Origin of the sequence: Pseudomonas sp. WS 5051, assembly GCF_012985715.1 — a bacterium.
GTDB classification, from domain to species: Bacteria; Pseudomonadota; Gammaproteobacteria; order Pseudomonadales; family Pseudomonadaceae; genus Aquipseudomonas; species Aquipseudomonas bubulae.
Genome location: NZ_JAAQWV010000007.1, coordinates 1 through 56,759, shown reverse-complemented (window position 1 = coordinate 56,759; position 56,759 = coordinate 1). Strand labels below are relative to the sequence as shown.

At 56.1% G+C, this 56,759-nt stretch carries 53 protein-coding genes and 1 pseudogene; 22 read left to right on the top strand and 32 right to left on the bottom strand.

The annotated features are described in order from the left end of the window. The first annotated feature begins 72 nt into the window (after positions 1-72). Entirely contained in the window at positions 73-1,302 is a 1,230-nt protein-coding gene (locus tag HBN79_RS13195; RefSeq protein WP_095018390.1) for an MFS transporter, read from the top strand. Between the two features lie 102 nt (positions 1,303-1,404). On the opposite strand, the gene HBN79_RS13190 is transcribed toward HBN79_RS13195, so the two are convergent. Further along, a complete protein-coding gene (locus HBN79_RS13190; RefSeq protein ID WP_094999373.1) occupies positions 1,405-1,842 on the bottom strand; it encodes a DUF4879 domain-containing protein in 438 nt (145 codons plus the stop codon). Between the two features lie 210 nt (positions 1,843-2,052). Between HBN79_RS13190 and HBN79_RS13185 the strand changes: the two genes are divergently transcribed. Beyond that, positions 2,053-3,348, top strand: coding sequence for an NCS2 family permease (locus tag HBN79_RS13185; RefSeq protein WP_094999374.1), 1,296 nt, complete (start codon positions 2,053-2,055; stop codon positions 3,346-3,348). Next, positions 3,345-4,433: a tRNA (uridine(54)-C5)-methyltransferase TrmA gene (trmA, locus tag HBN79_RS13180; RefSeq protein WP_094999375.1), complete on the top strand. Its 1,089-nt coding sequence runs from the start codon at positions 3,345-3,347 to the stop codon at positions 4,431-4,433. The genes HBN79_RS13185 and trmA overlap by 4 nt, the downstream gene beginning before the upstream one ends. Before the next feature lie 118 nt (positions 4,434-4,551). On the opposite strand, the gene HBN79_RS13175 is transcribed toward trmA, so the two are convergent. The 9 genes from HBN79_RS13175 to quiC form a co-directional block, all read right to left on the bottom strand. Beyond that, positions 4,552-5,871 (bottom strand): TolC family outer membrane protein, encoded by a 1,320-nt coding sequence (locus HBN79_RS13175; protein WP_262372458.1) that lies wholly within the window; start codon positions 5,869-5,871, stop codon positions 4,552-4,554. Next, positions 5,868-7,196, bottom strand: coding sequence for an HlyD family type I secretion periplasmic adaptor subunit (locus tag HBN79_RS13170; RefSeq protein WP_169916785.1), 1,329 nt, complete (start codon positions 7,194-7,196; stop codon positions 5,868-5,870). Before HBN79_RS13170 ends, HBN79_RS13175 begins: the two co-directional genes overlap by 4 nt. Further along, a complete protein-coding gene (locus HBN79_RS13165) occupies positions 7,193-8,938 on the bottom strand; it encodes a type I secretion system permease/ATPase (RefSeq protein WP_169916784.1) in 1,746 nt (581 codons plus the stop codon). Before HBN79_RS13165 ends, HBN79_RS13170 begins: the two co-directional genes overlap by 4 nt. Before the next feature lie 149 nt (positions 8,939-9,087). Continuing rightward, positions 9,088-9,717, bottom strand: coding sequence for a heme acquisition protein HasA (locus HBN79_RS13160; RefSeq protein WP_150628301.1), 630 nt, complete (start codon positions 9,715-9,717; stop codon positions 9,088-9,090). 106 nt (positions 9,718-9,823) lie between these two features. Further along, positions 9,824-12,604 carry a TonB-dependent receptor gene (locus HBN79_RS13155; RefSeq protein WP_169916783.1) on the bottom strand — a complete coding sequence of 927 codons (2,781 nt, stop codon included), beginning with the start codon at positions 12,602-12,604 and terminating at the stop codon, positions 9,824-9,826. A 128-nt stretch (positions 12,605-12,732) separates the two neighbouring features. Further along, positions 12,733-13,734 (bottom strand): FecR family protein, encoded by a 1,002-nt coding sequence (locus HBN79_RS13150; RefSeq protein WP_252342266.1) that lies wholly within the window; start codon positions 13,732-13,734, stop codon positions 12,733-12,735. An 86-nt stretch (positions 13,735-13,820) separates the two neighbouring features. Further along, positions 13,821-14,327, bottom strand: a complete 507-nt coding sequence (locus tag HBN79_RS13145) for a sigma-70 family RNA polymerase sigma factor (RefSeq protein ID WP_095039261.1) — start codon at positions 14,325-14,327, stop codon at positions 13,821-13,823. Positions 14,328-14,430: 103 nt separating this feature from the next. Further along, positions 14,431-15,108 carry a TetR/AcrR family transcriptional regulator gene (locus tag HBN79_RS13140; protein ID WP_095021298.1) on the bottom strand — a complete coding sequence of 226 codons (678 nt, stop codon included), beginning with the start codon at positions 15,106-15,108 and terminating at the stop codon, positions 14,431-14,433. 67 nt (positions 15,109-15,175) lie between these two features. Then, positions 15,176-17,086, bottom strand: a complete 1,911-nt coding sequence (quiC, locus tag HBN79_RS13135) for a 3-dehydroshikimate dehydratase QuiC (RefSeq protein ID WP_169916782.1) — start codon at positions 17,084-17,086, stop codon at positions 15,176-15,178. Positions 17,087-17,330: 244 nt separating this feature from the next. Between quiC and HBN79_RS13130 the strand changes: the two genes are divergently transcribed. Both HBN79_RS13130 and HBN79_RS13125 read left to right on the top strand, forming a co-directional pair. Beyond that, on the top strand, positions 17,331-18,659 hold the full coding sequence (locus HBN79_RS13130) for an MFS transporter (RefSeq protein WP_094999385.1): 1,329 nt from the start codon (positions 17,331-17,333) through the stop codon (positions 18,657-18,659). Positions 18,660-18,682: 23 nt separating this feature from the next. Further along, complete coding sequence (locus tag HBN79_RS13125; RefSeq protein ID WP_094999386.1) at positions 18,683-19,567, top strand: DMT family transporter; 885 nt, start codon at positions 18,683-18,685, stop codon at positions 19,565-19,567. A 65-nt stretch (positions 19,568-19,632) separates the two neighbouring features. On the opposite strand, the gene pcaG is transcribed toward HBN79_RS13125, so the two are convergent. The 3 genes from pcaG to pcaQ all read right to left on the bottom strand — a co-directional run bounded on the left by pcaG (position 19,633) and on the right by pcaQ (position 21,997). Then, positions 19,633-20,238: a protocatechuate 3,4-dioxygenase subunit alpha gene (gene pcaG, locus HBN79_RS13120; protein WP_169916781.1), complete on the bottom strand. Its 606-nt coding sequence runs from the start codon at positions 20,236-20,238 to the stop codon at positions 19,633-19,635. 11 nt (positions 20,239-20,249) lie between these two features. Then, complete coding sequence (gene pcaH, locus HBN79_RS13115) at positions 20,250-20,969, bottom strand: protocatechuate 3,4-dioxygenase subunit beta (protein ID WP_016779340.1); 720 nt, start codon at positions 20,967-20,969, stop codon at positions 20,250-20,252. A gap of 98 nt (positions 20,970-21,067) precedes the next feature. Next, a complete protein-coding gene (gene pcaQ / locus HBN79_RS13110; RefSeq protein WP_094999389.1) occupies positions 21,068-21,997 on the bottom strand; it encodes a pca operon transcription factor PcaQ in 930 nt (309 codons plus the stop codon). A 201-nt stretch (positions 21,998-22,198) separates the two neighbouring features. Between pcaQ and HBN79_RS13105 the strand changes: the two genes are divergently transcribed. Together HBN79_RS13105 and HBN79_RS13100 are read left to right on the top strand one after the other, a co-directional pair. Further along, a complete protein-coding gene (locus HBN79_RS13105; RefSeq protein ID WP_094999390.1) occupies positions 22,199-23,092 on the top strand; it encodes a neutral zinc metallopeptidase in 894 nt (297 codons plus the stop codon). Next, on the top strand, positions 23,093-24,079 hold the full coding sequence (locus HBN79_RS13100) for a hypothetical protein (RefSeq protein ID WP_095027000.1): 987 nt from the start codon (positions 23,093-23,095) through the stop codon (positions 24,077-24,079). 166 nt (positions 24,080-24,245) lie between these two features. Here the strand turns inward: HBN79_RS13100 and HBN79_RS13095 are convergent, their stop codons facing one another. The 3 genes from HBN79_RS13095 to HBN79_RS13085 all read right to left on the bottom strand — a co-directional run bounded on the left by HBN79_RS13095 (position 24,246) and on the right by HBN79_RS13085 (position 26,357). After that, positions 24,246-24,836: an HAD family hydrolase gene (locus HBN79_RS13095; RefSeq protein WP_095018403.1), complete on the bottom strand. Its 591-nt coding sequence runs from the start codon at positions 24,834-24,836 to the stop codon at positions 24,246-24,248. Next, positions 24,833-25,702, bottom strand: a complete 870-nt coding sequence (gene tesB / locus HBN79_RS13090) for an acyl-CoA thioesterase II (RefSeq protein ID WP_094999393.1) — start codon at positions 25,700-25,702, stop codon at positions 24,833-24,835. The genes HBN79_RS13095 and tesB overlap by 4 nt, the downstream gene beginning before the upstream one ends. Positions 25,703-25,787: 85 nt before the next feature. After that, positions 25,788-26,357, bottom strand: a complete 570-nt coding sequence (locus tag HBN79_RS13085; protein ID WP_095018405.1) for a GNAT family N-acetyltransferase — start codon at positions 26,355-26,357, stop codon at positions 25,788-25,790. Positions 26,358-26,448: 91 nt separating this feature from the next. Here HBN79_RS13085 and HBN79_RS13080 point away from each other — a divergent pair, with 91 nt between their 5' ends. Both HBN79_RS13080 and HBN79_RS13075 read left to right on the top strand, forming a co-directional pair. Then, on the top strand, positions 26,449-27,369 hold the full coding sequence (locus HBN79_RS13080; protein ID WP_095018406.1) for a histone deacetylase: 921 nt from the start codon (positions 26,449-26,451) through the stop codon (positions 27,367-27,369). Between the two features lie 223 nt (positions 27,370-27,592). Beyond that, complete coding sequence (locus HBN79_RS13075; RefSeq protein ID WP_095023440.1) at positions 27,593-28,834, top strand: TIGR03862 family flavoprotein; 1,242 nt, start codon at positions 27,593-27,595, stop codon at positions 28,832-28,834. An 86-nt stretch (positions 28,835-28,920) separates the two neighbouring features. On the opposite strand, the gene HBN79_RS13070 is transcribed toward HBN79_RS13075, so the two are convergent. The 5 genes from HBN79_RS13070 to HBN79_RS13050 all read right to left on the bottom strand — a co-directional run bounded on the left by HBN79_RS13070 (position 28,921) and on the right by HBN79_RS13050 (position 33,269). Then, the gene (locus HBN79_RS13070) at positions 28,921-30,258 is read right to left on the bottom strand and encodes a DEAD/DEAH box helicase (protein WP_094999397.1); all 1,338 of its coding nucleotides are present in this window, start codon (positions 30,256-30,258) and stop codon (positions 28,921-28,923) included. A 67-nt stretch (positions 30,259-30,325) separates the two neighbouring features. Then, the gene (gene yedA, locus HBN79_RS13065; RefSeq protein ID WP_094999398.1) at positions 30,326-31,216 is read right to left on the bottom strand and encodes a drug/metabolite exporter YedA; all 891 of its coding nucleotides are present in this window, start codon (positions 31,214-31,216) and stop codon (positions 30,326-30,328) included. 143 nt (positions 31,217-31,359) lie between these two features. Next, the gene (locus HBN79_RS13060) at positions 31,360-31,971 is read right to left on the bottom strand and encodes a 3'-5' exonuclease (RefSeq protein WP_095018408.1); all 612 of its coding nucleotides are present in this window, start codon (positions 31,969-31,971) and stop codon (positions 31,360-31,362) included. Positions 31,972-31,999: 28 nt separating this feature from the next. After that, positions 32,000-32,476 (bottom strand): NYN domain-containing protein, encoded by a 477-nt coding sequence (locus tag HBN79_RS13055; protein ID WP_094999400.1) that lies wholly within the window; start codon positions 32,474-32,476, stop codon positions 32,000-32,002. 124 nt (positions 32,477-32,600) lie between these two features. Beyond that, positions 32,601-33,269: a DUF2076 domain-containing protein gene (locus HBN79_RS13050; RefSeq protein WP_095031773.1), complete on the bottom strand. Its 669-nt coding sequence runs from the start codon at positions 33,267-33,269 to the stop codon at positions 32,601-32,603. Positions 33,270-33,444: 175 nt separating this feature from the next. Between HBN79_RS13050 and HBN79_RS13045 the strand changes: the two genes are divergently transcribed. From HBN79_RS13045 to HBN79_RS13025, 5 genes are all read left to right on the top strand, one after another. Then, complete coding sequence (locus HBN79_RS13045) at positions 33,445-34,104, top strand: YciC family protein (protein ID WP_095018409.1); 660 nt, start codon at positions 33,445-33,447, stop codon at positions 34,102-34,104. Between the two features lie 91 nt (positions 34,105-34,195). Then, positions 34,196-35,278 carry an endonuclease/exonuclease/phosphatase family protein gene (locus tag HBN79_RS13040; protein ID WP_095018410.1) on the top strand — a complete coding sequence of 361 codons (1,083 nt, stop codon included), beginning with the start codon at positions 34,196-34,198 and terminating at the stop codon, positions 35,276-35,278. Between the two features lie 183 nt (positions 35,279-35,461). Beyond that, positions 35,462-36,907, top strand: coding sequence for an aldehyde dehydrogenase family protein (locus tag HBN79_RS13035; RefSeq protein WP_169916780.1), 1,446 nt, complete (start codon positions 35,462-35,464; stop codon positions 36,905-36,907). Between the two features lie 439 nt (positions 36,908-37,346). Beyond that, complete coding sequence (locus HBN79_RS13030) at positions 37,347-39,404, top strand: CHAT domain-containing protein (RefSeq protein WP_236010219.1); 2,058 nt, start codon at positions 37,347-37,349, stop codon at positions 39,402-39,404. Positions 39,405-40,028: 624 nt separating this feature from the next. Next, a complete protein-coding gene (locus HBN79_RS13025; RefSeq protein WP_048401418.1) occupies positions 40,029-40,361 on the top strand; it encodes a DUF2790 domain-containing protein in 333 nt (110 codons plus the stop codon). Between the two features lie 412 nt (positions 40,362-40,773). On the opposite strand, the gene HBN79_RS13020 is transcribed toward HBN79_RS13025, so the two are convergent. The 4 genes from HBN79_RS13020 to HBN79_RS13005 form a co-directional block, all read right to left on the bottom strand. Continuing rightward, complete coding sequence (locus tag HBN79_RS13020; RefSeq protein ID WP_048401419.1) at positions 40,774-41,241, bottom strand: DUF411 domain-containing protein; 468 nt, start codon at positions 41,239-41,241, stop codon at positions 40,774-40,776. Between the two features lie 287 nt (positions 41,242-41,528). Continuing rightward, positions 41,529-42,437, bottom strand: a complete 909-nt coding sequence (locus HBN79_RS13015; RefSeq protein ID WP_228384844.1) for a copper resistance protein B — start codon at positions 42,435-42,437, stop codon at positions 41,529-41,531. A gap of 96 nt (positions 42,438-42,533) precedes the next feature. Next, positions 42,534-44,441 (bottom strand): copper resistance system multicopper oxidase, encoded by a 1,908-nt coding sequence (locus tag HBN79_RS13010; protein WP_010655521.1) that lies wholly within the window; start codon positions 44,439-44,441, stop codon positions 42,534-42,536. Between the two features lie 216 nt (positions 44,442-44,657). Continuing rightward, positions 44,658-44,864 (bottom strand): co-regulatory protein PtrA N-terminal domain-containing protein, encoded by a 207-nt coding sequence (locus HBN79_RS13005; RefSeq protein ID WP_048401421.1) that lies wholly within the window; start codon positions 44,862-44,864, stop codon positions 44,658-44,660. A gap of 380 nt (positions 44,865-45,244) precedes the next feature. Between HBN79_RS13005 and flgB the strand changes: the two genes are divergently transcribed. Then, complete coding sequence (gene flgB / locus HBN79_RS13000; protein WP_082149373.1) at positions 45,245-45,658, top strand: flagellar basal body rod protein FlgB; 414 nt, start codon at positions 45,245-45,247, stop codon at positions 45,656-45,658. A gap of 68 nt (positions 45,659-45,726) precedes the next feature. On the opposite strand, the gene HBN79_RS12995 is transcribed toward flgB, so the two are convergent. Then, the gene (locus HBN79_RS12995; RefSeq protein WP_010655518.1) at positions 45,727-45,927 is read right to left on the bottom strand and encodes a heavy-metal-associated domain-containing protein; all 201 of its coding nucleotides are present in this window, start codon (positions 45,925-45,927) and stop codon (positions 45,727-45,729) included. A gap of 366 nt (positions 45,928-46,293) precedes the next feature. Between HBN79_RS12995 and HBN79_RS12990 the strand changes: the two genes are divergently transcribed. Both HBN79_RS12990 and dmeF read left to right on the top strand, forming a co-directional pair. Further along, entirely contained in the window at positions 46,294-46,569 is a 276-nt protein-coding gene (locus HBN79_RS12990) for a metal/formaldehyde-sensitive transcriptional repressor (RefSeq protein WP_010655517.1), read from the top strand. Positions 46,570-46,588: 19 nt separating this feature from the next. Further along, on the top strand, positions 46,589-47,494 hold the full coding sequence (dmeF, locus tag HBN79_RS12985; protein ID WP_048401422.1) for a CDF family Co(II)/Ni(II) efflux transporter DmeF: 906 nt from the start codon (positions 46,589-46,591) through the stop codon (positions 47,492-47,494). A gap of 135 nt (positions 47,495-47,629) precedes the next feature. Here the strand turns inward: dmeF and HBN79_RS12980 are convergent, their stop codons facing one another. Together HBN79_RS12980 and HBN79_RS12975 are read right to left on the bottom strand one after the other, a co-directional pair. Then, a complete protein-coding gene (locus tag HBN79_RS12980) occupies positions 47,630-48,166 on the bottom strand; it encodes a plastocyanin/azurin family copper-binding protein (RefSeq protein ID WP_048401423.1) in 537 nt (178 codons plus the stop codon). A gap of 167 nt (positions 48,167-48,333) precedes the next feature. After that, positions 48,334-48,687, bottom strand: a complete 354-nt coding sequence (locus tag HBN79_RS12975) for a co-regulatory protein PtrA N-terminal domain-containing protein (protein ID WP_048401424.1) — start codon at positions 48,685-48,687, stop codon at positions 48,334-48,336. A 206-nt stretch (positions 48,688-48,893) separates the two neighbouring features. On the opposite strand from HBN79_RS12975, the gene HBN79_RS12970 reads away from it, so the two are divergent. The 3 genes from HBN79_RS12970 (at position 48,894) to HBN79_RS12960 (ending at position 52,412) form a co-directional block, all read left to right on the top strand. Continuing rightward, positions 48,894-49,583: a heavy metal response regulator transcription factor gene (locus tag HBN79_RS12970; protein WP_010655513.1), complete on the top strand. Its 690-nt coding sequence runs from the start codon at positions 48,894-48,896 to the stop codon at positions 49,581-49,583. After that, positions 49,580-50,968 (top strand): heavy metal sensor histidine kinase, encoded by a 1,389-nt coding sequence (locus HBN79_RS12965; protein ID WP_048401425.1) that lies wholly within the window; start codon positions 49,580-49,582, stop codon positions 50,966-50,968. Before HBN79_RS12970 ends, HBN79_RS12965 begins: the two co-directional genes overlap by 4 nt. A 403-nt stretch (positions 50,969-51,371) precedes the next feature. Then, a complete protein-coding gene (locus tag HBN79_RS12960) occupies positions 51,372-52,412 on the top strand; it encodes a DUF4062 domain-containing protein (RefSeq protein WP_082149374.1) in 1,041 nt (346 codons plus the stop codon). Positions 52,413-52,469: 57 nt separating this feature from the next. On the opposite strand, the gene HBN79_RS12955 is transcribed toward HBN79_RS12960, so the two are convergent. Then, positions 52,470-52,811 carry a hypothetical protein gene (locus tag HBN79_RS12955; protein WP_048401426.1) on the bottom strand — a complete coding sequence of 114 codons (342 nt, stop codon included), beginning with the start codon at positions 52,809-52,811 and terminating at the stop codon, positions 52,470-52,472. 60 nt (positions 52,812-52,871) lie between these two features. Beyond that, positions 52,872-53,096 (bottom strand): DUF2188 domain-containing protein, encoded by a 225-nt coding sequence (locus HBN79_RS12950; protein WP_017136943.1) that lies wholly within the window; start codon positions 53,094-53,096, stop codon positions 52,872-52,874. Between the two features lie 776 nt (positions 53,097-53,872). Here HBN79_RS12950 and copC point away from each other — a divergent pair. Further along, positions 53,873-54,256, top strand: coding sequence for a copper homeostasis periplasmic binding protein CopC (gene copC / locus HBN79_RS12945; RefSeq protein ID WP_048401427.1), 384 nt, complete (start codon positions 53,873-53,875; stop codon positions 54,254-54,256). Positions 54,257-54,259: 3 nt separating this feature from the next. After that, positions 54,260-55,198 (top strand): copper homeostasis membrane protein CopD, encoded by a 939-nt coding sequence (gene copD / locus HBN79_RS12940; RefSeq protein ID WP_048401428.1) that lies wholly within the window; start codon positions 54,260-54,262, stop codon positions 55,196-55,198. 243 nt (positions 55,199-55,441) lie between these two features. On the opposite strand, the gene HBN79_RS12935 is transcribed toward copD, so the two are convergent. Beyond that, the gene (locus tag HBN79_RS12935) at positions 55,442-56,413 is read right to left on the bottom strand and encodes an IS5 family transposase (protein WP_048401429.1); all 972 of its coding nucleotides are present in this window, start codon (positions 56,411-56,413) and stop codon (positions 55,442-55,444) included. A gap of 218 nt (positions 56,414-56,631) precedes the next feature. Beyond that, positions 56,632-56,759, bottom strand: a pseudogene (locus tag HBN79_RS12930) (IS5/IS1182 family transposase); the annotation flags it as partial.

The following is a 56,759-nucleotide window of genomic DNA, read 5'->3' as shown; positions in this document are numbered from 1 at the left end:
TTTTGAGTCATTATTTGTTACAAAACAGTGATAATCTCGGCCTCCCCCAACCCTTCAGCACGATCCTCCCCCATGACCAGCCAGCCCCTTCTGCTACGCCATCACCGACCCTTTGTGGCCTTCTGGTTTGCCCGCATCTTCACCGCCAGTGCATTTCAGATGCTGACAGTGGCCATCGGCTGGAACCTCTATCAGCTCACCGGCAACGTGATGGACCTGGGTTGGGTGGGCTTGATCGAGTTCGCTCCACGCCTGCTGTTCATGCTGCACACCGGGCATGTGGCCGACCGCTATGACCGCCGCAGGGTGGCCGCCGTGTGCCAGTCACTGCAGGCGATGATTGCCCTGACACTGGCCATTAGCAGTGCCAGCGACCATATCACCCGGGAAATGATCTTTATCCTCGCGTTTTTGCTCGGCGCGGCCCGCTCCTTCGAAATGCCTGCCACCCAGGCGCTGCTACCTTCCATCGTGCCAGTTGAACTGTTTCCCCGTGCCGTGGCGGCGGCACAAGCGGCACAGCAATCGGCCACCATCGTCGCACCGGCGTTTGGCGGCCTGTTGTATGCCTTTGGCAGCGTGTGGGTGTATGGCCCGAGCGTGGCGCTGTACCTGATTGCGGCACTGCTGATGAGCAACCTGCCAGCCCGTCAGTTGCCGTTGAACAAGGCCAAGGCCACGCTGGACTCATTGCTGGCGGGCATTCGTTTTATTCGCAGTCGCCCGGACGTGCTGGGCGCTATCTCCCTGGACCTGTTTGCCGTGCTGCTGGGCGGGGCCACGGCGCTGCTGCCGGTGTTTGCCAAGGATATTCTGCTGACCGGCCCCTGGGGTCTGGGCATGTTGCGTTCGGCACCGGCGATCGGCGCCTTGCTGATGTCACTGTGGTTGGCCAGATTCCCGGTGGAGCGCAAGGTGGGGCGCGTGATGTTCACCGCTGTGGGGGTCTTCGGCGTTGCCACCATCGCCTTCGGCCTGTCGACCTCGTTCTGGTTTTCATTGGCGGTACTGGTGGTACTCGGCGCGGCGGACATGATCAGCATGGTGATTCGCGCCTCGTTTGTGCAACTGGAGACCCCGGACGAGATGCGTGGCCGGGTGAGCGCGGTTAACGGTCTGTTTATCGGCGCGTCCAACCAGTTGGGGGAGTTTGAATCCGGGGCCACGGCTCACTGGCTGGGCACAGTGCCTGCTGTCGTGCTGGGCGGCGTCGGTACGCTGATTGTTACCGGGCTGTGGATAAAACTGTTCCCGGGGCTGGCCAATCGGGACCGGATGGTGGAAGAGCGCAATACCCTCTAGATATTCTGTTCCCGATCAAGCCCTTCCGTGGGAGCGAGCCTGCTCGCGAAAAGCGTTCGCGAGCAGGCTCGCTCCCACGGCGGAGGTTTTCTGTAGCCGCTGCTACCTTATATATAGCTTCACACCCAGCCGATTGTGCGGCGGTACCAGCGAACTGTTACTGAACTCGAACCAGCCACCGTTCTTGTTACCCAGATCAAAGGTGTACAAGTGCCCCACGGTGGTGCCTGAACCGTTACAGGCCACCAGCCCCTCGCCCTGATTGCATACCGGCGCCCGTACGCCATCCACTTCCTGGCCGTCCAGAGTCACATTCGGCTGGCCGCCGTAACCGCGTTCCAGCACATAGACCTTGATATGGGGGCCGTTATGGTCGCAGCGGGTCTGCTCGCGACCATCGGACACATCCTCCACCGCACAGGAAACAGACGCTACCTTGAGGATCTCGACAGTGCTCAAAGGCATGGCAGGCGCAGCGCTGACAGCGGCACTTATAAAGAGGCCAAAACAGGCTGAAACAGGTTTGATGAAGTGCTTCATGGGTCCCTCCGAAAACTGGCACGCAGTATGCCTGCCACATCAAGGTTATAAAACATGGCCTCGCAAGGTAACCAAAGCAGCCATATCCACGAGCTGCTGGTATGATGCGCGGCTTTTTCCGACAGACAGAAAATCTTCAGGCGGTCCGCGTCTGTGCTTTGCTGTTGAAAACGATTTAATCACGGCGCATTTGGCGCCACGGGGACTGGCATGCTGGAAAGGCTGTTTCAACTCAAAGCACACAACACCAATGTGCGTACCGAGATACTTGCGGGTATCACCACCTTCCTGGCGATGGCCTATATCCTGTTCGTAAACCCGAGCATCCTCGGTGAAACGGGCATGGACAAGGGCGCCGTGTTTGTTGCCACCTGTCTGGCGGCCGCCATCGGTTCAGCCACCATGGGCATTATCGCCAACTACCCGATTGCACTGGCACCGGGCATGGGCCTGAACGCCTTTTTCACCTACACCGTGGTGCTGCACCTTGGCCATACCTGGCAGGTCGCGCTGGGCGCAGTGTTTATCTCGGCAGTGCTGTTCTTCCTGCTGTCGATCTTTCGCATCCGCGAATGGATCATCAACAGCATCCCGCTACCGCTGCGCTCGGCCATTGCCGCCGGTATCGGCCTGTTCCTGGCGCTGATCGCCCTGGGCAACGCCGGTATCGTGGTTGCCAACAAGGCTACCCTGGTAGGTATGGGCGATCTGGCTCAGCCAAAAGTGATCCTCGCCTCCCTGGGCTTTGCCCTGATCGTGGCCCTTGAAGCGATGAAAGTGCGCGGGGCGGTGCTGATTGGCATCCTGGCCGTGACCATTGCCTCGATTGCCATGGGCGTGACCGATTTCGGTGGTGTCGTGTCGATGCCGCCCTCCCTGGCTCCGACCTTCCTGCAGCTGGATATCAAAGGCGCGCTGGATATCGGCCTGATCAGCGTGATCTTTGCCTTCCTGTTTGTTGACCTGTTCGACAACTCCGGCACCCTGATCGGCGTTGCCAAGCGCGCCGGGCTGATGGGCAAGGACGGCCACATGCCGAAAATGGGCCGCGCCCTGATCGCCGACAGCACCGCGGCCATGGCCGGTTCGCTGCTGGGCACTTCGACCACCACCAGCTACATCGAGTCGGCAGCGGGCGTGAGCGCCGGTGGCCGTACCGGCCTGACCGCCATTGTGGTTGGCATCATGTTCCTGCTGGCGCTGTTCTTCTCGCCATTGGCAGCCAGCGTTCCCGCTTTCGCCACCGCGCCTGCGCTGATGTTCGTGGCCGTACTGATGATGAGCGGCCTGGCAGAAATCGAATGGGACGACGTAACTGTCGCCGCCCCGGTGGTAATCACCGCCCTGGCCATGCCGTTCACCTACTCCATCGCCAACGGCATCGCCTTCGGCTTTATTTCCTGGACCGTGATCAAGCTGCTGTCGGGCCGCGCCCGCGAGTTGAATGCACCGCTGATCATTTTGTCGGTTCTGTTTGTGGTCAAGCTGGGTTGGTTTAACGCATGAGTGCCTTGCCGTTTGATTCTGCTACCTACGCCGTTGAGCTTGAAGCCAAGGCCAACCGTCTGCGTGAGCTGCTGGCGCCCTTCGATGCGCCTGAGCCGCAGGTGTTCGACTCGCCGCTCAAGCACTTTCGCCTGCGGGCCGAGTTCCGTCTGTGGCGCGAGGGTGGTGAGCGTCACTACGCCATGTTTGCCCAGGACGACAAGCGCACACCGATCCTGATCGAAGACTTCCCGATCGCCAGCCTGCGCATCAACCAACTGATGCCCCAGCTCAAGGCTGCCTGGCAAGCCAGTTCGGCCCTGAGCCACAAGTTGTTCCAGGTGGAGTTCCAGACCACCCTGGCAGGCGATGCAATGGTCACCTTGTGCTATCACCGCCCGCTGGACGAGCACTGGCAAACCGCCGCCGAGCAGTTGGCCAAAGACCTGGATATCAGCGTGATCGGTCGCTCCAAGGGCAAACGTGTTGTGATTGGCCGCGATCATGTAGTCGAGAAGCTGGAAGTGGCAGGTCGCACCTTCACGTATCAACAGCCTGAAGGCGCGTTCACCCAGCCAAACGGTACGGTCAACCAGAAGATGCTCAATTGGGCATACGACGCACTGGGCGAGCGTTCAGATGATCTGCTGGAGCTGTATTGCGGCAACGGCAACTTCACCCTGCCGCTGGCTACCCGTGTGCGTAAGGTACTTGCCACCGAAATCAGCAAGACGTCGGTATACGCCGCGCTGAACAACCTGCGCGACAACGCTGTGGATAACGTCACGCTGGTACGCTTGTCGGCCGAAGAGCTGACCGAAGCCCTGAACGAAGTACGTCCGTTCCGTCGCTTGCAGGGCATCGACCTGAAAAGCTACGAGTTCGGCAGCGTCTTCGTCGACCCGCCTCGCGCGGGCATGGACCCGGACACCTGTGAGCTGACCCGCCGTTTCGACAACATCCTGTATATCTCGTGCAACCCGGCGACATTGGCCGAGAATATCGCCCAACTGCACGATACTCACCGTATCGAGCGCTGCGCGGTATTTGACCAGTTTCCTTGGACGCACCATATGGAATCGGGTGTGTTGCTGGTTCGTCGGTAAACACAGGTTCTGATACACCGTGTCGACCGAATCGCGAGCAAGCCCGCTCCCACAGGATCAGCGCAATACCTGTGGGAGCGGGCTTGCCCGCGATGGTAACGCCGCAATATGGCCATGTTTAATGGGCCCGAAAATACCCCGCCACCTGCCGCAAATCCCCCTCGTTCAACACCCCCGCGTAATACCTGAGCTGTACCCGTGCCAATAAATACGTATAGCGTGCCTCGGCCAGATCCCGCTTGGCACTGAACAACTGCTGCTCGGCATCCAGCACATCCAGATTGACCCGCTCGCCGCCACTCACGCTTTTCTGCGTCGCCTGCACCAGGGCACCGGCGGACTCCACCGCCATTTCATAGGCCCGCACCTTGGCCGCGGCACTGCTATTGAGGTTGTACTGCTTGCGCAGGTCCACCAGCGTGCTGGCTGTTTGCGCGTCCAGTTCATACTGGGCCTGGGACAATTGCCGCGCGGCCTGGCGGGTCGATGCCGACACCGATCCCCCCGCAAACAACGGCACGGTGAGCTGAATGCCGACACTGTTGGTGTCGTATTTCTGGTTATAGGTACTTTCGGAGTCAGAACTGGTCTGACGGCTGCTGGCATACAAGCTGAGTTTGGGTAAGTGCCCGGCCCTCTTGCGCTCCACCTCGTACTCGGCCGAGGTCAGCGCATGATGCTGCGAGGCCAGTTCCGGGTTATTGGCCAGGGCCAGTTCGCGCCAGCTTTCAAAGCGCTGCGGCTCCAGCGGCGCAATCACAAAGTGCGCCGCCAGCGGGGCCAGCTGCTCGATCTGCAACGGCTCCCCAAGCATCGCCTCCAGCTCCCGCAGGGCAGCGTCCTGATTGTCTTGCGCCTCGATTTCTTCGGCCACCGCCATGCTCAGGCGTGCCTGGGTTTCCAGCACATCGGTGCGGGTCCCTTCCCCCCCTTTAAGGAGCCGCTGGTTAAGCTGCAAACGCTCGGCAAAAGCACGCTTTTGCGCACGGCTCAGTTCAATGCGCTCCTGTGCCAGCAAGGCCTGGCTATAGGCATTAAGCAGCCGCACCGCCAGGTACTGGCTTTTGCTGCGAAAGCGTTCATCAGAAAACAACGCCTGCGCCGCGCCCTGGCGGAATCGTGCGTAGGCTTCGTAGTCCAGCAGCGGTTGCTGCAAGGTCAAGGTTGCCGCATAACTGCGGTAGTCGCGATCGGTCCGGGTGCTGGCCTGGGTGACTTCAGACTCGTTGCGTGAGTTGTTGTAGTTCCACGACAGGGTCGGCAGCAAGGCGGAGCGGCCAAGGGCGCGGTTCTCCTCACCGGCGGCACGCTCTTCGATGGCGGCCTGGAAGGTCGGGTCATTGCGCACGGCCAGATCGTAGGCGTCCAGCAACCCCAATCCCTGCACCGGCCCCGTGCACACCATCAATAATCCACATACAAACTGGCGCACGGTCATTCTTCCACCAATGCCATGTGAGTACGGTCGAGCAGCGGTTTGAACAGGTAATTGAGCATCGAGCGCTCGCCCGTGCGCACAAATGCCTCAACCGGCATGCCCGGGCGAATCTGCAACCCTGCCAACTGGGACATGCCTGCTTCAGTGACCTGGGCACGCAGTGTGTAATACGGCTCGTCCGTGCGTTCATCGACCTGGCGATCCGCCGACACCAGCATCACTTCCCCCGCCACCCGCGGCGTGGTGCTCTGGCTAAAGGCCGAAAACATCAGCTCCACCGGCAACCCGGCGTGCACCTTGTCGGCCAGCTCGACCGGCACCCGGGCCTCGACCAGCAGGGGCTCGCCCTGGGGCACGATTTCCATCAGCGCCTGACCGGGCTTGATCACCCCACCTTCGGTAAACACATCCAGCCCCACCACAATCCCGGCCACCGGCGCACGCAGCTGGCTGTTGGCCAGTTCAAACTCGGCCGACGCCAGCCGATTGCGCAGGTCTTCAGTGCGAACCCGGGTATCGGCCAGTTGCGTACGCACTTCCTTTTGATACTCCTCGGCCAGTTGCCGAATTTTCAGACGCATCTCCAGCACTTGTCGCTGCAATTGGCCGATGCGACCGTAGTCTTCACTGATCGAACCCAGCACCTGGGCGTACACCCGCTCGCTGTCCAACAGGCGATTGCGCGGGATATAGCCTTCACGGGCCAGCTCACGCAAACCTTGTAACTGCTCGGCCAGTGCTGTGCGTTGCAGTACCTTGCTGGCCTGGGAGTCACGTACCCCACGCAACTGCGCCTCGGCACCCGCGATGCTCTCGTCGATACCCTGCTGATCCAGCAGCAACGCCTGACGACGGCTATCGAACAATTGCCGTTGCAAAGCCAGATTGGACGCCACCTCCGGCTCGCTCGCCAATGCCGTCAACTCGGTGGGAAAGCTCACACTGGCCACACCGTCGCGCTCGGCATTAAGCCGCGCTTCACTGGCCAGCGAGCCATAAAACTGGCTGCGCAAGGATTGGGCCTGGCCCAGCAGCGGGGTTTCCTTCAAGCGAATCAGTACCTGGCCTGCGGCCACCTTGTCGCCGTCGCGCACGTCGATGCGCTCAACAATCCCGCCGCTGGGGTGTTGCACCACTTTGCGATGGCCCGAAACCATCACCTTGCCCGACACCGCAACGCCCTTATCCAGCGGTGCCAATGCGGCCCAGCCGAGAAATCCGAGAAAGCCGCCGAGCATCAACAACCAGCCCAGGCGCGCATATCGGGTGTCATCCAGTTGCAGCACATTGCTGTCGCCAACGGCCTTGGCATTTAACTGCGTCATGCCTTGTTCGCCTCTGCCGTGCCGAGCCGGTAGCTCACGTTCATCGCCGGTTTGGGCGCCGCAGGTTTAGCTGCAGCGGGCGCGCCGAGCACTTTGGCCGTGGGGCCAAAGGCTTGTAGCTGGCCTTCGCGCAGGATCAACAGTTGGTCGGTGAGGGTCAGCACATTGGGTTTGTGGGTGATCAAAATCAGGGTTCGCTTGTGCTGTTTGAGCTGGGTAATGGCCTGCAACAAGGCCTGCTCCCCGGCTTCATCGAGGTTGGAGTTGGGTTCGTCGAGCACGATCACCGCAGGCAGACCGTACAGCGCGCGGGCCAGGCCGATGCGCTGCTTCTGCCCGCCGGACAAACCAGCGCCACCCTCGCCCAGGCGCGTTTCATAACCGTCGGGCAATTGCAGAATCAGCTGATGCACACCCGCCAGTTGCGCGGCGGCCAGTACCTTATCGGCATCCACCTCGGCAAAGCGTGCGATGTTTTGCGCGATGGTGCCGGCAAACAGCTGAATGTCCTGGGGCAAATAACCCAAGTGCGGGCCAAGCTGGTGTTTGTCCCACTGCGACAGCTCGGCACCGTCCAGCCGCACCTTGCCCGCCAGCGGCTGCCATACGCCGATCAGCAGCCGGGCCAGGGTTGACTTGCCGCAACCAGAAGGCCCGATCACCCCCAGCACCTGCCCGGCCGGCAGGGTAAAACTCAGGTTGGCCAGGGTGGCGCGACGGGTGCCGGGCGCACTGGCGCTCAATTGCTCCACCGCCAGCTCGCCCCGTGGCGCGGGCAAAGCCATGCGTTGCGCCCGAGCCGGATAGCTGTGCAGCAAGGCTCCGAGACGCTGATAGGCCAGCCGCGCCGAACTCCACTGTTTCCACACGCCGATCAACTGATCGATGGGGCTCAACACCCGGCCCATCAGAATGGAGCCGGCAATCATCATCCCGGCCGTGATCTGCCCCTGCACCGCCAGCAAGGCACCGAGGCCAAGCACCAGGGATTGCAGGGCCAGACGCACGCCCTTGGACCAGGCACTGACGGTGGCGGTTTTTTCGCTGGCCAGATTCTGCTGCGCCAAAAAGGCCGTGTGCTGCGCCAGCCAACGCCCGCGCAAGGTGTCGAGCATGCCCATGGCTTCAATGGCCTCGGCATTGCGCAGATGCGCGCTGGCCTGCTGGGTGGCCTGCACCGACAACTCGCTGGCGGCCTTGAGCGGCGCTTGGGAAACGCGCTGATTGACCCATGCCAGAATCATCAACAGTACCGCGCCGCCCAGGGCCAACAGCCCCAGCCAGGGGCTGAACATAAAGATCACAAACAGATACACCGGAAACCACGGCGCGTCGAAAAACGCGAACAGCGCATTGCCCGTCGCGAACTGGCGCAGGCTGGTGAGGTCATTCAACGCCTGCGCTGCTGCCGGGCTGCCGGTGCGCAATTGTGCTTCGAAAGCGGCGTCGTAGACGCGCTGATTCAAGCGCATGTCCATCTGCGTGCCAAGGCGGATCACCACCTGGCTACGCACCCACTCCAACGCCCCCATCAGGCCAAACAGGCCGAGGATCATCAGCGTCAGCATCAACAGGGTCATTTGATTGCCCGATGCCAGCACCCGGTCATATACCTGCAGCATGTACAGGGCCGGGGCCAGCATCAGTAAATTGATCACGGCCGAGAACAGGCCGATATTGAAAAAAGCACGTTTGTAGGCCGTCAAGGCAGCCAGCATCTCGTTGGCTTTGGGCCGGGTCATGGAAAGATTCCGAGGATATGGGCCGAAAACCCTGTGGGGGCTGGCTTGCCTGCGATGCATAGGTCGCGGTTTGTCTGTCAGACCACGCGGATGCAATCGCGGGCAAGCCCGGCTCCCACAAGATTGGAGTTCACTGAGGTGGGCGGGAGTTACGCCGCCAGTGCCCAGTCCTGAGCCACATCCAGCACGCCCACCAGGCTGATATCAGCCGCCAGCGGTGCATCGGCGTGAGCCAGGCCGGCCGCAGCCAGTTGGTCGAAGGTTGAATCGGTGCTCAGGCCGAACCCGCTCAGCAGGTTGTTGAGCACGCCTTCCAGACCCGATACGTCGCCTTTCATCAGGCCGTAGATCACGTCCTGAACAGCGTTGCCAGCACGGCCGGCATCGCTGGCGGCAGACAGGTCGAGACCGTTGAAGGAGACGGTGTAGTCGCCCAGGCCAAACGCGCTACCCGAGCCGCCAGTCAGCACTTCACCCAAACTCACGCTGTCCAGTTCACCCCACAGGTAGTGGTTCATGTTGTCGCCAGCAGAGACTTTAGGGTCATACACATAATGCAGGCCATTGTTGGTATCGCTTCCTGCGATAAAGGCGTAGTCCGACTTATTGGCACCATGCGTCGCATACTGCTCACCATCTTGAGCGCTAACACCACTGTTGAAACCACCGGTATTACTTAGACCGTGACCCGCAGTTTTAAAACCTTGAGCCCAGTCGCTGAGTACGTCACCAATCGAATCAGAACCAATAAACGAGCTGTAGTTAATCGAAATAGTCATGACTTGAGTTTCTTCCTTAGATAGTTTCAGTGAAGTGGCGTACAGCGATGCACGCCTTTGCTCACAACGAGCAATCTTTTATATAACGAAGCAAACAGTCCGTTATTTAGAATTTATATTCGAGCATGCCGCTCAATGTCCGACCGCGCGCCATGCTCAAGTTGCTGGCATCTCCCATGGCCACAAAGTAGGCTTCGTCGGTAGCGTTCTCTAACGACAAGGTAATATTCAACGTGTTCGTCGGCCAGTAACTTGCATACAGGTCGTACACGCTGTATTTAGGCCAGAGTGCTTGCTCTATACCGTTGTAACTCCACTCATTCAAGCTCGCGTCATTACCAGGGCTGTAGCGCAAGCGTATCCCAGTGTCCAGGCGCCGCTCAAGAAAACGAGCTCCGACCGTTAGAGACCCTCGATCTGCGGGTATATGCGCCGCATTACCCATGATAGCCCCGCAAGTGATTGCGTTGTTTCTGTCAGGGTCATCGAGCCATTCAGAGACTCGAGTATTGGTGTAGCCAATCGTGCCATTAGGCCGGGTATAGGGCACTTTGATTATCTTAATAACCTCACCCCTTTTTTTGGCCCCACCCATATAGAATTCATTTGAGCAAAAGTCATTACTGCCAATCATATGCGTATAACTCAGATTGGTATACAACCGCCCCACGTCGTAGTTCAACTGATATTCGACACCTCGAAAACGGGTCTCAGCCAGGTTATTCACATATGCCGAACGACCCGGCGTGGAAATGTCGTCCGAACCTGGTAGAGAGACGCCATAATTTAAAAACGAGAAGTTCTTGATGTTGTTATCAAAGTAAGCAACTTTCACCCCGAGCCGATCATTATTAAAGAACAGGGATTCTTTAAAGATATTTAACCCGAACTCCCATTCCTGGTTTTCCTCAGCTTTCAGGTATGGATTGGGGTAAACCCGCTCCGGCGCATTCCCCCCATGGGGCCGCCCGGTCATAAACACCTCAGTCACCGCCGGCGGGCGCCAGCCCTGACCCCACCGCCCATAAAACTGCAACCAGTCAACTCCGGGTTTTACCCCTATACCAAACGTCGGAGAAAACTTGCCTTCTTCACGATCGGAATCATAGAAATAAACATTTCTTACAGAACTCCCCGATGTCATCACCTCGCCACCATTCTCCCCTGGAGTGACTGGCGCTTGCCATAAGCTCATGCCTGTCTTGCCTTCCAGACGATAGCGGTCATAACGCAACCCGGCATCCAGCGTCAGCCAATAGCTGTACTGGTAGTGCAGGTTATTGAACAGGCTGGCCATGGTACGTTTACCTTCCGGGTCAGCACCCTCAACCCAGGGCAGATCGGTCTCATTCTCTGCAGGCACCAGATTGTTCTTGGACTTAAAGATGTCCTGATAACTCTCCAGGCCATAGTTCCAGCTCAGTTGCCCGTAGTTGTTGAAGTCAAACCGGGACGTGTTTTCTACCTGAAAGCCCCATGTACTGGTGCGAAACTCATCTTCGTAACCATCAAATGCATTACCACTATCAGCCGACGCTTTGTGGGGGGCATTACGTCGATCAAGCTGCGTATTGACGTAATAAAGTTTACTTTTGAAGTCGATCAGCTCGTTATCCGGGTTGTAGCTGTAGTCCAGCGCCAGGTTGCCGGTATTGATATTGCTTTTACCGGTACGAACATAGTCATAACCATCCTTCGTCGCATTGAGGTTGGTCCATGCGTCAGCGCTATCGCTGTCGGTTTCCAGGTAAGTGAACTGCGCTCGCTGGTCGTTGGGCAGGTTCAGCCCGAACTTGACCATCTGCGAACGGGTCACACTGCCGGTATCGCCTACTTCACTGGACAGCCAGTCTTTCCAGGCTTCGCGATATTTGTTCTTGCTGAGAATATTTACGCCCAGGTTATCGGCGTTTTGCCGACCGGTACGGTAGTCACCAAAATGGCGTTCGCTATAAGCGACCAAAACATCGCCAAGATCATTGCCAAATGCGAAGACGCCACCGCCATTGAAATAGGTGCCATTACCCAATTTACCGATACCGCTGCCAGCCCGGATGCGCCCGCCGTACTCTTTGCCGTCTTTCAGGAACTCGCTGGCTTGCAGGGTGTTAAAGCTGGCAATGCCTCCCAATACGCCAGCACCGCCCATACCGGACTGGGCACCTTTGTCGATTTCAACGCTGGAGACCATTTCCGGGTCGATCAGCATCACGCCATTGCGTTGCTGGTGGCCGTTGACATTGAAGTTCTGGCGCATGCCGTCAACGTTCATGTTGACCCGGCCATAGTCCTGAATCCCGCGGATATTGACCGACAGGCCCTGGTCACGCTGGTTGACGGCGGTGTACACGCCCGCGGTTTCTTCAAGCATGTCAGCGGCATGACGGGGGGCACGCTTGTTGATTTGCTCACGGGTAATGACAGCGACGGAGGATGGGGTCTGGTACACCCAATCCGCAGTATTACCCTCACTGGCCGTCACCGATGTAGTGCCCAGGGCCAGGGCGCCGTTGTGTTCGCCGCTGACGCGGGTCAGGGTGATCTGGCGTTCGCCGGTAAAGCGATACTCCACCGGGTTGTTGCCCAGCAAGCGCGCCAGGCCTTCCTGTACGCCAAGGTCACCGTTCAGCGCTACGGAGTTCAGGCCGCGCAGCATCTGGCTGTCAAACAGCACTTGCAGGCCGGCCTGCTCGGCAAATATCAGTACGGCCTTGTCCAGCGGCTGGGCCGGAATATGGAAAGCAATAAATTCTTGCTGAACGGCGCTGCTGATCTTATTTGCGGCCTGCACCGGCATTTGCGCCGCCAACAGGGCGAAAATCCCGACATGAACTGCAAAGGCTAACCGACTTGCGGATTGCACCCCTTTGCGCTGACTACCCATCATTTTTATTTTCCCCAGGCTTACGAGCTGCTTTGCGAATGAATCTCAATAGCAAGACGTAAGATGGGGGAAAAGTCAGTAAAGGTTTTTGCGATTAATTTTCAAAAAGCGCTGCAGAGCTTTGTGGTGGCTCAATACACCAGGCTCACGCCCGCCAGTTCGACGCGCTGCACCTGCAACTCCTGGGTGAGGGTGTGCAGGGCGCTGTCGAGCATTTCGAGGCGGAATACGCCGCTGACCTGTCGACTGGCCAGGGCCGGGTTGGCCAAGATGATCTGGCCGGGGCGATAGCGGTTGAGCTGCTCGATCACATGGCCCAATGGCTGGCGGTCAAATACCAGCACACCACGGCGCCAGCTGGTGGCTGCGCTCAAGTCGAAACCGGGCAGTTTTTCTACACCCTGCGCTGCGCTGTAGCGGGCGCTCTGGCCCTCCTCAAGGGTTTGCTGCGCTGCGCCTTGGGCCGGCGGCGCTTGCAGGCTCACGGCAACGCTGTGTTGCAGCACGCCGACCCACGCCTGATCGCGGCTTTCGCGGCCCACCACAAATTGCGTGCCCAGCGCTCGGGTGCGCCCGCCCGCACTTTGCACCACAAAAGGCCGGGTTTCGGCTTCGCCCATGGGCGCCACGTCAAACACCGCCGAACCCGCCAGCAGGCTGATACGCCGCTCGCCAGTGTCGTAGTCGATGCTGATGGCACTGGAGGCATCCAGCTGTACCGAGCTGCCGTCGTCGAGCTGAACCGTGCGGATTTCTCCCGCACCTGTGCGGTAGTCGGCCTGCATCTGTATCAGTATCGTCGGGCCGCTAAACCAGCCAACTGCGACTACCAACGACAGCACTGCCGCACGTCCGGCCCAGCGCAACGGCCGTCGACGTCGGCTCACCGGCGCGGGTCGGGCTTCTGCTGGTCGCTGGCGATGGGCTACAGGCCGCGGCTCCAGCGCCAAATCCCCCAGCGCTGCCCAGGTCTGCTCGGCAAAGCGCAAGGCCTCTGGATGGCGCTTATCGGCCGCCAGCCACTGCTCCAGTTGCGCCTGCGCCTCCTCGCTCAACGCACCCGCGTGCAGACGCACCGCCCACTCGGCGGCCGCTTCAGTAATGCTCTGCTGTTCGGGGCCTTGGCTCATCAGGTGTGAATCTCTATTTCTCGTTATATATAAGCAGTGACGTCTCGCCGGCTAAAACTCAGTAAGCCGTTCATCCACATATTTGAAAGTTATTTCTCGGGCTCTTGTAGACGCTGCATGACGTAAGCCAAAGCTTTCGACAGATGCTTCTGCACTGAGCTGTCGGAAATTTCAAGATGCCGCGCAACTTGAGCATGGGTCATGCCCTCGATGCGGTTGAGACGGAAGATTTCCTGAGTCCTTTCGGGCAACTCGGACAATGCCTGCTTTAGAGCCATGCGCTGTTGTTCAGCCATCGCCTGGGCCTCCAGCCCTGCCATTTCGTCTTCGATTTCGGCCAGTGCTTCATGGGGGACCGTATCGGTCTTGCGCCGGGTTTCCTGGCGGATATGATCGACCAGCAGGTTGCCAGCAATGCGATAGAGGTAACCGGGGGAGTTGTCGATGTGCTCTTTGCGGCCACGCTCGGCCATGCGCAGAAAACTTTCCTGCACCAGGTCCGCGGCCAGCTGTGGGTCTCGTACCTTGCGCGCCAGATACCCGCGCAGGGTACTGGCATGCTTGAGGAACAAGCCCTTGAGATCCGTATCCAACAAACCGACTCCCTGAGCATGAAGGAAAGGGGCCGCTATCTTACTTTTTGTCGAGAATGATTTTCAATTGGTATTGTGTTTCATTAGTACAAAGTGTGCCGCCTGTTCACGCCTGCAAATAGCGCAATACGGCATCACACATCATGTCGCGCTGACGCTGCTTGACCTGCAGATCAGAGAAGTCGACCTGGAAAATTTCACCCAGGGTGTAGCGATTCGATACCCGGTAAAAACAGAATGAGCTGACCAGCAAATGCACATCCAGCGGGTTGAGCCCGGCACGGAACACCCGTTGTTCAACGCCGCGCTGCAGGATGTTTTCAAGTGCCTGCACGATCGTGTCGTTCATGGCCTTGATGCCTTCGGAGCGCTTGATGTATTCACCCTTGTGGATATTTTCGATGCTGACGATACGCACAAAATCCGCATTCATGTCGTGGTGGTCGAAGGTGAACTCCACCAGTCGTTGAATCGCCAGAACCGGCTCAAGCTGATCCAGATTCAAACAGCTTTCGATGCTGCGGATTTCGCCGTACAACTTCTCCAGCACCTCGACGTAGAGCTGCTCCTTGCTGGTGAAGTAGTAATAGATCATGCGCTTGGAGGTTTTAGTGCGCTCGGCAATCGCATCCACCCGCGCCCCCGCCAGGCCTTGTTCGACGAACTCGACAATGGCTTCTTGCAGGATATTTTCCCGGGTCTTTTCAGGGTTGTTCTTACGGCTTTTGCGCGGTTCGACTACCGGTGCCGTGGCGCCGGTATCGACTTCTGGAGTATTGGTCATTAAAGGCTCACGGCCAGGTTGGAGTGCCCGGGATTATGGGGCGCCCCGCCCCATGAAGGAAGTCGCCCTACAACTTTGCCTGACGCACCGCACCACTGCGTGACTTGGCCATCGCCGCCAGGCGCACCGCAACGTTCGCCGCGCCATACCCGGCATAGCCATTTTTGCGTTGCAGCAGCTCGAAGAAAAACCGCCCTTCAAACGCCTCGGTGTACACATGAAACAGCTCGCCACCCTGGGCATCGCGGTCATACAGCACGTTGAAATAAGCCAGTTTGCTCAGGAATTCGTCATCGAAATCGAAGCGTGCAGCCAGGTCGTCGTAATAATTGAGCGGGATATCCAGCAGCGGCACGCCTGCGGCTTTGGCGCGGCTGACTTCGGCGAACAGGTCGTCACACTCAAAGGCGATATGGTGCACACCCGAGCCGCGATAACTCGACAGAGCATGTGAGATGGCGGTGTTTCTGTTCTCGGAGATATTCAGCGGCAAGCGAATCGAGCTGCAACGACTACGCAGCGCGCGGCTCTTTACCAGACCATAGGGGTCGGGGAGCACCACTTCGTCATCGGCTTCGAAATCCAGCAGGCTCTTATAGAACAGTACCCAGCTGTCGAGGCTGTCGGCGGGTAATGCCATCGCCATATGATCGATGCGTTTAAGGCCGCCCTGGGGTGATGGGGCTGACGTGAGGTTGAAGTCAGATTCATACAACGGCTTGCCGGTAGCGTCTTTGTCCACCAGATAAATCAGGCTGCCATCGGGCGCACGCACTGCCGCCAGCTCCAGTTCGTTAGGGCCGACCAGCCCGCGATAAGGCTGCCCCTTGTAAGCCACGGCACGGGCCAGTGCGCTGGCACTGTCTTGCACCCGAATGGCAGTGGCACATAAAGACGGACCGTGGGCCTCAAAAAAGTTATGGGCAAAAGAATAGGGTTCGGCGTTGAGGATCAGGTTGATATCACCCTGGCGCAGCAAGCTCACATTTTTTGAGCGGTGCTGCCCGGCCTTGCTGAAACCCAGGCGCTCGAGCCAGTGGGTCAGTTGCGCGCCCTGGCTTTCATCCACGGCAAATTCGAGAAACTCGATGCCGTCGTACGGGCTGGCGACTGGCGGGGCGAACAATGGCTCCAGGGTAGCGACCGGGGGATTTTGCAGGGCAAGCCGCTCGCTGGTTTTCTCTTCCAGATACAGCAAAGAACGCAAGCCATCGGCCGCATTGGCGCGGGGCGGAGCGGCGCGAAAACCGTCGTTGAAGATCTCCAGCGACAGCGGCCCGGTGTAGCCACTTTGTATGATCGGTGCCAGGAAGCCTGGCAGATCGAACTCGCCCTGCCCCGGGAAACAGCGGAAATGACGGCTCCACTCCAGCACATCCATCGCCAGAATCGGGGCGTCTGCCATCTGTACAAAGAAGATTTTGTCACCGGGAATCTGCGCAATGCCACTCGGGTCACCCTTGAGGGACAGGGTGTGGAAGCTGTCGAGCAATACGCCGAGGTTGGGGTGATCGACCTCGCGCACCAGGTCCCAGACCTGTTGCCAGGTGTTGACATGACGGCCCCACGCCAGGGCTTCGTAACCAATGCGCAGATTGCGCGCCCCGGCGCGCTCGGCGAGCAGGCTCAGGTCATCGAGCAGAATCTGCCGGTCACCCACCGAATCCGTTGCGGCATTGCTGCACACCAGCACCAGATCGGTGCCCAGCTCCTGCATCAGGTCAAACTTGCGTTCGGCGCGGTCGAGGTTGCGGGCCAAACGGTCGCGGCGGCAGCCTTCAAAATCACGAAACGGCTGAAACAGGCTTATTTCCAACCCCAGATCGGTACATATCTGACGCACCTCTCGGGGGCTGCCGTCATAATACAGCAGGTCGTTTTCAAAAATTTCGACCCCGTCAAAACCTGCCGCCGCAATGGCATCGAGCTTCTCCGGCAAGGTGCCGCTCAAGGAAACCGTGGCGATCGAACGCTTCATTTATAACTCCCAGGATTGGCGCAGCCTGCAGGCGACGGCATTTCTTAATGGCTTGATTATTAAGGGCGCCCTATTATTGAGCAACCAATCTGTACCAACCGGTTAGTTTTGCGTGCGATTATCGAACAATATGGCCTATCTTGAATTGACGACTTTTTGTCCACTCGCCACCATCAAGCCCGTACTCCTTGCGTCACTTGTTGTGCAACACCACATAAAAATTCCAAGAAACGGGTAAACATCCATGGTCCCTTCTCCGACTGCACGCACCACTTCTGCCCATGCTCCAAACGCAGGAATCGGTGACAAGATTCGCGGCACCCTGGCGACTGGCAAAACCCGTTGGGGCATGCTCGCACTGGTGTTTTTCGCCACCACCCTCAACTTTATCGACCGTGCTGCCCTGGGCGTAATGCAACCGATCTTGGCCAAGGAGATGAGCTGGACGGCGATGGATTACGCCAACATCAACTTCTGGTTTCAGGTGGGCTACGCCATCGGCTTCGTGCTGCAAGGCCGACTGATCGACCGTGTCGGGGTCAAGCGCGTGTTCTTCTGCGCCGTGTTGCTGTGGAGCCTGGCCACCGGCGCCCATGGCCTGGCCACTTCGGCGGTGGGCTTTATGATCTGCCGCTTTATTTTAGGCATCACTGAAGCCGCCAATTACCCGGCCTGCGTAAAAACCACGCGCCTGTGGTTCCCGGCCAGCGAGCGCGCCGTGGCCAGCGGCATCTTCAACGCCGGCACCAACGTAGGCGCCATGTTCACGCCGATGATGTTGCCGCTGGTACTGCATGTGTGGGGCTGGCAGGCGGCCTTTTTGTGCATGGCAGCCTTGGGCGGTATCTGGCTGATCTTCTGGGGTTTGAAGTACTACAACCCGGAAGAGCACCCGACCGTCACCAAGGCCGAGCTGGACTACATCCAACAAGAGAAAGAGCCTGAGCAAACCACCGTCTCGTTCGGCACCATCCTCAAGATGCGCGGTACCTGGGCCTTCGCCTTGTCCTACGCCATGACGGCACCGGTGTTCTGGTTCTACCTGTACTGGCTGCCGCCGTTCCTGAACCAGCAATACAACCTGGGCATCAGCGTGACGCAAATGGGCATCCCGCTGATCATCATCTACATCACTGCCGATTTCGGCAGTGTGGGCGGCGGGATCCTGTCATCGGTTCTGATCAAACGCGGCATGGCGGCAGTCAAGGCGCGCCTGGTGTCGATGCTGTTGTGTGCCATCAGCATCATCGGCGTGGTGATGGCCGCAGGCTCCAGCCAGCTGTGGGTCGCAGTGGGCGCCATTGCCCTGGCCCTGGGTGCGCACCAGGCCTGGACGGCCAACGTGTGGAGCATGGTGATGGACTACACACCTAAGCACATGATGGGCACCGTGTTCGGCTTTGGCGGCATGTGCGCTGCGATCGGCGGGATGTTTATGACCCAGTTCGTGGGCTATGTGCTGACGGTCACCAACAATAATTACACCTTGCTGTTCACCATGATTCCAGCGATGTACTTCATTGCGTTAGTGTGGATGTACTTCATGGCACCGCGAAAAATCCCGCAGGTTTAGCGCATAGAACACCGAGGTATTCGATGACATTACCCACACCCCTTTCGGGGGTGAACCAACCCTTGAAGGGCATCTTGCTGATTGTGACGGCCACAGCGCTGTTCTCCAGCCATGATGCGCTGTCCAAGTACCTCAGTGGTTTTTACCCGGTGGTGATGGTGGTGTGGGCACGTTACCTGGTGCATACCGTATTGATGGCAGGGATCTTTCTGCCGCAGTCGGGGTTGCGTGTACTGCGCAGCAAACGGCCTTTGCTTCAGGTGTTGCGGGCTATCTGCCTGCTGGGTTCGGGCCTGTTCTTCACCTATGGCTTGCTGTTTATCCCGCTGGCTGAAAATACCGCGGTCAACTTTCTGGCACCGCTGCTGGTGGCGGCCTTGTCCGGGCCGCTGCTGGGCGAGACGGTCACGCGGGGGCAATGGTTGGCGGTGGTGTGCGGCTTTATCGGCGTGGTCATCATCATCCACCCGGGTGGCGAACTGTTTACCCCAGCGGTGTTACTGCCGATGGCGGCGGCGTTGTGCTTTAGCTGCTATCAAATCCTCACGCGCAAACTCAGCGCGTACGACAGCCCTACCACCAGCAACTTTTTTGCCGGGCTGTTCAATGTGCTGGTGATGAGTGCGCTGGTGCCTTTTTTCTGGCAAACGCCAACCCTGACCCACGGCCTGCAAATGCTGGCTTTGGGCAGCCTGGGCATGACTGCGCACTTGCTGCTGACCCAATCGTTTCGCGTTGCTGCACCGGCATTGCTGGCGCCATTCAGTTACTGCCAGATCGTATTCTCGGGGATATTGGGCTGGTTGCTATTTGACCACACACCAGATCTGGCCAGCCGGGTCGGTATTGCGATTATCTGTGCCAGCGGGTTGGCGGCGGCGTGGCAGCAGCGGCGCAGCCGCACATAATTCCCGTAGCAGCTGCCGAAGGAACGAGGCAGCTGCTACAGATTTTGCATTTGCCTCATATCCTTTTAAAAGTCGAAGAACACCGTCTCGCCTTCGCCCTGAATGCGGATGTCAAACCGATAGGCCGTTTTGCCATTTACTTCGCAACGCTGGGCGATCAGGGTTTCACGCCGTTGCGGCTGTTCGATCAGGTTAAGCACCGGGCACTTGGCATTGGCTTCTGGCTCATCGCTAAAGTACAGCCGCGTCTGCAAATGGATGTTGATACCCCGGGCAAACAGCGACACGTTGATATGCGGCGCCATCGGCACGCCAGCTGCGTTGTTCACCACGCCCGGCTTGATGGTATTGAGTGTCCACTCACCCGCATCGAAGGTGGTGGCGGTGCGACCAAAGCTGTTGAAGGCTTTTTCCGAGTCGAAGTTTTTGTCATAGACCCCTTTATGGTCGGCTTGCCAAAGCTCCAGAAAAGAGTCGCGCACCAGGTGGCCATTACCGTCATAAACGTTGCCAAACAGCACAATATGCTCGCCCGCAGCATCGGGTCTGGCCATTTCGCTCCAGATTTCCTCTGGACGCGACGGGTTGCCGGCCGCAGCCAGCGCCAGGCCGATATGCACGTAGGGACCAGCAGTTTGCGATGGGGTTTCCGGTAGCAGTTCGATAGGCATGACGGGGCTCCTCAGCAGTTTTCGAAGTGAGTCTGGCGCTGACCGCGCAGCACAATGTCAAAACGATAGGCCAGACAATCCATCGGATTGGCCGCGCCCATGTCCAACCGGGCAATCAGGCTCTGCACGGCATCGGCGTTGGTAATCGATTTGACGATCGGGCACATGGGGATCATCGGATCACCTTCGAAGTACAGCTGGGTAATCAGGCGCGTGGCAATCGAGGGGCCACTGATGGAAACGTGGATATGCGCCGGGCGCCAGTCGTTTGGCCCGTTGCGCCACGGGTAGGGCCCTGGCTTGACAGTGCGAAAGCTGTAATAACCTTCACTGTCGGTCAAGGTGCGGCCTACGCCGCCGAAGTTTGGGTCCAGCGGCGCCAGGTAGCGGTCGTTCTTGTGACGATACCGACCGCCTGCGTTGGCCTGCCAGATTTCCACCAAGGTATGAGGAATCGGCTTGCCATATTGATCGCGCACGCGACCTGCCAGGATGATCCGCTCGCCTATCGGCAAACCGCCATTATTGAAATTCAGCAGCAAGTCGTTGTCGAACTTGCCGAACTTAAGGTGGGAAAAGTCAGGCCCGCTGGTCTCACTCACCGATTGCGGGATGCTCACCAGCGCCTGACGCGGGGAACGGGCAATGGAAGTCTTGTAGTCAGGGGTCAGAGCTTTGGGGTGCCAGTTGCGGTCACGGATGATAAAGCGCCGGCTGTCTGCATCAGACATGTCGATCTCCTGTTGTTTTTATAAAGGCTGGGCGCCAGTTTTAACCAACAGGGGCGTAACGACTATTGAAAAGGCCAGGCCTATCCATAACCAAATGGTTATGGATAAATGCCTTCGCCGTAAGCTTGGCCCAATTCACGCAAAACCTCGACACACCCTTGCGCTGCCACCGACATCGGCACATGGGCGTTGCTGCAAATACCGATCGAACCGCCCGGCTCACGCTGGCCCAGGTCGATTTCTTGCAGCTCGCCACTGGCCAGGTCCAGGCGCACGGCATCCAGCGGGGCGATCCACACCGCATCGTTGCGCAGCACATAACGCCGGCTGAGGGTGATCGACAGGGTTTCCAGGCGCTGGCGGGACTGGCTGATGCCGCACTGCACAAACAGGCTGTCGGCAAAGGTGCGAATGGTGGTGTTGGCCAATGGCAAAACCAGCGGGTAATTTTCCAGCTGGCTGCGGTCCAGCGGTCCCCGGATCAAGGGGTGATCTGCGCGCACCACCAGGGTCATGGATTCGCTGTAGAGATGCTCAAAATTCATACCCTGAATTTCCGGGCTATCGGTCATGCGCCCCACTACCAAATCGACATCGCCTACCCGTAACTGCGATAACAGATAGGCGCTGGGCCCGGTCACGACGCTCACCACCAGCGACGAATGCCTGGCGTGCAGGCGCTGCACCAACTCGGGTATCAGCAGGCTTTCTACCGTCGACAACACCCCCAGACGCACCGTACCGCCCACGTATTCGCCACCCCGCAGAGCATTCACACCTTCACGCAAGGCCTGCACCGAAGGTGTCGCATAACGCAGAAAGGCCACCCCGGCCTCGGTCAGGGTGACCCCGCTTTTACTGCGTACAAACAGGCTGACCGTCAGTAACTCCTCAAGCTCCTTGAGGGTTTTTGACATCGCCGGCTGGCTTACCGCCAGCACATCCGCCGCCCGCGCCAGGCTGCCCTGGCGCGCCATCTCCAAAAAGCATACGAGGTGGCGGTACTTGATACGGGTATCGATATTCACAGGGCTAACAACTCCGGGGCGGGGATTGGCGTGGCGTATTCAACCACTTCAGCCCGATGCCCGGAACTGTATTAAGGCGTTCAGGTCTTTTTAGCGCAATGCCATACTCGCCCCCCACCCAAGAAACGTCTGACAGCCGGGCTGGCATTGTCCCGACTCAGCAACAACACTTGAACACACGATTTATCAGAGGACTCCCCCATGCTTTGGAAAAAAGGTCGACGTAGCGATAATGTCGAAGACGTACGCGATCAAGGCACCGGTGGTGGTGGCGGGATGCGGTTTGGCGGCGGCAAAGGTCTGAGTTTGATGGCCGTGGTGGTGATTGTTGGCATCGGTTTGTTGACCGGGCAGGACCCCATGCAGATCCTCGGACAGTTAAGCGGCCAGCTCACCGAACAGTCTTCGCCTCAGGTCACCCAGCCAGCCGGTCGCGCACCGGCGGCCAATGACGAGCAGGCCGATTTTGTACGGGCGATTCTGGGTGACACAGAGGACACCTGGCGCCAAGTGTTTCAGCAAGCCGGACGCAGCTATAAAGACCCGACCCTGGTGCTGTTTCGCGGTCAGATCAATTCGGCCTGCGGCTTTGCAACAGCTGCCAGCGGGCCGTTTTATTGCCCGGCCGACCAGAAGGTCTATCTGGATATGAGTTTCTTCCAGGAAATGGCCCAACGCTTCAAGGCTGCTGGCGATTTTGCCCAGGCTTATGTGATCGCTCACGAAGTTGGCCATCATGTGCAGACCTTGCTGGGTGTGTCGTCGAAAATGCAGATGGCCCGTCAACAAGGCAAGCGTATGGAAGGCGATGGTGGCTTGCTGGTGCGCCAGGAGTTGCAGGCCGACTGTCTGGCCGGGGTGTGGGCCAACCTTGCGCAAAAACGTCACAATTGGCTGGAAGCAGGCGATATAGAATCGGCCTTGAACGCCGCCAATGCCATTGGCGATGATCGCTTGCAGCAGCAAAGCCAGGGCCGTGTGATGCCGGACTCTTTTACCCACGGCACATCGGCACAACGGGTGAAGTGGTTCAAGACCGGTTTTGCCCAAGGCAATATCAACCAGTGCGATACCTTCTCGGCAGCGAGGCTTTAAATGGGAATACGCTCTATCGCTTCATTAATGGGCCTGATGCTGGCCTGCTCTGTGGTTCAAGCAGCCGAGCACGGAGTTAAAGAACTCAGCCCCGAACATCTCAAGATCGGCCCCGGCGAGTTGAGTGTCGGGGTGAGTCAGGACTGGAAACAGCCACTGCCTCAGGTGCAACGCGCACTGATCGTGATTCATGGTCGTCTGCGCAACGCCCAGACGTATTTACACAGCGCCGAGCAAGCCGCGACGCAGGCCGGGCAGCTGTCCACAACCCTGGTCATTGCACCGCAGTTTCTCAATGAAAGCGATGGCTCGCGCCATACCTTGCCCGACAATGTGCTGCGCTGGCATGCCAATGACTGGATGGCCGGTGCCCCTGCTGTGAGCCCACAGGCACTGAGTTCCTACGCGGCACTGGATCAGATCCTTGAGCGTCTTGATGACCGCAAGCGCTTCCCGGCCTTGCGCGAGGTGGTGATTGCCGGGCACTCCGGCGGCGCCCAAGTGGTGCAGCGCTATGCCCTGACCACCCAGGCCGACAAGGCCTTGCAGGCAGACGGGATCAAGGTGCGCTATGTAGTGGCCAACCCGTCTTCTTATGCCTACTTCAATGCACAGCGACCGATTCCGACCTTTGATGCTGCAAACTGCCCGGGCTTCAATACCTGGAAATACGGGCTCAAGGATCTGCCAGCCTACGCAGATGGGCAAAAACACCGACAGTTGGAACAGGCCTATATAGAGCGCGACATTACCTATCTGCTAGGCGCCAAGGACATCGACCCCAACCACCCGGCGCTTGATAAAGGCTGCGAAGCCGAGGCCCAGGGGGCGTTCAGGCTGGTAAGGGGCAAGAACTACTTTGAGTATTTGACCCAGCGCCATCCACAAGGGCTCAATCAACGGTTGATTGAAGTGCCCGGGGTGGGGCACAACGGCGATCAGATGTTTACCTCGCCTGAAGGTCAGAAGGCGTTGTTTGGCGAGTAAGAGCACCCTGTGTAGCAGCTGCCGAAGGAACGAGGCTGCGTTCGATTGCAAAGCGATCGTGAAGTCTGAGTGCACGGTTTAACTGACTCTCCGCGCTGCCTGGATTTACGACGGCGTCGCCGTCGAACGCAGCCTCGTTCCTTCGGCAGCTGCTACGCGTATTTCGTTAACCGAGCAACCGGCGCAGCGCGTAGCAGTCTTTGGCATGCCAGTCGGTCAGTTCCGGCCACGGGTTTTCAGGAACATTGACCAGTACGGTTTTGCTGCCTGCCGCGCGACCACACGCCAGGTCAAAGTAGTAATCCCCCACCATTACCATGTTCGCCGCTGCAACATCCCATGCCCGCGCCAGTTGCAGCAGGCCGTCCGGGTCGGGTTTGTGCGCCGCGTTGTCCCGGCCCAGTACATCCTCGGGCGCAAAGCATTCGCCCAGGCCAATGGCCTTGAGGGTGATATGCGCCAGTTCCTGGGCATTTCGGGTCAGTATCCCCAGACGACAGCCACGAGCCGCCAGGTCGCGCACCAGCTCAACCGCGCCCGGCGCGGCGGTGGAGGCCTGTGCCAGCTCGCGTTCATGCTCCAGCAGCCAGGCGTGTTTGGCCGCCGCCACCTCGGTGGGCAGGCCGTTGAGATGAGTGAGGATATCGGCATCCGCCGGGATCTCCAGCTCACGGCGGATCAGGGCAAAGTCATGCACGGCAACAGTCAGGGTGCCGTCCATGTCGAAAACCCAGTGTTTGACGTCCTTGAGTGTCATGCCCAGTCCTTGCGATGGCGGATCAACCCTTCCTGCGTGACCGAAGCCACCAGTTGGCCAGCGCGGTTGTAGACACTGCCACGGGAGAATCCACGGGAATTGCCCGCCCATGGGCTGTCCATGGCGTAGAGCAACCAGTCATCGGCACGCAGGTCGGCGTGGAACCACAGTGCGTGATCAAGGCTGGCGACCTGCATATCGTTTTGCCATACCCCTTTGCCATGGGGCAGCAAGGACGTGGTCAACAAGCCGAAGTCCGAGGCGTAGGCCAGCAGGTACTTATGCAGCGCCGGGGTATCGGGCAAGGTGCCGTCGGCGCGAAACCACACATACTTGATCGGATCCGTGACCTTGGGGTTGAACGGGTCTTCTCCTACCACCGGGCGGAACTCGATAGGCTTGGCGCACAGCAGTTTTTCCCGCATCGACTCGGGGATCAGGTGCGCACGCAGGCGCATCATGTCCAGTTCCGAGGGCAGATTCTCAGGGCCCACAACGTCGGGCATAGTCGTCTGATGTTCAAAACCGCCTTCGTCGTACTGAAACGAGGCGCTGCTGGTAAAAATCGGCTGGCCCTTCTGGATCGCGGTCACCCGGCGCGTGCTGAAGCTGCCGCCGTCCCGCACGCGATCAACCTGATACACCACGGGCAAACCGGCATCACCAGGGCGCAGGAAATAGCCGTGCATGGAATGCACATGGCGGGCGTCTTCAACCGTCTGGCTCATGGCCGACAGCGATTGACCGAGCACCTGACCACCGAACAACTGGCGAAAGCCCAAGTCCTGACTGCTGCCGCGAAAGAGGTTCTCTTCGATCGGTTCCAGGGTCAGCAAATTGACCAGATCATCCAACACTTGGCTCATTCAGATTCTCCTCACACAGAGCATTACCGTCGTAATCTTCGTTACGCAGGTCAAAATTTTCGGCTTGCGCCGCTAAACACACCGCCTAGCCGTGCAGGGTTTCCAGCCACTGTGCCCGCGTGATCCGGTACAGCACATGGGGTCTGAGCGGGTCGCCTGCGGGCAGCAAGGGGTGTTCAAAATCACCGTCGACATCGTGCTGCATGCCAATCGCCTGCATGACTTTTTGCGAGGGCAGGTTCAGCTCGCTGGTAAACGACACCACCTGGTCCAGGGCCAGACGATCAAAGGCGCAGCGCAACACGGCCCAGGCAGCCTCACTGGCGTAACCCAGGCCCCAGTGTTCGGGAGCCAGACGCCAGGCGATTTCTACGGCAGGGGTAAACGGCGCCTCGAACGACACATTCATCAGCCCGGTAAAGCCGATAAAGGCACCGGTGTCCTTGCGCTCCAATGCCCATACCCCGTAGCCATATTCGGCAAAGTGACCACGAACCCGGCCAATCAGCGCGGCGCTTTCAAGGCGGCTCAGGGGCGCCGGAAAATAGCGCATCACCTGAGGGTCGGCGCACATGGCAGCGAACTCGGGCAAGTCTGTGTCACGCCAGGGGCGCAAGTGCAAACGGGCACTTTCGAGCTCTTTGATCTGCTCCATCCGTCCTCTCCGATTTGTTACCGGGCTTTACATATGATGAGAGTGTACAGCGCTGGTAATATCCAGCGCTCGTTACGACGCGAAAATCCCTATGCCAGTGCCGCTGATTTACCACGATGACTACAGCCCGCAGTTCCCAGCGGAGCATCGTTTTCCTATGGATAAGTTCCGCCTGTTACGCGATCACCTGGTCGACTCAGGGCTGACCCTTGATGCAGAGCTGCTGCGTCCCGAATTATGCCCTGTGGATATCCTCGCCCTGGCCCATGACCGCAGCTATATCGAGCGCTATATGGCAGGCGAGCTGGCCCGCGAAGATCAACGCCGCCTGGGCCTGCCCTGGAGCGAGGCACTGGCGCGACGTACCGTTCGCGCCGTGGGCGGATCTCTGCTGGCCGCCGAGCAGGCGCTTGAGCACGGCCTGGCCTGCCATCTGGCGGGCGGCACTCATCACGCGCACTACGATCACCCGGCGGGTTTTTGCATCTTCAACGATCTGGCGATCATCAGCCGCTATATGCTGGAAAGCGGCCGGGTAAACCGCGTACTGATTTTTGACTGCGATGTGCATCAGGGCGACGGTACTGCGCGAATTCTTGAACATACGCCGGATGCCATTACCGTTTCCCTGCACTGCGAAAAAAACTTTCCGGCACGCAAGGCGCAAAGCGACTGGGACATCGGCCTGCCTATGGGTATGGGCGATGCTGAATATTTGCAAGTGGTGGACGAGGCGCTCAATTACCTGCTGCCGTTGTATCAACCGGATCTGGTGCTGTATGACGCCGGGGTCGATGTGCATAAAGACGACGCCCTGGGCTATTTGAAGCTCACCGATGAAGGTGTGGCGGCCCGTGACGAGAGCGTGATGCGCCACTGCCTGGGTCGCGACATACCGGTGGTCGGGGTGATTGGCGGCGGATACAGCAAGGATCGCAAGGCCCTGGCGCGCCGCCACGGGATATTGCATCACAGTGCACAGAAGGTCTGGCTGTCATCAGGTTGTCACTGAGGTGTGATTTTACCCACAATGCCTGTGGAACTGCCTGTGGATAACCTGAGTGAAAGCGCCTGCAGGGCACAGAGAACATGGCCTCCAGAAGGCTGTATGTTTTTCGTACAGCCATCGCTATCTCTGTAGCAGCTGCCGAGGGACGAAGGCTGCTGCTACAGGGGATCTGCTCCGCCCAGTCAGGTAGAATGCCCGGCCTATTTCGCCGATTTGCAGCCCTGCCATGACTGAACCCTCCACACTCCCTTCCCGTCACGTCGCCATTATTGGCGGTGGCCCCGCCGGTTTGATGGCCGCCGAAGTGTTGAGTCAGGCTGGGGTGAAGGTCGATCTCTACGATGGCATGCCGTCGGTGGGCCGCAAGTTTCTGCTGGCCGGGGTCGGCGGCATGAATATCACCCATTCCGAAGCCTACCCGGCCTTCCTGTCGCGCTACGCCGAACGCGCACCGCAGATGGCACCGTTGCTGCGCGCCTTCGATGCCGATGGGTTGTGCCAGTGGATTCATGAGTTGGGGATCGAAACCTTTGTCGGCAGTTCCGGCCGGGTGTTCCCCACCGATATGAAAGCCGCGCCGCTGCTGCGCGCATGGCTCAAGCGCCTGCGCGAGTCCGGTGTAGTTATCCACACCCGCCACCGCTGGCTGGGTTGGCAGGCCGATGGCCAGTTGCTGGTGGACAGTCCCGAAGGCCAAAAGCAGCTCAACCCCGACGCGGTGCTGCTGGCCTTGGGCGGTGGCAGTTGGGCGCGACTGGGCTCGGACGGTGCCTGGATGCCCTTGCTGGCTGAGCGCGGCGTTGACCTGGCCCCCTTGCAGCCGAGCAATTGCGGGTTTGATGTGGCGGGCTGGAGCGAGGTGCTGCGCAGCAAGTTCGCCGGCGCCCCGCTGAAAAACATCGCCATTGCCCTGGAACACAGCACGCCGCGCCTGGGCGAATGCGTGATTACCGCCACAGGCATTGAAGGCAGCTTGATTTACGCCTGGTCGGCGCCGATTCGTGAAGCGATCAATCAACAGGGTGAAGCGACGATCCTGATCGACCTGCTGCCGGGCAAGCCTGTGGATAAAATCCAGGCAGCCTTGGCCAAACCCCGCGGCTCACGCTCGATGAGCAAGCATTTGCACAGCCAGCTGGGGATTGATGGGGTAAAAGCGGCGCTGTTGCGCGAGCTGGCGCCTGCAGAATGCTTCAATGACCCGGCGCAACTGGCTCAGGCCATCAAGGCGCTACCGTTGAAGCTGATAAAAGCCCGCCCCTTGGACGAAGCCATCAGCAGCGCCGGTGGCGTGCGGTTCGAGGCTGTGGATGAAAATCTGATGCTCAGGCAATTACCCGGCGTGTTCTGTGCAGGCGAGATGCTGGATTGGGAAGCACCCACCGGCGGCTACCTGCTCACGGGCTGTTTTGCCAGTGGTCGTGCCGCAGGGTTAGGGGTATTAAGCTGGTTGAAGGCTAAACGCTGACCGTCCCTGTGGGAGCGAGCCTGCTCGCGAAGGCCGTTCGCGAGCAGGCTCGCTCCCACAGTTGGAGTTTTTAGCCTCGACCGGGCTTACGGCTTGCGCTTGCGCGGGCCGGTGTTGAATACAGGCACTTTGCGCACCGGCTTTACCGATGGCTCGGCGGGTGCTGCTTCGCCGCTATCCACCCATTTGCCCAGATTGCGCTTGCCGCCACCGCCCGAGGTTTTAGGTTTTTTCGGCTTCTTCGGCTTTTTGATCACCTGCCCCGAAGCATCAGTTTCAGGCACTCGGTGCTCAGGCTCGAAATCCTGCTCTTCGTGGCGTGGCAACGTCTGACGGGTCAACATCTCGATCGCCGACAGCATGTTCACTTCATCAGCACAGACCAGGGAAATGGCCTCGCCTTTCTGACCGGCACGACCGGTACGGCCAATGCGATGGATGTAGTCTTCGGCCACGATGGGCAGGTCGAAGTTGACCACCAGCGGCAGGTCTTCGATGTCCAGACCACGGGCAGCCACATCGGTAGCCACCAGGATCTGCACTTCGCTGGCCTTGAAGCGGTCCAGCGCCCGTTGGCGCGTGGCCTGTGGCTTGTCGCCATGAATACCGTCAGCGTTGATCCCCAGACCTTGCAGCTTGCCTACCAATTCATCGACACCGTTGCGGGTCTTGGCGAACACCAGGACCTGCTTCCAGTGCTGGGTGCGCAACAAGTGCAAAAACAGCTCGGCCTTGCGCTTTTTGTCGACCGGGATGACCCACTGCTTGACGCTGCTGGCCGCCACGTTGCGCGGGCTGACTTCGATGCTCAGCGGGTTGTCGAGCATCTGCTCGGCCAACAGGCGGATCGCGTCAGAAAAGGTCGCCGAGAACAGCAGGGTCTGACGCTTTTTCGGCAAGGCGCGGTAGATATCACGCAGCTCTTCGGAGAAGCCCAGGTCGAGCATGCGGTCAGCTTCGTCGAGGATCAGGGTTTGCAGCTGGTTGAACTTGATCGCTTTCTGGCGATAGAGGTCCAGCAGACGGCCCGGTGTGGCCACCAGTACATCAACGCCTTTGCGCATTTTCATCATTTGCGGGTTGATGCTGACACCGCCGTACACCGCGTAGGTGCTCAACGGCAGGTGTTCGGCGTACTGGCGAATGCTTTCGTGAACCTGTTCGGCCAGTTCGCGGGTCGGCACCAGCACCAGTGCACGCACCGAGTTGCTGGCCACTTTCGGGCCTTCCATGGTCAGCGACTGCAGCAACGGTAAAGCGAAACCGCCAGTTTTGCCGGTACCGGTCTGGGCCGCAGCCATCAGGTCGCGACCAGCCAGTACTGCGGGAATCGCTTGGGCCTGAACCGGGGTTGGGGTCTTGTAGCCGAGCGTCTCAAGGGCGCGCAGCAGGGGTTCGATCAGGCCAAGGGTGGCGAATGTCATGGGGATACCGTCGAAAAAGGTCAGCGCGTGGGTGCATAAGTTGCAATGGCGCGCAGTTTACCCTAATTCAGGCCGGTTTCTGCTTGCGCCACTGTGGCAAACCGATCAACACCACCGCACTGATGATGACCGCCATGGCCAGGCACTCCTCAAAACCGATGCTCTCGCCGGCAAAGGCAATCCCCAGCATGACCGCCACCGCCGGATTGACGTAGGCATAGCTGGTGGCCGCCGCCGGACGCACATTCTTAAGCAGGTACATATAGGCGCTGAAGGCGATGATCGAGCCGAAGAACACCAGATACAGCAGCGCACCCCAGCCTGCAGCGGTGGGCATTTGAGTCATGCGCTCGCCACTGAGCAGGCTGCCCGCCAGCAATACGGCACCGGCGGTGAGCATTTCCGCAGCGCTGGCCATTGGCCCGGCTGGCAGTGGCAAGTGGCGGCTCCACACCGAACCAAAGGCCCAGGCCGCGGCGGCAAAGATCACCATCGCCGCGCCCATAGGACTGGCCTGCAGGTTGGAGCCCAGGTTGAGCATACCGATGCCGATCAGCCCCAGGACAATCCCGGCCCATTCCAGGCGGGTGTTGCGGTTGCCCCAGAAGTAACCAAACAGCAGGGTGAACAGGGGCACGGTGGCTACGGCCAGGGCGGCGACGCCGGAAGCTACGCCCGAGTGTTCGGCCAGGGTCACACCGCCGTTGCCGCACGCCAGCAACAGAAAGCCGATCATGGCTGCCGAACGCCATTGCACGGCAGTGGGTGCGGGGGCACCGCGCCAGCGCATAAAGCCATACATCAGGCTGCCCGCAATCAGGAAGCGCACACCAGCCATCATCAACGGCGGCCAGGACTCAATACCGATGCGGATAGCCAGATAAGTCGAGCCCCAAATGATGTACAAGGCAAAAAAAGCACCGATCAGTTGTAGCGGAAAACGACGTGCGGCAGGCATGAAGGCAGCTCAAGGGCAGAGGCAGGGGACTGGAGAGTTTAGACAGGGCGCCGGGAAATAATAAGTAACAGAACGCACCAAAAGGGGCCGTACACTTTTCGATGGAGATCAAATAGCCCTCTCCCAAAGGGAGAGGGTCGCTTTTAAAACCCGCGATACCGCTTGAGATGCTCATTGATCTTCGCCGCCGGGACTTTCTGCAAGCTGCACAACAGGTCGTGGTTCAATTCACGTAACCCGTGCTTCTGGCGCAGTTGCTCAGCCAGGTGAGCCGTCAAGTTGGCCGCCATTTCCGCATCGGCCATGGCCCGGTGAGCTTTGCCGGTGTGGGGCAAGTCGGCAAAGGTGGTCAGCGTGCCCAGCTTGTGGTTAGGCGCCGCAGGCATCAGGCGACGCGCCAGCAACAATGAACAGGCGAAGTTCTGTAAACGGGTGCGCTTGATGCGGCCCATTTCAAAATCCCAGAATTTTTGGTCAAACGCAGCATTGTGCGCCAGCAACGGGGTAATGCCGACGAACTCGTTGACCTCGTTCATCACCTGCTCAGCCGACGGCGCGGTGCGCAACATGGCGTTGCTGATGCCGGTCAACTGCTCGATAAACCCAGGCACCCGCACACCGGCATTCATCAGGCTTTGATAACGCTCGACAATGCGACCGCGCTCAAGAATCACCACGGCAATTTCAGTGGCCCGGCAGGTGCTGCTCGGGGAGATGCCGGTGGTCTCAAAGTCAATTACCGCGATGCGTTCCAAACCTGGTCAATCCTGTAAAAAATAAGGGTTACTTAAGCAGCAAATTGCCTTCAATCGGCACATAGCGGCTGGCAGCGCGAATCAATGAATTGGCCGTCAGACCGGGCACACCGTAGGCCACGGTTTCAACCCCATGCTTGCTGGCAATACGCTCCAGGAGCAGGTCGAAATCACCGTCACCCGAGGCCAGTACCACTTCGTCGACATTGGCTGCCGAGTCCATGATATCGATGGTAATGCCCACATCCCAGTCGCCCTTGGCCGAGCCATCGCTGCGCTGGATATAGGGTTTGAGTTTTACGATAAAACCGAGGTTGCGCAGGATCTGCTGAAACTGCTGCTGCTTGCTGTCACCCCGGTCAATCGCATAGGCATAGGCTTCGACAATTTCACCGCGCTTGCTGATATCAGCCCACAGGGCGGCGTAATTGAAATGGCAGCCATAGGCCTGGCGAACCGTGTAATAAAGGTTCTGCACATCCGCGAAGACCGCAATTTTTTTCACCGGCAAACCTCATGGCGCCCGGGCAGCGGGCACGCGACTGAAAAACAAGGCTGCAGTATGCCAGCCTGCCGGGGGTTTGCGCGGATAAACCGCCCGGCGTGCAATAAGGCACCGGGCGATGGACTCAAACGTAGGAGTCGTCGTCAGAAAAGAAGCCGTCATCGTCCAGGCCGACGTCTTCAATTCCCGAGCCGCTATTGGCGTATTGCTGGTTGCCGCTGCCCCAGCCAGCGTCGCTGACAGAGCCTGGTTGCTCGATGATTTCCTCGACAATCTGTGGCTGCTGATTGTGGTGGAACAGGTTACTGATGCCTTGCGCCAGCATCACGCCGCCCGCCACACCCGCTGCCGTTTTCAGGGCTCCGCCCAAAAAGCCGCTGCCCAATGCTGGGGCCGGCGCCGCTGCTGCTGGTTGAGGGGCCACGACAGGAGCCGCTGCCGGGCCATCACGCCAGCCCCCGGTGCCCGACGTTGGGCCGGGCGTGGGGGCCGATACCCGATCGCCACCGCCAAAGAGTCCCGACAAAAAGCTCCCACCGGATGGCGCAGGTGCCGCAGCAGCCTTCGCCTGAGCCAGTTCTGCCTGCAATTGCTTGTTCTGCTGGTCGAGTTGTTTAAGTGCGGCTTCTTGCACCAGCAGTGCCTGAGCCATGTAGTACGTTGCCCCAGGCTGACGCGCCAGATGTTCATTGATCCGCGTCTGGGCCTGGGCATCGCGCGGGGCTGATCCTGCCTCGGCCTGCTGCAACCGTGTAAACAACCCGTCAATCAGGCTTTGCTCTTCGCTGTTCATGACAACCTCTTTCGATTGCAGATAGAAACCTGCCCCTTGCATTACGCAGAAGCTCAAACGCGTTATTGGGGCACTACAACCCGTTTCAACAGCATCAGGCCTGCGTGAACTTTTGTTCATCTTGGCGTCTCATCGGTTAAAGTGACGCACCGCTCTTGACTGCTGACAACTGCCAATGAATCCGCTGACTGTTCTTCGCGACTCCCTGTACTTCTTCCAGCGCAATCTGAGCCAGATCGTAACGCTGTGCCTGCCGCTGGTCATCCTTGAAGCTGTGCTGCAGCACATTGTCGACAACGCCGCAGGCCCGGATGCATCGCCCGGTTATGGCCTGGTTGTCGGACTGCTGCTGTACCCTCTGTACACCGCCGCCCTGATCCTGTTTCTCGATGCCCGCAGCCAGGGCGAAAGCCCGCGCAACCGCGACCTGCTGGCCTCGGCGGTTAATCTTTGGCCCAAATTCGCCCTGCTCTCGGCAATCAGCACGCTGCTGATCGTGCTGGGGCTGTCGATGTTTTTTATTCCGGGCATTTTCCTCACCGTGGTACTGGCCTTCTCCGAGTACCGACTGGTATTGCGTGGTGATGCTCCGCTGGCGGCCATGAAGTCGAGCTTCACCCTGACCCGCGGGCATTTCTGGCGGATTTTCGTTTGCATACTGGCCGTACTGGGCCCGCTGATGTTGCTCAAGGAATTCAGTTACACCCTGTTTTCCAAGGACGACAACACACTGCTAACGCTGGCACTCGATAGCGCCAACAGCTTCTTGCAGTTGTTTGTTTCCGTCGTACTGTTTCGTTTATTTATGTTGATCAGCGAAAAGTCAGAACTATAAAAACAGAAATTTCCTACACAAAGAACCTTGGAAGGCCGCACTGCCGTCGGGTATGTTCGAGCCTTCCCTGTAACGTTATTAAGTCGAGCTCATGTCACGTTTATTACGCCGCACCGCATCAGGTTTGCTGCTGATCTCAGCGCTGCTGGCATGTCTGGTTTATAGCGTTACATGGCGGCCCGGTGCCCGCGAGGTGCTGCCCCTGACGTGCCCCGGCACCGCCCCGGTGCTGGTACCAGGCCAGGCGCTCAAGGTAATGACGTGGAACATCCAGTACCTGGCCGGCAAGCGCTATGTGTTCTGGTACAACCTGGCTGACGGCAGCGGCCCTGACACCCGCCCCACCCGGGAAGACATGGCTTTCAGCCTTGATGAGGTAGCGCGGGTCATACGTGACGAACGCCCGGATCTCGTGCTGTTGCAGGAAGTCGATGACAACGCCAAGGCCAGCGATTACCAGAACCAGCTGGCCCTGCTGCAAGAACGCCTGATCGACCTTTACCCCTGCAGCACCCAGGCCTTTACCTGGAAGGCCGACTTTGTGCCCGACTGGCATATTTTCGGCAGTGTCGGGCGCTCTCTGGTCACCCTCAGCCGCTTCCAGATCGAACACGCAGAACGTCTGCAATTGCCCCTGGCCGATACCAACTTTCTCAGCCGTCAATTCCAGCCCAGGCCCGCGCTGCTGGTCAACTACCTGCCGCTCAATGATGGCGGGCAACTGGCAGCAATCAATACACAACTGGATGCGCCCTCCGCCAACAACAGCAACCTGCGCCTGCAAATGCAGACTGTCGCCGAACTGGCCGACAAGCTGGAAGGCCAGGGCACGCCGTGGTTGATCGGCGGGGACTTCAACCTGCTGCCCATCGGCCAGTACTTGCGCCTGCCCGAGCCATTGCGCCAGGGCTACTCGCAAGACAGCGAGTTGCACCTGCTCTGGGAAAAGTACCCGATGATCCCCAGCAACCCTGAAGCTACCGGCATCGACCGCGAACTGTGGCTGACCCACTTTCCCAATCTCCCCGACGCGGACGAGCCCGACCGTACGCTCGACTACCTCTTCCACAGCCCCAAGCTGCAGCGCATCGAAGGCTATGTGCGCCAGGAAGACACCCAGACCATCTCCGACCACCTGCCGGTGCTGGCCCGATTGCTGCTGCCTGCAGACTGACCCTGTGGGAGCGAGCCTGCTCGCGAATACAGTCTTCGCGAGCAGGCTCGCTCCCACAGTTGAAACCCAATCAGACGGTTCCCTCCCTCGCTCAGTTTAGCCGCGCCGATTGTTTTTGCCTGAAGTCGTACGATGACGTATAACTACTGGAAATCGATGCCTGTCCACGTGTGGAGAAATTTGATGACTGGTTCAAAGCGTTTCGACAATTACATCGGTGGCGAGTGGGTAACAGCCACTGAATACAGCACCAATATCAACCCCTCCGACCTGAGCGATGTGATTGGCGAATATGCCAAGGCTGACGTCGCCCAGGTCCAGACTGCCATTGATGCGGCACGGGCTGCGTTCCCTGCCTGGTCGACCTCCGGCATCCAGGCGCGCAGCGATGCGCTGGACAAGATCGGCAGCGAAATCCTCGCCCGCAAGCAAGAACTGGGCACCCTGCTGGCTCGCGAAGAAGGCAAGACCCTGCCCGAAGCCATCGGTGAAGTGAGCCGTGCCGGCAATATCTTCAAGTTTTTCGCCGGTGAATGCCTGCGCCTGTCGGGCGATTACCTGCCTTCGGTACGCCCGGGCGTGCATGTGGAGGTCACCCGTGAAGCCCTGGGCGTGGTTGGCCTGATCACGCCATGGAACTTCCCCATCGCCATCCCCGCCTGGAAGATCGCCCCGGCCCTGGCCTATGGCAACTGTGTAGTGTTCAAGCCGGCCGATCTGGTACCGGGTTGCGCCTGGGCACTGGCCGAGATCATTGCTCGCGCAGGCTTCCCGGCAGGCGTGTTCAACCTGGTGATGGGCAGCGGCCGCGTGGTCGGCGACGCTATCGTCAACAGCCCGAAAGTGGACGGTATAAGCTTTACCGGCTCGGTGAGCGTCGGTCGCCAGATCGCCATCAGCTGTGTGTCGCGCCAGGCCAAGGTGCAGCTGGAAATGGGCGGTAAAAACCCACAGGTCATCCTCGACGATGCCGACCTCAAGCAAGCGGTCGAACTGGCGGTGCAGAGTGCGTTTTACTCCACCGGCCAGCGTTGCACCGCCTCCAGCCGCCTGATTGTTACCGCGGGCATCCACGACAAATTCGTCGAGGCGATGGCCGAGCGCATGCGTTCGATCAAGGTCGGGCATGCCTTGCAGGCCGGGATTGATATCGGCCCGGTGGTGTCCCGAGCGCAGCTCGACCAGGATTTGGGTTACATCGACATCGCCCGCAACGAAGGCGCCCGCCTGGTTGCCGGAGGCAGCCTGGTGACCTGCGATACCGAGGGTTATTTCCTGGCCCCGGCCTTGTTTGCCGACAGCACGGCCGACATGCGCATCAGCCGCGAAGAAGTGTTCGGCCCGGTAGCCAATATCATCAAGGTTGCAGACTACGAAGCCGCCCTGGCGATGGCCAATGACACCGAGTTTGGCTTGTCGGCGGGTATTGCCACGACCTCGCTCAAATATGCCAATCACTTCAAGCGTCATTCCCAGGCAGGGATGGTGATGGTCAACCTGCCCACGGCGGGGGTGGATTACCACGTGCCGTTTGGCGGGCGCAAAGGCTCGTCCTATGGCTCGCGCGAGCAAGGCCGCTATGCGCAAGAATTCTACACCGTGGTCAAGACCAGCTATATCGGGTCGTGAAGCTCTACTCACCGCGTTGATGCCATCGCGAGCAAGCCCGCTCCCACAAGAACTGCGCAATTTTTGTGGGAGCGGGCTTGCTCGCGATGCGTACGCCCGGTCGCTACGGCTTCCGCGGCTTGATCCGCGCCGTGGCTTCGGCCACCAGCGGATCATCGGGCCAGTAATGCCTTATATCACCTATGTCCAATCACCATTGACACCGAAATCCCCCGCGAAACCGGGGCTACCGCCCGATACTTACAGAACTGGATTGACTGTCAATGATTGGGGCAAAGGTTGACATAAATCCTGCCGATTGCAGGTAGGATTGACAGCGGCCAAAACATCCACAGCCAGTTTAGGCGCTCGACATTGACAGTGCCCATAGAGAGGAGCAGTCCGACTGAGGCCAACGGATACATAAATTGATCAATGCAGACTAGAAGGAAGCAATGTATTGAACCTCGAACAAAGCCTAGCGATTCTGCATGAGCACTTTGACAAAGTTTTCCGTGACGCCACTTTAGCTTCATCCATCTCGCATGCAGAAGTCCGACGCATAATCTGCCTTATAATTGATCAGCAAAATAGTGCCCCTGCCGAAGACAGACTATTGTCCCACTATTACCAGTTCATTTTTGCTACCGAAACACTTCACGCGTCATACCGTATATATGAACTAACTGATATGGGGAGCTGGATTGGATGGGCGTTATCAGAAGACACCAGAGACAGTCACTCAAAAAATTTACATCTGGGGAGAATCTTTGACTTCTATTCATCAGCGGTGGTAAGAACCTGGCCAGGGTTTGTGCCGGTGATGGTGAAATTTTTCAGCGCCTTCTACTACTACGCTCGCGAGCGAACAGCCATGAACAATATAGCACGCGAGCTATGGCCCTTCGCCGCATCGACTTTTGCAGACACGATGAATCTGCCTGCGGAATACATTTACATTGACGAAGCAAATCTTGGAAGTCAAATGGCATGCTGGGCAGCAAAAGAAGCGCCTGACTTGGCCAAGACTTTCGTTCCATACCTAGAGTCTGTCGCTGGCAAAAATACTCTACCAGATGAAGTCCGTGCCGTTCATTATTACACCTTGTCTACTACAGCAAGTGCGTTCTCAAGCAAAGCATCGCATGAGTGGGCAGCAAAGGCACTCGCCGACTTCAATGAAAACCTCGCTGAGCCGCATAAGCTGCAACTGCTAGCCACTATCTATGCAGGCAATAAGGATGGAGACCCATCCGCACTTCTCAGAAAGATAAACCTTGTCCAAGGTTTCTATAAGTCAAAGCTTGACGGAATTAATTTCTTTCGTGATGCAGCAATGCGGAGCGGCTCAATTTTGCCGTTTGTCGTCAACAGCTTGAACGCCGGTAAAACCCACGTCACGCTTGACGGTTTACTGCTGTGGCACCAGTTACTGACAGCCAATTCCAATATCAATGCACAAGATCTGTACATATCTATTCCGTTCGGTGAGCATGGCTATCTCGCAGCTTTAGGCGACGAGAAAATATTCATTGAGCGTGATACTCAGACCTTTATCGAGCAACTGGTACAATCGAGCAACCATTTTTTAGGCGTGGCAAAAACCATCGCTTATTCCGACAACTCTGGTCTAACAATTCCAAATAGAATAGGAATCCCTAAGTATGGGAATTCTACAGAATACGAAACAGCCCTAACTAGAAGCTATTGCTTTTCTCCATTTCCGTTCAACGCCAAACCTTTATACCAGTTGATTCTTGATACTGAGTGTACCCCGCTGCAAGCGATACAGCTCAAAGTGTGGGGTGAAACATGGCCGCTAACCTCATCGTTATCCACTCCAAAATCTGACAGAAAACCGCAAAATGTTTTGATTTGGTGTGGTGGCGGAAGTCTTACAGAAGAACTTGAGGCCGAAGTAATTAAGCACATCTTTGAATCTGCCGGAGCCACCGTAAAAGTGGTCTGCTTCACCGAAGCCACGCAACAAAGCTTCATCGACGCTTATAAAGACCCTAAGTACGATATTATTTGGGTCGCATCCCACGGCGAGTTTGATCACTGGTCTCCTAAACATGTGAAAATGCACATCGGGGATAATTTATCCGTTTCGCTTGAGGATCTATGGGAGCAGGCTCCAGTCATGGATAAACGGCGATTAGCATTTCTAAACATTTGTGACGGAGCGCGATTTGAGGAACGCGGTTTTCTACCAAAAATCGGTATAGCCCCAGGTTTAGCGAGCGCAGATCAAGCGACAATTTCCCATCTATGGCCTGTCATGGGTTATCCAGCAGCAGCGTTCGGAGCTTATCTAGCTTTCAATTTGGCGGCTGGGAACTCTTATTTCGACGCCTATAAGATGGCGATGCTTGCAATTAGGAGGTCTACATTAGAGATCGCAGACGACCTTGCCTCCAAAACTGGAAGAGAATTTGATTTAATCCGTCAGCTTCGAAGGAAAGAGGAAGATTATACTCCACTTGAGTTCTACGGGTCGGCAGCCTTCTACCAATAACCGTGCTTTTCAGCAGTTCAACTCCCAGCTCAGTTGGGTAGCTCGCACTCAGTGACTGCGTTCTGGCTGAGATGCCCCATAGCAGTAACCGTCCGGCGAACTCACCTACCGAACTCCAGCATTAAGGGCGATTGTGTCCGCGTATTTTTAAGCGAACGCAATCACCCTTATCGCTAGGATTTCCATGCGCCAACGTAGCTCTTATCCCAAAACGTTCAAAGCCCAGGTCGTCCAGAAAGCGCAATGCGGTAAGGTGTGATTGCGGGACGCTTACCGCCAATAAGCGGAAAGCCCCAAAATAGTGGTTGCGCGGCCATTTTCGGTTAATATTTTCTGAGTGTTCGGCGCACATTTTAAGAAAATCTTGGCGCGGTTAAGAAAATCTAGTCAGCGACAGGGGAAAAAATGGGAAATCTAGTGGGTTACGCCCATTTGATCAATGCGATGGAGCTCTACCCACCGGTGCGGTAGCAACTGTCTGAATCGCCCCGGATTCTCTAGACACCTTGCAAGCCAGGAGCCGGGCTCACAATGCCTGACACATAAGTAATATTCGCGGCAGCTTTCTGAAAGGTATGATTCGTTATCCTCTAGTCAGAAGTAAGTGAGCACTAGGAGACAATCATGAAAGTATTTAAAGCATTTTTTACCATTTCAATATTGGCCTTGTCGTCTTTGGCAATAGCTGAAGGAGGTGGTGATCGCGTTTACGGTCGGATGATGCAAGAAAACCAACAGGCGATGGAGCAGTACGCCTTGAAAAACGGGAAGTCTAACCCTGAAATTGTTCATTATAAATATGGTATGGACCTAGATATTCATAAGGTCGTCAGTATAACGCAAGCTAATATAAACTGTGCTGTTGCGCCTTCGCGTATGACCTTTGAAGATTCGGCTGGCAAGCTCAACACTGTAGAGTACAGGGTTATGGGTACTAACTGCCCACGCGGAGGATAGACTAAGGTAGCCATGGTAGGTTCTCTGGAGCGCATGTGTTTAATGGTTGCCAAGTAACGACGAGTGCAGACATTTTCGAATCTTATTTGGATTAGGTTCGATTTGTTGTTGAGTAACCACTGCCACTCCATTAACGAACACTAGCTAGCAACAAATGTTCGCTTACCAGATACACCCCATCTCTGTGTTTCTCCTTTGGTTGTGGAGATGGTTTAGGCGCCCTAGTGGCGCCTTTTTTATGGTGTGTCACCCATACGACTACAAATGCTTAATAGCTTTTTGCCAACTTACAGGTGGGTGGTTATAGCCAGTGAGGAGTCCGTCTCAATTTTGATAGCTCATTAGAGTAAGCACTCCGTCACTTGCATGATCAAGGGCAGTGACCACGCAAGAATTAAGGAAAGTTTGAAAACTAGTTTGCCGGGTATTCGGCAATCACTTGGTTAATACCTGTTTTGCTCAGGCCAATGACCTGATAAGCATCCTTCTTTCCACCGACCTCCATGCCAGGTGAGCCTGTCGGCATGCCAGGTACAGCAATCCCGATAAGGTCGTCGCGTTTGATCAAAGCAACTATTTGCTCTGCAGGTACATGGCCTTCAACAAATTTTCCGTTGATCATAGCGGTGTGGCATGACGAGAGACGCGGAATAACACCCAAGTCTTTCTTGACTCTGCTCATGTTGGTTTCTACATGATCAACGACGGTGAAACCGTTGGCGTCAAGGTGCTCCATCCACTTCTTGCAGCATCCACAGTTAGCGTCACGATGGACGTTGATCGTCAGCAATTCTGTGGCATGACCTGCGGAACTGATAAACAGAACCGAGAGTGCAGCGAGGCGCAGTGCCCGACCAGGACGAAAAATGTTATTTCGCATGGGTATGTTCCTTCCCATCAGCATGGGTATGATTTTTTGGCTAAGCGGTCGGAGTTGAAGACGCGTCATGTGAAGCCTCGCCCCCCTAAGGATGGGTATGTTGGGTACTTTCATCCTGAGAAGGTGCTGCTACCTCACCGTAGTCGCTGTCTCTCGCCATGATGGTCCTCTGCTTCGGTTACCTCTTCGGCTGCATCTGCATGAAGATATCCAGAGGGAGCACCTTACCGGCAGCTACTATTGCGGCGAACACACCAGCAGAGGTCAATGTTTTTCATGTCATGCACTCAGAACCACATCCGAATACCGGCAACAAATCGAGCCTCGCTGGTCCTTTCTCCTTCATCGCTCGCCAGGTCGGCCGTCTTGCCGTAGGAGCGGTTCCAGCTAACTCCAATGTAGGGGGCAAATTGGCGAACAATCTCGTAACGCAATCGCAACCCTACTTCGGTGTTAGCCAATCCAGACCCAATGCCACGCTGAGGATCATTTTTCCCGTATAAATTTACTTCGGCTGTAGGCTGCAAGATCAGGCGATTGGTCAGCAGAATGTCGTAGTCGCCCTCAAATCGAGCAGCGGTCTGACCGTTCTCACCGATGTAGGCAGTGGCTTCGGCTTCAAAGTTATACAGGGCCATGCCCTGTATACCGAGCGCTCCCCAAGTTTGTGGCGACCCGGGCTTGAAGTCTTGCCGTACGCCGGTGACGACATCCCACCACGGACCGATGGCGTGTCCCCAAAGTGCGGAGAGTTCAGCGCTTTCCGTTACACCATTGGTACGTTCGCCTTCCGAGCGCAACCACAATCGGTCAACGTCACCGCCGATCCATCCTTTCGCATCCCAAGCCAGTGCACTACCGTTATCAGCATCCTGGTACTCAAACTTATCCAGCAGCATGAAGGAGTTGAGTTGTTTGTCGTGGACACCATGACCTGCCACATCTGGAAAGGCGGCTGCACGGTCAGCGTCGGTAAGTACAGGGATCGGGGTTCGACTCGTGGCGGTCGCTCCTCCATCCATGCTTTCCATACCTTCCATTTCCCCGTCGTCCATGCTCATCTTACTGTGATCCATAGACCCCATCTTGCTGTGGTCCATTGAACCGTGATCGGGCTTAGTTTCGTTTGCCGTAGTTGCAGGTTTGTTAGTTGCTTTCGCAGTAGATGAATGATCACTACTATCTTCTCCTGCCATCACCACAGAAGAGAGTCCGCCCATCAGACCAACGGCAAAGAGGCAACCCACCAGCGATTTATTACGATTTACGTATGTGCTCACAGATCGTCTCCTTTACTCATCAACCCGTACTTCACGGAACATGCCCATTTCCATATGGAAAAGTAGGTGGCAGTGATAGGCCCAGCGACCTAAGGCATCAGCGGTGACTCGATAACTGCGCTTAGTACCTGGTGGCATGTCAATTGTGTGCTTGCGCACCATGAACTTGCCATTTTCGTCTTCAAGATCGCTCCACATGCCGTGAAGGTGGATGGGATGGGTCATCATGGTGTCATTCACCAGGGTGATCCGAAGACGCTCCCCATACTTCAGACGAAGCGGCTCTGCGTCTGAAAATTTGATTCCGTTGAAGGACCACGAAAACTTCTCCATGTGACCGGTCAGATGAAGTTCAATAGTGCGATTGGGCTCGCGGCCGTCAGGGTCTTGGAAAGTGCTTCTCAAATCAGAGTAGGTGAGGACTCGACGACCATTATTCCGCAAACCTATGCCAGGGTCGTTTAGCTTTGGCGTAGGGCTCATGGCTTGCATATCAACCAAGGGGTTGTTGGTTTCGGATGCTGGATGGGCCTGCATTTCGCCACTCATATCGCTCATCCCAGCCATCTGGCTGTGGTCCATGCCGGCCATATTGGACGTGTCGCCTTTGTCCATTCCCGCCATCTTGCTGTGATCCATGCCGGCCATGTTAGACATGTCACCGCTGTCCATGCCGGTCATGTCGCTTTGGTTCATCCCCGTCATCTTGCTGTGATCCATGCCAGCCATGCCTGACATTTCACCTTGCTTCATATCGCCGCCCATACCAGCCATGCCGCCATGGTCCATGCCCTCCATACCGCCCATACCCATGTCATCCATGGTCAAAAGCGGCCGAGGATCGATCGCAGGTACCTGTGCTTTCAAACCTTCGCGAACTGCCAAGGTTCCACGTGCATAACCGGTTCTATCCATGGACTGGGCAAAGATGGTGTAAGCCTCTTCGCTGGTAGGTTCTACGATCACGTCATACGTTTCTGCCACGGCGATGCGGAATTCATCGACGCTGACTGGTTTGACATGTTGACCGTCAGCCGCCACAACGGTCATTTTCAAACCAGGGATGCGAACGTCGAAATAGCTCATAGCTGAACCGTTGATAAAGCGCAGGCGCAGCTTCTCGCCCGGCTTGAAAATACCGGTCCAGTTACCGTTAGGCGCTTGGCCATTCATGAGATAGGTGTAAGTATCCCCACTGACGTCTGCGAGATCAGTGGGGTTCATTTTCATTTCAGCCCACATCTTGCGGTCGGCCACAGCAGCAGACCAACCTTGCTTGCTGACGTCGCCGATAAAGTCGCCCACGGTACGTTTGTGGTGGTTGTAGTAGTCCGATTGCTTCTTGAGCTTGGCCATGACACGACTAGGATCTTCATCGGTCCAGTCAGTCAACATCACCACATAGTCGCGATCGTATTGAAAAGGTTCAGGCTCTTTAGAGTCGATGACAATTGGACCGTATACGCCTGCCTGTTCCTGCAAGCCTGAATGGCTGTGGTACCAGTATGTGCCGTTTTGATGCACATTGAATTTGTACTCGTACATCCCGTCGGGCGCGATGCCATGGAAACTCAACCCCGGTACACCGTCCATATTGGCGGGCAGAATGATCCCGTGCCAATGAATCGACGTGTCTTGGTCTAGGCGGTTTTTCACACGCAGTGTGACCGTTTCGCCTTCGCGCCAACGAAGCAAAGGTCCGGGCAACGAACCATTGATGGTCATGGCTGTGCGCGGCGAGCCAGTAATATTTACAGGGGTTTCACCAATAAACAGATCAAATTCGTTACCGGTGAGAATGCTCGGCAGACCAGGACTGGTCACTGCCCATACAGGAGTGCGCCACAGACCAAGGCCGCCGAGAACGCCACCAGCGGCCAGGCCTTTAACGAATGTCCGCCTAGAGGTTTTGGAATTCATGCCGTTTACGTCCGATCAGTGAAAAAGGGAAGCCGTGCGAAACAACCAATGAGTTGCTCAACAGGTTGAAGGAACTCTCTCGGGGGGGATGCGCCCGAATGAGCTTAGCTCGCCGTCACTAAAAACGAGTGTTTACGGCAAGCGAGCTCAGAAATTGCCACATTTGAACCATCACAGTGATTACATTTCTGTCAGTTTTGATGCGCAGTAAGCTATTCAGCAATTCTTGTGGCCCATCGCTTTGACTTTGCTTTCTGCGATCGGGGGCTGGGTGCTCTGTTGTTGGGCTACTTGATACGATTCCATTGAATTATTCCTAGCTACTTCCATGCGGGCGAACGTCCGATCACCACCGCCTTCAGCCATAGCAAAAGAAGAGACGGTTAGGGCTGCAATGATGAACAAAGCTTTGATGGATTTCATTTTAGTGTCCTCTGGGAGTATTGGTAATCCCTAAATCCACATCAAACGATGATTCTTAGGGGAGAGCTTAAGGCTCAATAGGACTATAAAGCTCATGCCCTGTCAGAAGCCTTAGCTGAATATTACAGTTGTGTCAGGTTGGCATATTTCTCTTGAGGAATACGCTATTCAATACGTAAAGTATCGATCTTTTCGAGTCGCACGGCTGTTTATTTAGCCTCAGCTTTAGGTGGGTAATTGATTTGGTTTAGGTGCTTTCAAGGTGAAGTCGTTTTTAGATTTCTATGCCGGAGCTTCGTGTATGAACCTAGATGCACTGCGGCAAAATCAAAGTATTAGTTGTTCCTGGAAAAAAATTGAGCCATCAAGGGTGATTGAGTGTGAGCATTAACTTTGAGAAAGCACTTGGCACATCAGAAAGAGCGTTATTTTATCGTAGTCAAAGAGCTGAAATCCTGAGTAATAATATCGCAAACGCCGATACGCCGAACTTCAAGGCTCGAGATGTGGACTTCTCTACTGTGCTTGCAAGTCAGAATAGAGAAAACCTTGCTAATACGTTTTCTATGAAAACGCCAAATGTAAAACATATTGCCGGAAAAGATTCAGCAAGTGATATTTACGGAAGCGGTTTGCTTTACAGCACTCCGGTTCAACCTGCCATCGATCAAAATACTGTCGATCAGCAGGTTGAGGTCGCAAAATACACAGGAAATGGGATACGTTTCGATGCCGCTTTTACTCGTTTGAATGGTGCATTCAAAGGTTTGCTCAAAGCTCTGCGAGGAGATTAGTAGCGCAGGGTCTTGTGAGCCATCTGCATAAGGGGCGCTGACTATGGGCCAAGGGTAGGTGTCAGCATTCAAGTGCTGATTTGGGAAGGAAAACCTAACGCCTCGACAGCTTTACGAATTTGCTCTGAGCTTTCGCTACTTTCAACACTCACCTTTCCGGCGGACCGATCCACGGAAATCGTAGCTTTGTTGTCCAATGACTGAATTGCTTTAGTGATTTTGCTGACGCAACCGCCGCAACCAATGCCTGATACATCTAAGATGAACATGGTTATTCCTCTCGTGCTGAGCGGTCTCTTTTCACCGCACCGGCAGCATCAAGGTTGACACTATGGCAATGTCAATAGTTGTCTGTTTCAAATTGTGAGCGTCATTGATGGATAATTACACAGACTTGACCAACCGTTTTCATTTGACCTAAGCAGCCGATTTGTATCGGGTCCGACCAGTACGCATCTAGGCCATGGCCGGCAGAGAGCGGCCAGAAGTAAACATTTCAGGCCCTCTGCTTCATCACTCAGATTTGAACCTCTCTTTCCTGTCACTGTTTTTTAATGCCCCATACGCCTGTGAACCTTGTATAGGTATAGGGGGTATGCCTATCATGTGCGACGTATAGGTAGGAGAGGTATCCCATGGGCCATATCGCAGCAAACAAAGATGATCTTCTCAAGCGTGTAAAACGTATCGCCGGACAACTTCAAGCGGTTGAGCGAGCGTTGGAATCGGATCTCGATTGCGCCAAAACACTGCATCTTGTTGCCGCCACTCGCGGTGCCATGAACGGCTTGATGGAGGAAATCATCGAGGAGCATGCGCGTGAGCATGTTGCGAACCCTGCTCTCAGTGAGGAAGAGCGTAGTAAGGGCGTGGAAGAGCTTCTTGAAGCCATTCGCCGTTACTCCAAGTAAACGCCTTCAGGAATCACTCATGAGCGGCATCAACATCAAACACACCCACGACCACGTATTCCTTGGCTCAGCACACGACGATAATGCCAAGCGTACGCTTTGGGTTGTGGCTCTTACCGTTGTGATGATGGTTGGCGAGATCACCGCCGGTTATATCACTGGCTCGATGGCGTTGCTGGCCGATGGCTTTCATATGGCAACCCATGCCGTGGCATTGGGCATAGCGGCCGTTGCTTACAGATATGCAAAACGCCACGCTTTCAGCCAGCGCTACAGCTTCGGTACCGGAAAAGTTGGAGACCTGGGCGGGTTTGCCTCGGCGTTGATTCTCGGCATGGTCTCCCTGGGAATTGGCGCTGAGTCTGTCATGCGCCTCTTCCAGCCAACGGACGTGCAGTTCGGCACCGCTACGCTCATCGCGATTGCCGGTTTGATCGTCAACATTGCCAGCGCCCTGCTGCTGGGTCATGGGCACGTTCATGATGATCATGGTCATGCCCATCACGGGAGCGACAACAACCTGAAATCGGCCTACGTCCACGTCATCGCGGACGCGCTGACTTCGGTTCTGGCCATTGTGGCACTGCTCGCCGGCCGTTATCTCGGCTGGGTGTGGCTGGACCCGGTCATGGGCATCGTCGGCGCCATCGTTATTGCGCGGTGGGCATGGACCTTGATGGGAGTCACTGCAGGTGTACTGCTGGATCAGACCGATGCACACGTTGCCGAGGAAATCCGTGAACTGGTTGAGACACCGGGGGATGCCACCATTACGGACTTACACGTCTGGCAGATTGGGCCGCAAGCCCATGCGGCAATCGTCAGCGTCCTTGGTGAGGCCACTGCGAATGCCGACAGCATTCGTGAACGTCTCAAGTCGGTTCACGAGGTCAGCCATCTGACGATCGAGTTTCGACCAGTCTAATTCAGCGCCTCCTCACTATGGCCTCCAATGGGGCCCGCAACTCTTCCAGGGTAACGTGATCTGCGCGGATCGAGCGCCGGTTGATTATCACGCGTCAACGCTTTCGTCGACGCGTGGTTTGCAGCCAACTATGGCCTACTTCAGGTCAATCTGACCGACCATCCCTGATTGATAATGCCCCGGCACGTTGCAAGCAAATTGAAGCCCAGTGGTGTTGTTGAAGGTCCAGATCAGCTCCTTGGTTGCGCCTGGCTCGATCAGCACGCTGTTCGGGTCGTTGTGTTCCATTTCGACCATCTTCATCCCTCCCATGCTATGGCCCATGTCGCTCATCATTTTCCCGGCCCCGGTGGGGCTTAGCGCCCCGTTCTGGAACATGTTCGCCATTTCTTTTTGGTGTGCCGCATGAGCAGCGGCTTTGCCGATGTTGAACTCGTGCAGCAGCGAACCCTCATTGCGAAGGACGAATCGGACCGTTTCACCCGGTTTGACGTCGATGCTTTTAGGTTTGAAGAAAACATCACCCATCTCCACTTCCACCGTACGGGTAACCTTAGAAGAGACACCGGGCTGGCCGATGTCCTCTTTACCATGACCAACACTGGCGATCGCCGTAGCACCGAAGATTAGGGTGATTGCCGCAATAACAGGGGTAATGAGCTTAGCTTTCATGGTGACCTCGAGAGTAAGAGGGAATCACTGGCTATGCTAAAGGGGATGAGCTGCTAGTTAACTGACCTGAACACTACATTTCTGTCAGTTTTCAAAAGAAAACACGGCGCCCAGGTAACGCCGTGTTCAGCGGAGCGGTTAACAAACCCCCAATGAGACTCGGTTGGTCACTGATGGTTTTCAGAAAGCATCAATTTGTGCTCACGCTGCATTTGGCTCAAAACGTCATCAACTATTTTGTCGTGCTTTTCCATCCAAGCGAGGTGCTGCTGAGGTGACATCGATGCGTCTGGGTGATCTTGATGGAGCTGACTCATGATCTCCCCAAGCATATTCATATGCTCGGCCATGTGGACATGACGCTGCCCTTCAGGAGCTCTTTCAGCTTGTATAAGCACAGCTTCAGCCTTGTTGCGCAGGTTTTCCATACGCTCGACAACCCGGTCTCCGCCACTTTCAGCCCATAGAGAAGACGAGACGAGTAGCGAGCTCACAAGAATAAGAACTTTTAAGCGATTCATGGTGCCGCTCCTTTTGGAATTGTTTTCCGGCTCCAAATACGTTTCATGCTGAAGAGTCGGCTGAGCATTAGGGAAATGCTCATTTTTGACCATAGACAGCGGTCGCTGACATATACCTGAAGCCAATATTACTTTTCTGTCAGTTGCTGCTTGGCTTGTGTTTTTCGTTGCAGACTCCGTTTCATAATTACTTGAGAGCCACTCCTATGAGACTTCTTGTTGCTGAAGACGAACCAAAAATAGGCATCTATTTGCAGCAAGGACTCACCGAGGCGGGGTTCAATGTTGATCGGTTTACCGATGGCAAAGAGGCACTTCAGCACGCCTTGAGCGAAGCCTATGACCTGCTGATTCTCGACGTCATGATGCCTGGGCTGGATGGCTGGGAAGTCCTCCAGAAGGTACGTGCATCCGGGAAGGATGTTCCCGTGCTCTTCCTCACGGCGCGAGACCGCGTCGAAGATCGAGTGAAGGGCCTTGAACTCGGGGCAGATGATTACCTGATCAAACCTTTCGCCTTTTCTGAGCTTTTGGCTCGCGTTAGAACGCTGCTGCGTAGGGGTAGCAGCGCTCCCTCGCAAACCTATATGAAATTGGCCGATCTGGAAGTGGACCTGCTTAAGCGTCGGGCCATCCGTGGAGGTAAACGTATAGATCTGACAGCTAAAGAGTTTGCTTTGCTTGAGCTGTTGCTGCGTCGTCGAGGAGAGGTGCTGCCAAAATCGCTTATCGCTTCCCAAGTTTGGGACATGAATTTTGATAGCGATACCAACGTTATCGAGGTGGCGATCAGGCGACTGAGAGCCAAAATCGATGACGATTTTGAGGTCAAGCTGATTCATACCTCGCGAGGTATGGGTTACATGCTCGACTCTCCTGATTCGGAGTCGAAATGAAGCGAATGTCTCTGACGAGCCGTATGAGTCTGATGTTCATGCTGGCTGTAACGGCGGTGCTCACTATTGCCGGCCTCAGCTTCAATAACCTTAGCCAGCATCACTTCAAGATGCTGGATCAACAGGCACTAAGCGAAAAGCTCCATTCTACTCAGAGAATTTTGACTGGATTGAATAGCATCGATCAATTCAGTGATGTTAAGCCTGAGCTGGAGGCGCTGCTTGGTGCTCACCGTGATTTGACTGCCATAATAATCGATGGTGACGGGAAGTTACTGTTTGCTGATCCCGGCTCGATCGATGTTCCAGAGGAATTTCGTACGATCCCGAACAGCAACGTCTGGGAGTGGCGGGAGCAGGAGAAAATGTTCCGTGGAGTGACTGCACAAGTGATCGTGACGGGGCAAGACAGGCCATTAACCGTTATGTTGATCTTTGATGTGACTCAGCATATGTCTTTCTTCGAGACACTTGAGCGGTGGTTTTGGATAGGGCTGGTGATCAGCGCACTGATCAGTGCTGCCTTGGGTTGGATGGTCGCGAGCAGTGGTCTGCGGCCTATACGTCAAGTCACTCGGGTCACTGCTTCAATGTCAGCTAAATCCCTTAAGGAGCGCATTCCCTTAGCATCTGTTCCTAAAGAGCTTCAGCAGATGGTGCTGTCGTTCAACGCAATGTTATCCAGGCTGGATGATGCATTTGTCCGTTTATCGAATTTTTCCGCGGACATCGCTCACGAGTTACGGACGCCGGTCAGCAATTTGATGACCCACACAGAAGTAGTGCTTTCTAGAAAAAGAAATATTGAGGACTACGAAGACAATTTGTATTCAAATCTTGATGACTTGAAGCGTATGAGTCGGATGATTGATGACATGCTTTTTCTGGCAAAATCAGACAACGGTCTGATTTCACACGAGAAGAAACCGATAGACCTAGTAGAGATAGTGGAGAAATTACAGGAGTACTACTCTCTACTAGCTGATGAGCGAGGGATTGGCCTCACGGTTTCAGGGCGGGGTAGCGTCCGAGGCGATGTTCTAATGCTGCACCGAGCCATCTCTAATCTGCTATCAAATGCGCTCAGGTATACCTCTGAAGGGAAGTGCATCAATGTCGATATCCAACAAAAAGGAACGTCGGTATTGGTCGTAGTGGAAAATCCTGGAGAGTCCATTGCGCCTGAGCATCTTGAAAAGCTTTTCGATCGATTTTATCGAGTGGACCCTGCGCGTAGAGAAGGGAGCCCAAGCAACGCCGGGCTAGGTTTATCGATCACCCGATCGATAATCGAGGCGCATGACGGAAAGATATGGTGTACGTCATCTAATGGGAAAACGGCATTCCATATAGAGCTTCCTAGTGCAGACGAAAAAAAGGCCTGAGACAAGCTGGCGAATTGCATTCCTCTTGACCAGCCATTTGCATTCGACTTGACCAGTTGTTTGCATGAGTTTTGACCAGCCCACGGGGTGGGCCTTGACCGGCAGAAATCGGCCATAGTTTTCGCAGCAGAAAAGCATGCGTCTGTGATTGAAATCTCCGCTTTCGGCTGAGGTTAGCGGACTCAGATTTCACGTAGCAGCGCGCTGGGAAGGTGCTTTCACCGGTCAATCTTCTAGCCATTTCAGAAAACCGACTTTTTCAACACAATCGGCCAAAAGCAGTCAGTATCTACGGAATCGGGGGGCTATTAAGCGGCTAGCTTTTTTTCGGCTACTGTCATTTCGAGCAAAGCGGCCGGTATGATGAGGCGAAACGGATGTGGCCTAAGTGATGAGGACTGCTATGAACGTGTTTATCAGCTCTGTAGTACGTAATTTTGAGCACTATCGTGCGGCCGCCAAAAAAGCAGTTTCTCTGTTGGGGCACATCCCGGTGATGTGTGAGGATTTTGGTGCAAGACCCTATTCCTCTGAAGTCGCATGCATGACTGAGGTTGACCAGGCCGACGTAGTGGTGCTGATTCTTGGCGCGGACTTCGGCTTCAAAACCCACACAGGTGAGTCCGTCACTCAGCAGGAGTTCCATCGCGCCAAAGCTGCCAATAAACCCATCCTGGCTTTTCTGGAAGAGGTTCCGGTCGAGGATGATCAAAAGCGCTTTCACTGGGAGGTTTCCGATTACGTCGACGGCCTTTTCCGTTCCACCTTCACAGGTGATCGCGATCTCTCAGACAAAATCATCCAGGGGCTAAGCCAACTTGCAGCCAGTCGCAGCGCCATTTCCGAACAGGAGTTCGTTCAGCACCTGCAGAATCGTAGCAACAGCCGAAATTGGAATAGCCGGCCTCGTGAAGATCGCCTTGAGCTCGTGTTTCTGCCGCAGCCCATTCTCTCGGGTACGTTGCGTTCCATACACTCCCAGCATGATGAATTCTTCCTCAAGCTTTCTCAGGCGGGCTTGGTTTCTATCAAGGGTGGTTACAAGTCATTTAACGAGGGAGACATCACCGGCCTCGATGCGGAGGCCTCTTGGCGGCATCACGATAATGGGATGAGCTGGCTCTCTATTCCTCTGGCAGCCCCAGCAAAGGACGGCGAATATTTTGCCTCCTACTACATCTCGCCCAGCCGGCTAAAACGCTTTGCGGAAGAAGCTTTTAGTTTGATTAGCCGAGGTAAGGGAGGCTGGTTCCAGCTGGGGATCTACGGAATTTCTCACCAAGTTTACGCCGAGCCGCCAACCACCCCGGCATCGTCGATGTCCATGCCGTACCGCAGTGAGAAAAACATTGAGGAAAGAAAACTGCTGATTCCAGCGTCACAGGGCGTTTTCAACCAGTGGCTGGAGGACGCTTTGTTCCGAATCGGGCGCAAGCTTTCCTAAGAATTGAGCGTGGCCAGCAGGCGGATGGAGGATAAGCAACAATGAACCCTTCGTGTCTCAGCTTGGCAGTTCTTCTAGCTTGAAGATCCGGTTGTCAGCCTTGAGCGCTGGAAAGGCTTCGCAATATGCATAGGGCTCGCTGAATAAAGTGCTGGGCGAATGAATGTTGAAGACCTTAACCTGGGGAGGGTGGCCGCTTTGCCGTTCATGGCGAAGGTCGTTCAGAGACCCAGGTGCCTCACCATTTTGTTCGGCAATCGAAATCACTAGATCTCGAAGGGTTTCGATTTCTGCATCAGATGTTTCTGCATAGGTGGTCAGTCGCTTATGACTTCCAAACCCGCCACGGGTAGAACCGATTCGGTTCAGGTGCACGTGAACCACCGTTACGATCTTCATACCGAATACCTTATTGAAGCCCAGGATGCGCCTCCTTCCGGAGACGCTATGAGGTCGTAATCAGCCCTTGGGAGGATGGGGGTCGTTGCCATAGGAGTCTCGTTCACGGATCAGGTTGTCCCGGCCGTGGATGAGCACCTCGCTTTTTTGGTTTTGAGCTATCTGACGAGCCGCGTCAGCAGCTTCCTTTTGAGTCCGATGGTGGGAGGTGTCTTTAGTATTCCCCTCACCCCGAACCGCCCAGCCTTCATCACGTTTCACGACGTGCTGATTTTTGCCTGCCATGGAACACCTCTACTAGTGAGTTGCCTGCCTAGTAGAAGGTAGCATCGAAACGGGCAAATACAACATGTAGTGCTAGATAGACTGGTAGTGCATGTATGTTGTGCTTTTTCTCAGCAAATCGGCCTGTCTTGCTCAAGCTTACGTGCAGAAGCAGAAGTGCCTCGCCGGTTCGCGACACGGCTGCTCCTCTACTATACCCATGAAAAAGGATGATCAGGCTAGCTAGGCTTTGGGCTTATGAAATGCTGAAATCTACGCCAAGGTTTTCGACATGCTTTTGAACTACTCCCGCGATGGAGGACAGTCTGCTTTTGGCCGATTTCTGCCGATCAGGACTTCCCCGTGCGCTGGTCAGATCCCATGCAAACAACTGGTCAAGTCGAATGCAAATAGGTGGTCAATTCCATGCAATTACGCAACAAGCTGCAGATATTCAACCACGCAGTATGGGATTAGCTTAAAGGCCCTTTTTTGAATGAGTTAGAGCTCTTGATACGCCTCGAAGAGGGGGCGTATTTAGGCCCATTATCCGCGCCATCCAGTAGCCAAAAACCCGCCCCAAGCTGACTGAAATGTAATCGAACAGTTTACATTCATGTGGCATCGTGTACTTGCGCTGTGACGTGGAGATTCTTGTGAGCTCCTCCTGTTCGTTCCGCCATAGGACACTGAACCTGCTAGGTATTCGCCAGTGGTTTTAACAAGCGTCGAAAAGTAAAAAACTAGATATTCCCAAACAAACCTCGAACCAACAGCTCTTGCTGTGAGGAGTCTGCATGTCATTCCTTAAAACTACGACCGTAGCTGTTGCACTTACTGCGGGCTTACTTCTGAGTGCTGTAGTTCAAGCACATCCAAAGCTCCTTTCTTCTACTCCGGTAGAAGGCTCGGATGCGGCGGCCCCTTCGAAAATTGAGCTGCACTTTTCTGAAAATCTAACTACTCAGTTTTCAGGTGCAAAACTGATCATGACCGATATGCCTGGGATGCCGAACTCCCCGATGGGTGTTAAGGCAGGCGTCGCTGGTGGCAGTGATCCGAAAACGATGGTGATTACACCGGCAGCACCTTTGACCACAGGCACCTACAAAGTCGAATGGCGTGCCGTCTCCTCGGACACTCATCCGATCACCGGTAACTTCTCATTCAAAGTGAAATGATTCATGAGCGACTCAATAAATATTGTGGTTCGCTTTGCTCTTTATTTAGACCTGATGCTGTTATTCGGATTGGCAATTTTCGGCTTGTACAGCCTTAGGGGAAAAGAAAGAGTATCGGGCACGGTCTTGAATTTTGAGTCGCTTCTTTACGGTACTTCTGTTGTAGGTGTAGCTCTATCCCTTGCAGCAATGTTGTTGCTTGCGAAAGCAATGAGCGGTGTATCGGGGTTCATGGAACTACATCACCATATTTTTCAAATGGTCCTCATGGGGACTGACGTCGGACTGACCTGGATGGTCCGCATAGCTGCCTTGGTTATGGCAATTATTGGCGTAGCGCTGAATAAAAGATTTCCGACACTCAGTCTCTGGATGGTCACTGTATGCGGAGCGATTGCGTTGGCGACGTTAGCATGGACAGGGCACGGTGCCATGGATGAGGGCAGTCGACGCTACTGGCATTTTATCAGTGATATTTTCCATCTTTTGGCCGCCGGTGGATGGTTAGGTGCTCTAGCGGCATTTGCCCTACTACTGCGTTTAAAATCGCTCAAAAGCGAGCAGGAAGCACAAATTCTTGCTCGGGTATTGACTGGCTTTGAGTCGGCCGGCGGAGTGATTGTGGCAATCATAAGCATCACTGGAATAGTCAATTACCTATTTATCGTTGGACCAAACCTCGATGAAGTGATGCTCAGTACTTATGGCCAACTTCTATTTTTGAAAATCTTGCTCTTTGCCGGAATGATCGTGTTAGCCGCGCTCAACCGCTTCCACTTAAGCCCGGCACTAGAAAAGTCAGTTCGCAACGGAGAATATTCTGTTGCAGTTAATGCATTGCGCCGCAGCATGACGCTGGAATTTACAATGGCGATCGTCATAATTTGCCTCGTCGCGTGGCTAGGCACCTTAAGTCCGGTAATGGAAATGAGCGCGGAATAGGGGTTAGTGGCAGCCAACAAAGAAGACCCAAGGGTGAATTGTTGGGTGCATTTTCACCGGCTACACTTCAGCCCATGAAACACTATCTGCGGTTTTGCATCATATTCATGATCAGCTTAGGAAACTCCGATCAACTCGCGGTGTGCGGGCTGTTAGTCGAAACGACAACGACTTTCAGCGCTGCTTAGCGCAGAAAGGCCCTCTGCATTGCTTCGCCGGGGCTTTTCAGCCCCGCTCCCCGCGTTACACGCCCATACCCATCAGCTGTTTTCGAGCCATCCAAAGGTTCGACAGAGCAAACAGCGTGGTCAGTTGATCGGTGTTTTTCATCAGCCCACGAAAGCGCACTTTCACATAACCAAACTGGCGCTTGATCACCCGAAATGGATGTTCGACCTTGGCCCGCGTCTGGGCTTTACAGTACTCGATCTTGCGCTTGGCCTTGTAGAGAATGCTGCGTTTATTCAGTCGTGAATAAGTGCTACGTCGCGCCGCGATCTGCCAGATCACTTCACGATTTTTGTGCTCATCACGCTTCTCGACGCCGGTGTAACCGGCATCCGCATAGACTGCGTTTTCCTCGCAATGTAGCAGCTCCGCAACTTGGGTTACGTCGGCCACATTCGCGGCTGTGCCGTGGACGTGGTGAACCAGCCCTGATTCCACATCAGCGCCGATATGAGCCTTCATTCCAAAGTAGTATTGGTTACCTTTTTTGGTCTGATGCATCTCAGGATCACGCTTGCCTTCCTCGTTCTTGGTTGAGCTGGGAGCATGAATGATCGTGGCATCGACGATGGTGCCCTGGCGCAGGGACAGACCTTTTTCCTGCAAATAACCGTTGATGACAGCCAGGATCGCAGGCGCCAATTTATGTTTCTCCAGCAAGTGCCGGAAGTTCATGATCGTGGTGTCTTCAGGGATCGGCGCGCTTAATGTAAGACGGGCGAACTGACGCATGGGAGTGATTTCATAAAGCGCTTCTTCCATGGCCGGGTCGCTCAGCGAGAACCAGTTTTGCAGCAGATGGATGCGCAACATGGTCTCCAGCGGATAAGGTTTACGGCCACCACCAGCCTTCGGGTAAAACGGTTGGATCAACTCCAACAAACCGCACCAGGGCACCACCTGATCCATTTCGGCAAGGAAGCGTTCACGGCGGGTTTGCTTGCGCTTGCCGGCGTATTCAAAGTCGGAATAGCTCATCTGGCTCATGCGTGGCTCGGGTCAGGTGGTGAGGCTGTATTTCAGCACATCTAAGGACTTGTTCGGAGTTTCCCTTAGCGCTTCCTCTCAGCGGGATGGCGGGAGTTCAGGCATCGACAAAGCCGTGCCCCATGAAGACGATGGGCATTACGGCTGGGCCAGCCGTAAGGAAAGACTACGATAAGTCTCAGGTAAATCATTCATCCAACACTTCCTTGATTCCTTACTTAGGCTCTGTACGTAAAGTATTGTCGCAAGCACCGCATAGCGCAGGCCAATGAGACCATCGCCGCAAAACTTGTTGCGAGCTTGTCGAAGCGCGTCACGATGCGACGGTTCTCCTTCAGCCAGCCAA

Excerpts from the sequence above, each read along its gene's own strand:
- HBN79_RS13020 (WP_048401419.1), bottom strand. The coding sequence starts at position 41,241 with ATGCGAAATAACATTTTTCGTCCTGGTCGGGCACTGCGCCTCGCTGCA.
- HBN79_RS13175 (WP_262372458.1), bottom strand. The coding sequence starts at position 5,871 with ATGACCGTGCGCCAGTTTGTATGTGGATTATTGATGGTGTGCACGGGG.
- HBN79_RS13105 (WP_094999390.1), top strand. The coding sequence starts at position 22,199 with ATGCTTTGGAAAAAAGGTCGACGTAGCGATAATGTCGAAGACGTACGC.
- HBN79_RS13195 (WP_095018390.1), top strand. The coding sequence starts at position 73 with ATGACCAGCCAGCCCCTTCTGCTACGCCATCACCGACCCTTTGTGGCC.
- HBN79_RS13155 (WP_169916783.1), bottom strand. The coding sequence starts at position 12,604 with ATGATGGGTAGTCAGCGCAAAGGGGTGCAATCCGCAAGTCGGTTAGCC.
- pcaH (WP_016779340.1), bottom strand. The coding sequence starts at position 20,969 with ATGTCTGATGCAGACAGCCGGCGCTTTATCATCCGTGACCGCAACTGG.
- HBN79_RS13005 (WP_048401421.1), bottom strand. The coding sequence starts at position 44,864 with ATGAAATCCATCAAAGCTTTGTTCATCATTGCAGCCCTAACCGTCTCT.
- dmeF (WP_048401422.1), top strand. The coding sequence starts at position 46,589 with ATGAGCGGCATCAACATCAAACACACCCACGACCACGTATTCCTTGGC.
- HBN79_RS13015 (WP_228384844.1), bottom strand. The coding sequence starts at position 42,437 with ATGGCAGGAGAAGATAGTAGTGATCATTCATCTACTGCGAAAGCAACT.
- HBN79_RS13190 (WP_094999373.1), bottom strand. The coding sequence starts at position 1,842 with ATGAAGCACTTCATCAAACCTGTTTCAGCCTGTTTTGGCCTCTTTATA.
- HBN79_RS13165 (WP_169916784.1), bottom strand. The coding sequence starts at position 8,938 with ATGACCCGGCCCAAAGCCAACGAGATGCTGGCTGCCTTGACGGCCTAC.
- HBN79_RS13070 (WP_094999397.1), bottom strand. The coding sequence starts at position 30,258 with ATGACATTCGCCACCCTTGGCCTGATCGAACCCCTGCTGCGCGCCCTT.
- HBN79_RS13050 (WP_095031773.1), bottom strand. The coding sequence starts at position 33,269 with ATGAACAGCGAAGAGCAAAGCCTGATTGACGGGTTGTTTACACGGTTG.
- HBN79_RS13140 (WP_095021298.1), bottom strand. The coding sequence starts at position 15,108 with ATGACCAATACTCCAGAAGTCGATACCGGCGCCACGGCACCGGTAGTC.
- HBN79_RS12965 (WP_048401425.1), top strand. The coding sequence starts at position 49,580 with ATGAAGCGAATGTCTCTGACGAGCCGTATGAGTCTGATGTTCATGCTG.
- pcaG (WP_169916781.1), bottom strand. The coding sequence starts at position 20,238 with ATGCCTATCGAACTGCTACCGGAAACCCCATCGCAAACTGCTGGTCCC.
- HBN79_RS13095 (WP_095018403.1), bottom strand. The coding sequence starts at position 24,836 with ATGACACTCAAGGACGTCAAACACTGGGTTTTCGACATGGACGGCACC.
- HBN79_RS13075 (WP_095023440.1), top strand. The coding sequence starts at position 27,593 with ATGACTGAACCCTCCACACTCCCTTCCCGTCACGTCGCCATTATTGGC.
- HBN79_RS12950 (WP_017136943.1), bottom strand. The coding sequence starts at position 53,096 with ATGGCAGGCAAAAATCAGCACGTCGTGAAACGTGATGAAGGCTGGGCG.
- HBN79_RS12975 (WP_048401424.1), bottom strand. The coding sequence starts at position 48,687 with ATGAATCGCTTAAAAGTTCTTATTCTTGTGAGCTCGCTACTCGTCTCG.
- HBN79_RS13080 (WP_095018406.1), top strand. The coding sequence starts at position 26,449 with ATGCCAGTGCCGCTGATTTACCACGATGACTACAGCCCGCAGTTCCCA.
- HBN79_RS13160 (WP_150628301.1), bottom strand. The coding sequence starts at position 9,717 with ATGACTATTTCGATTAACTACAGCTCGTTTATTGGTTCTGATTCGATT.
- HBN79_RS13045 (WP_095018409.1), top strand. The coding sequence starts at position 33,445 with ATGAATCCGCTGACTGTTCTTCGCGACTCCCTGTACTTCTTCCAGCGC.
- copC (WP_048401427.1), top strand. The coding sequence starts at position 53,873 with ATGTCATTCCTTAAAACTACGACCGTAGCTGTTGCACTTACTGCGGGC.
- HBN79_RS13010 (WP_010655521.1), bottom strand. The coding sequence starts at position 44,441 with ATGAATTCCAAAACCTCTAGGCGGACATTCGTTAAAGGCCTGGCCGCT.
- HBN79_RS13130 (WP_094999385.1), top strand. The coding sequence starts at position 17,331 with ATGGTCCCTTCTCCGACTGCACGCACCACTTCTGCCCATGCTCCAAAC.
- HBN79_RS12970 (WP_010655513.1), top strand. The coding sequence starts at position 48,894 with ATGAGACTTCTTGTTGCTGAAGACGAACCAAAAATAGGCATCTATTTG.
- HBN79_RS13170 (WP_169916785.1), bottom strand. The coding sequence starts at position 7,196 with ATGACGCAGTTAAATGCCAAGGCCGTTGGCGACAGCAATGTGCTGCAA.
- HBN79_RS13100 (WP_095027000.1), top strand. The coding sequence starts at position 23,093 with ATGGGAATACGCTCTATCGCTTCATTAATGGGCCTGATGCTGGCCTGC.
- HBN79_RS12990 (WP_010655517.1), top strand. The coding sequence starts at position 46,294 with ATGGGCCATATCGCAGCAAACAAAGATGATCTTCTCAAGCGTGTAAAA.
- HBN79_RS12980 (WP_048401423.1), bottom strand. The coding sequence starts at position 48,166 with ATGAAAGCTAAGCTCATTACCCCTGTTATTGCGGCAATCACCCTAATC.
- HBN79_RS13040 (WP_095018410.1), top strand. The coding sequence starts at position 34,196 with ATGTCACGTTTATTACGCCGCACCGCATCAGGTTTGCTGCTGATCTCA.
- HBN79_RS13125 (WP_094999386.1), top strand. The coding sequence starts at position 18,683 with ATGACATTACCCACACCCCTTTCGGGGGTGAACCAACCCTTGAAGGGC.
- HBN79_RS13185 (WP_094999374.1), top strand. The coding sequence starts at position 2,053 with ATGCTGGAAAGGCTGTTTCAACTCAAAGCACACAACACCAATGTGCGT.
- trmA (WP_094999375.1), top strand. The coding sequence starts at position 3,345 with ATGAGTGCCTTGCCGTTTGATTCTGCTACCTACGCCGTTGAGCTTGAA.
- HBN79_RS13025 (WP_048401418.1), top strand. The coding sequence starts at position 40,029 with ATGAAAGTATTTAAAGCATTTTTTACCATTTCAATATTGGCCTTGTCG.
- HBN79_RS12995 (WP_010655518.1), bottom strand. The coding sequence starts at position 45,927 with ATGTTCATCTTAGATGTATCAGGCATTGGTTGCGGCGGTTGCGTCAGC.
- yedA (WP_094999398.1), bottom strand. The coding sequence starts at position 31,216 with ATGCCTGCCGCACGTCGTTTTCCGCTACAACTGATCGGTGCTTTTTTT.
- tesB (WP_094999393.1), bottom strand. The coding sequence starts at position 25,702 with ATGAGCCAAGTGTTGGATGATCTGGTCAATTTGCTGACCCTGGAACCG.
- HBN79_RS13085 (WP_095018405.1), bottom strand. The coding sequence starts at position 26,357 with ATGGAGCAGATCAAAGAGCTCGAAAGTGCCCGTTTGCACTTGCGCCCC.
- HBN79_RS12960 (WP_082149374.1), top strand. The coding sequence starts at position 51,372 with ATGAACGTGTTTATCAGCTCTGTAGTACGTAATTTTGAGCACTATCGT.
- quiC (WP_169916782.1), bottom strand. The coding sequence starts at position 17,086 with ATGAAGCGTTCGATCGCCACGGTTTCCTTGAGCGGCACCTTGCCGGAG.
- HBN79_RS12935 (WP_048401429.1), bottom strand. The coding sequence starts at position 56,413 with ATGAGCCAGATGAGCTATTCCGACTTTGAATACGCCGGCAAGCGCAAG.
- HBN79_RS12955 (WP_048401426.1), bottom strand. The coding sequence starts at position 52,811 with ATGAAGATCGTAACGGTGGTTCACGTGCACCTGAACCGAATCGGTTCT.
- copD (WP_048401428.1), top strand. The coding sequence starts at position 54,260 with ATGAGCGACTCAATAAATATTGTGGTTCGCTTTGCTCTTTATTTAGAC.
- HBN79_RS13035 (WP_169916780.1), top strand. The coding sequence starts at position 35,462 with ATGACTGGTTCAAAGCGTTTCGACAATTACATCGGTGGCGAGTGGGTA.